This window comes from Bradyrhizobium sp. LTSPM299, assembly GCF_000938235.1.
Classification (GTDB): Bacteria; Pseudomonadota; Alphaproteobacteria; order Rhizobiales; family Xanthobacteraceae; genus Bradyrhizobium.
The window spans coordinates 170,993-225,898 of record NZ_JYMU01000031.1 but is presented as its reverse complement, the minus strand read 5'-3'; the positions used below and the strand labels follow the sequence as shown (position 1 = coordinate 225,898).

Here is a 54,906-nt window from a genome sequence, read left to right as displayed (position 1 = left end):
CCCAAAGCGTTCGCCAAGCCAGAGCTGCGGCTTCTCGCCCTGAGCTAGGCACAATCACGGGCCGTCAGGCGTTGCCACGCTCGGCGATGGCGCGCGTGCCAAAATGCCGCGTTGCCCGCCGCATGCGCGTCATACCTGCGGCCGGCTTGCGCCTGACCGCCCCACAAGGCACAGCAAATCAGTTCCGGCGTGCCTATATAGGAGCCGTTGTGTCGCGGCGAACGCCGCCGAATGCTTTAGGGACCCCTGTGTTATATCTGGAACTTGCGATCGTGGCGGTGCTGATCGTCGTCAACGGTCTGCTGTCGATGTCGGAGCTCGCCATCGTCTCGTCGCGCCCGGCGCGGCTTGCGGCCATGGTCGAGAAAGGCGTCAGCGGTTCGCGTCGCGCGCTCGTCCTCGCCTCCAATCCCGGAAAATTCCTGTCGACGGTGCAGATCGGCATCACGCTGATCGGGGTGCTGTCCGGCGCGTTCTCGGGCGCAACGCTCGGCCAGCGCCTCACGCAATGGCTGCTCGATATCGGGTTGTCGCCGGGCCTTGCCAACGCGCTCGGCGTCGGCCTCGTCGTCGGCGTGATCACCTATGCCTCGCTGATCATAGGCGAGCTCGTGCCGAAGCAGATCGCGTTGCGCGATCCAGAGGCGGTCGCGGTGAAGGCCGCGCCGGCGATGACGCTGATGGCAAAACTCTCGCTGCCGCTGGTGTGGCTGCTCGAACACTCCGGCAAGGCGCTGCTGTGGCTGCTCGGCCATCGCGAGGACGCGCAGGACCGGATCAGCGAGGACGAGATCAAGACGCTGGTGGTGGAGGCCGAGAACGCCGGCGTGCTGGAGCCCGGTGAAAAGGAGATGATCGCCGGCGTGATGCGGCTCGGCGACCTTCCGGTCGGCGCCGTGATGACCCCGCGCCACGAGGTCAGCCAGATCGACCTCGCCGACCCCGCGCCCGAGATCCTGGCGACGCTGCAGAAGAGCAGTCACTCGCGCTGCGTGGTGTTCGACGGCAATCGCGACCACGCGCTCGGCATCGTGCAGGCCAAGGACGTGCTCGACGTCTATCTCGCCGGCCGCACGCCCGACATCCGCGCGCTGACGCGCGATGCGCCGATCATCCCCGAGACCGTGGATGCGCGCGATGTGGTCGCGATCCTGCGCGATTCCGCCGTGCATATCGGCCTGGTGCATGACGAGTACGGCACCTTTCAAGGCGTCGTCACCAGCTTCGACATTCTCGAAGCCATCGTCGGCGCCTTCCACACCGAGGAAGGTCCGGCGGAGCCCGCCTATGTCAGGCGCGACGACGGCTCCTATCTGATCTCGGGCTGGATGCCCGCGCTCGCCTTCGCCGACTTGCTCGGCATCGCGCTACCCTCGCCGCGGCCCTACCAAACCGCGGCGGGCTATTTGCTGCATGAGTTCGGCACGATTCCCAATGTCGGCGAGAAGATCGCCGCGCAGGGCTGGGACTTCGAGATCGTCGATCTGGACGGCCGGCGCATCGACAAGATCCTGGTGAGCCGCGTGCAGGCGGCCTGACGTTGCGGTGCGGCCGCCCTGTTGATAACAGGCAGGAATGCGAAACAGGCGGTCCTGCTGTGCTATCGGCATAGCTGTCCGAGCCAATCACGGAACTGATCCCATGAAACTTACCCTCGTCGGCTCCCGCCATTTCGGCGTGACGACCTTGAACATGCTGCGCGAGCACGCCGTCGAGATCGCCAGGGTCGTCGTTCATGACGGCGAGGACCGGCTGGCAGCGGCAGCCAGGGCTGTTGGCATCGAGGTCGCCGTGCAGGCCGATCCCAAGCTGGTGACGGCGTCCGAGATCGCGCCCGGCACCGACCTAATCGTGACGGCGCACAGCCACGCCCGCGTCAGCAAGGAAGCGCTGGCGGCAGCCCGGCTTGGCGGCATCGGTTACCATCCGTCGCTGCTGCCCCGGCACCGTGGAATCGCGGCGGTCGAATGGACCATCAACGAAGGCGACCCGATCGCCGGCGGCACCATCTACCACCTCGCCGACCGGATGGATGCCGGCGCGATCGCGGCGCAGGATTGGGTGTTCGTGAAGAAGGGCGAGACGGCGCGGGAGCTATGGGAGCGGGCGCTGGCGCCGCTCGGCCTGCGCCTGCTCGGAGAGGTCATCGATTACGCGAAAGCCTTCAAGACCTTGCCGGCAAAACCGCAGGACGAGCAGTTTGCGACCAAGGCGCCCAGCCTACCCGGCAGCAAGCATTAGGTCCGGAACGGCCGCATCCGGACACGCCCGCAAGCAAGCCTCCCATGCGATTTTTTCGTTCCGGACCCGGAACCAGATTCACTATGATGTGTTTGAGTCCACAGGAACTTTCCTGGATTCTGCGGTGCAGCAAACTTTGGTCACATTGTGCCCGGATAAGCCGTGCCATCACACCAAAATTACGGGGAATTGATTCATGCGTTCGAACCGCATCCGCGACCTGATTGCCTGCTCCCTCGCCGCTGTCGCCGTGCTTGCCGCTGCGCCTGTTTCCGCCCAGCAGCCCTATGATGGCCTTTGGCAGGTCACCGTCGTGACCAAGACCGGCAGCTGCGAACCGTCGGCCAGCTCGACCCTGACCGTGGCCGAGGGCAAGATCAGTGGTCCGGGTGCCGCAATCTCCGGCACGGTGGGCAGCGGGGGACTTGTGCGAGTCTCGATCAATGGTGCATATGCGAACGGTCAACTCAATGGCAACTCCGGATCGGGGAAGTGGAATGGGGCATCAGCTGGCGTACCGTGCAGCGGCCGATGGGAAGCGTCCCGTCAGTAAGATCAGCAGCGCGGCGGGAATTTTTGCCAGGGCGCGGCGGCCTGCATTTGCAGCCGTCGCGTTTTTCATAACGGCCATGGCGAGCACCGCCGGCCACGCTCAGTCGGGCCCGTTCGCGGGCCTCGCCGGTAGCTGGTCGGGCAGCGGCTCGGTCACGCTGGACGACGGGTCAAGCGAGCGGATTCGCTGCCGTGCAACCTACCGTGTCTCCGGCCCGACCATGGCCATGACCCTCACCTGCGCCAGTGACGCTTACAAGTTCAACCTGGCAGCCGACGTGCAGGCCGAAGGCAGCGCAGTCACCGGCTCCTGGAGCGAGGCCAGCCGCAATGTCAGCGGCAACCTGCAGGGCCGCGGCGGCGGCGGCAACTTCCAGGTCGTCGCGAGCGCCCCGGGCTTCAACTCCGACATCTCGTTGCGCACCAGCGGCAACCGGCAATCGGTGACGATCAGGGCCGACAGCCAGTTCCGCGGCGCCAATATCACGCTGACGAAGTAAATTCGACCCAGTCAAAGAAGCCCTCGGGATCGCGCGGTTCCGAGGGCTTTTGTCTACATGATGCTAGGCCGTCCGCGGCTTCGCGAGCTTCTCGGCGGTCTGCTGGATGTTGCGGGCCAGCAGCAGCGCCTGCTCCTTGTTGAGGATGAAGTCGCGCGCGCCCTTCGCCGTCTTCATCGAGATTACCATGATGTCGGGCTGATCATTGGGCCAGCCGGTCGCGAAGCCCGTGAGGAATTCCGGCTTTGTGAGATTGTCCATTGCAGTCAATCCTATGTGGCAGGAACGAACGCGGTGACTTCGATTTCGACCTTGGCGCGCTTGTCGACCAGGCCGTCGATATAGAGCAGCGTCGAAGGCGGAAAATTGCGGCCGAGCGTCTCCTTCCATGCAGCCCCGATCCCGGCGCCCGCGGCTTCATATTCGCTGCGGCTGGTCAGGTACCAGGTCAGGCGGACGATGTGCTCGGGTCCCGCTCCGGCTTCGCTCAACAGCTTGATGATACGCTTCAGCGCGCTGCCGATCTGAGCGGCCATATCTGGCTGATACTCACCCTTCTCGTCACCGCCGGTCTGCCCGGCCAGCACGATCCATTGGCCCGGGCCGTCGAAAGCGACGCCATGCGAAAAGCCGCGGGGTTTCGACCATTCGGCCGGTTGCAAAACATGCATGAGCAGATCCTCCTGATGACTGTCATTCCGGATGGCTCGTTTCATTTGCGCCCCGGAATGATCACATATTCGAACGCTGCTTAGCACCGATTACCCGGACGACGCATCACCGCATCGGCGGAAATGCGCGTTGCAAATTCTCGTCAACTCGCCGATACCGGCCGTCCCCGCCTCACCTCGTCTTCGGCCATGGACCGCACTCCCTCAAAGACTCGCGCCGCGCTGTGGATGTCGGGTTGGCTCTCGCTGATGTTGGTCATGGTGGTGGCCGGCCGCGAGGCGACGCGCGAGGTGAACGTCTTCCAGCTGATGGAAGTGCGCTCGGTGCTCGGCTTCCTGATGCTTTATCCGATGATCCGCATCAATGGCGGCTTCGCGATCCTGAAGACGGCGCGCCTCCATTTGCACATCGCGCGCAACCTGATCCACTATACCGCGCAAGTCGGCTGGTTCTACGCGCTGGCACTGATCCCGATCGGCCAGGTGGTCGCAATCGAGTTCACGATGCCGATCTGGACCGCGCTGCTTGCGGCAAGCTTTCTCGGCGAGCGGATGACAATCCCGAAGATCGTTGCGATCATGCTCGGCGTCGCCGGCGTGCTCGTGATCGTGCGCCCGGCCGCCGGCGAGATCAATCCGGGACAGTTGATCGCGCTTGCCGCCGCTGTCGGCTTCGGCGTCTCGCTCGTCATGGTGAAATCCCTGACGCGGACCGAACAGGCAGTGGCCATCATCTTCTGGCTCTTGACGATTCAGGCGGTCGTGAGCTTCGTGCCAGCGCTCTACGTCTGGACTTGGCCACCGCTCTCGACGTGGGGATGGCTCGCAGTGATCGCGTCCTGCGGCACCTACTCACACTATTGCATGGCGCGCGCGTTGCTGCACGCCGATGCGACCGTGGTGGTCCCGATGGATTTCCTGCGGGTTCCCCTGACTGCGATTGTCGGCTGGCTGGTCTACGCTGAACGGCTGGATGCCCTCACGGTGCTTGGCGCGGCGTTGATCCTGACCGGCAACCTTTTGAACCTGAAGCCGAACGCACCGGTTTCAGCTCGCGCGTGACCGTGAATTGGCTGGCGATATGTGAGCTAGGTCACACCACGCGTTTTCGCGAACCGATAACGTCGGGCACCGGGAAAGCCGCCTTTCACCGCCGGGTGCTCGCAATATTTGCTGCGTGAAGTGCGGCTTTTTCGTGTAAACTCGCGCTGCTTTGCGGTCCAAGTCTATTTTCGATTCTGCCAGGGGATTTCATATGCGCACCCTCACCCTCATTGCGTCCCTGATTTGCGTAGCGCTGACCACGACCGCGGCGCAGGCCGAAAAACGGGTGGCCTTCGTGGTCGGCAATGGCGCCTACAAGAACGTCACGCCGCTGCCGAACCCGACCGTCGACGCCAAGGCGATGGCCGGCGCCTTGCGCAATGTCGGCTTCGACGTCGTCGAGGGCTCGAACCTCACCCGCGACAAGATGACGGAAAAACTGCTCGACTTCGGGAAGAAGGCGCAGGGCGCCGATATCGCGGTGTTCTACTATGCCGGCCACGGCATCGCGATCGGCGGCACCAACTATCTGTTGCCTGTTGACGCCGACATCAAATCCGAAATGGACGTCAAGCTTGGGGCCGCGATCAACATCGACCTCACGCTGGATCAGACCATGAGCGATGCCAAGGTGAAGCTGGTGTTCCTCGACGCCTGCCGCGACAACCCGTTCGCCGCCAAAATCAAGTCGAACTCGGCGACCCGCAGCGTCAACGTGCAGACCGGACTTGCCGAGATGAAGTCCGGCGAAGGCACCCTGATTGCATTCGCGACCGGCCCGGGCCAGACCGCGCTCGATGGTCAGGAAGGCACCAACAGCCCGTTCACCCGCGCGCTGGTCGACAACATCGCCCAACCGGGCGTCGAGATCCAGCAGGCGATGACCAAGGTCCGCGCCCAGGTCAACGAGGAGACCAACAAGGGACAATTGCCCTGGGGCCACACCAACCTGATCGGCGCGGTGTACCTCAACGGCGCGCCCGCTCCGGCCAGTAGCGCGGCGGCCGCGCCATCGGCCCCATCAGCGGTCGCCGCGGTGCCGGGCTCCGACGTCGAACTCGAGTTCTGGCGGTCGATCAAGGACAGCAACAAGCCCGAAGAACTCAACGCCTATGTCTCCAAATACCCGAACGGCCAGTTCAAGCCGCTGGCGCTGGCGCGCATCGCGGCGCTTGAGAACGGGCCGAGCACCACCACCCGCAACCTGACTACCGGCGTCGATCCCGCGACCTTCAACGACGAAGCGAGCCAGGTCACCGAGGACCAGATCGGCCTCGACAAGGGCCAGCGCCGCGACGTGCAGCGCCGCCTCAACGGCCTCGGCTTCGACACCAAGGTAACCGGCAAGTTCGACGAGGCGACCCGCGGGGTGATTACGCGCTGGCAGGCCGCCCGCGGCTACCCGAAGAGCGGCTTCCTGAACAAGCTGCAGCACAAGGCCCTGCTGACCGAGATCGTCTCGACGACGTCGACGGCCAGCTCGGACGATGAGGATCGCCCTGCCCGGCGGCGCGCGAGCGGTGGCGGCGGAGGCGGTGGCGGCGGCCGTCACTATCACGGCGGCGGCGGCGATCCGGCCGGCGTCGGACGCTTCATGGGTGGCGTGATGGGCGGCATCCTGCGCTAAGCGGCTTACCGCCAGAACGCTTCGGCAGCAAAAAGCCCGGGAGCGACCCCGGGCTTTTTGACATTGAGATGGTGCTATTTGCCCGCGGCCTTTCGCAAAGCCGTGTTGATCCGATCCTGCCAGCCTGGACCGCCTTCCTGGAAGTATGCCAGCACGTCCTGGTCGATCCGCAGCGTGACCTGCTCCCGGACGCCGGGCGCCGCTATCGTCACCGGCTTTGGCGGCGGTGCCTCCGCCACCTTGGTGGTGGCACGTTTGAAGGCGGCCTCAGCCTCGCTGCGGGCGTCGTTCAGGGTTCGCGGTCGCCTCGGCAGATCGGCCATATCTCAAGATTCCTTCAAAGTCTCAGATTCCTTCAAACAGCGCAGTCGACAGATAGCGCTCCGAGAACGACGGCACAATCACCAGGATGGTCTTGCCGGCGGCCTCCGGGCGCTTCCCGATATGCAACGCCGCCGCGATCGCGGCGCCCGACGAAATGCCGCCGGGGAGGCCCTCGTTGCGCGCCAGCGCCCGCGCGGTCTCGATTGCGGTCGAACTGTTGATCTTGACGATCTCGTCGATCACGGAGCGGTCGAGGATGTCAGGGACGAAGCCAGCGCCGATGCCCTGGATCTTGTGCGGCGTATGCTGGCCGCCCGACAGCACCGGGCTCTCCTCCGGCTCTACCGCGACGATCCGCAACGACGGCTTGCGCGGCTTCAGCACCTGCCCGACGCCGGTGATGGTGCCGCCCGTGCCGACACCGGCGACGAAGTAATCGATGTTGCCGCCGGTGTCGTTCCAGATTTCCTCGGCGGTGGTGCGGCGATGGATTTCCGGATTGGCGAGGTTCTTGAACTGCTGCGGCATCACCGCGTTCGGCGTCGTACGCACGAGCTCCTCGGCGGCTGCGATCGACCCCTTCATGCCCTGCGCCGCCGGCGTCAGCACGATCTCGGCGCCGAGGAAGGCCAGCATCCGCCGCCGCTCGATCGACATCGATTCCGGCATCACCAGCTTCAGCCGGTAACCGCGCGAGGCCGCGACATAAGCGAGCGCGATGCCGGTGTTGCCCGAGGTCGGCTCGATCAGCACGGTGTCGGCGTTGATGACACCAGCTTTTTCCATCGCGATGACCATCGCAGCACCGATACGATCTTTCACGCTGGCCGCCGGATTGAAGTATTCCAGCTTGGCGAGGATCGTCGCGTTAACGCCGTTGGCCTGCGGCAGCCTGCGCAGGCGCACGATCGGCGTGTTGCCGATCGCGTCGACGATGGAGTCAAAGACGCGTCCGCGTCCGGGTTGCACTGCACTCGTTGTCGACGATGCGGCCATCAAGCGGCTCCTGTTGCGGGAATGTGCAGGGAATGTGGGGTCATCCCTCATTAGAAGCAGCGCGTCATGACGCGCAAGTGAGAAACCGTCGCATCCAGCGTTGGTTGCATTGCAAAATGAAAACCTGCGCAAATAACGTAAAACCTACGTATTTGTGTTGCGACAAGGTCAAACAATTCGGGCTATATACTTTCGTTAAGTAGCTGAGGTTCAGAACGCAAAGGAGGTCACGATGCCAGCGCTTGCTGAAGTCCTGTCGACCGTCGCGTCCAGGCCCGATCCCCGCGGCAGCGATTTGCCGACCTGTCCGGTGTGTGCGGACTCGATGGTGGCGGCGGAAGCCTCCGCCTACCTCCATGACAATTTGATCAGTTATCTCTGGACCTGCGATACCTGTGGTTATGGATTTGTGACCAAACACGCAGTCAAGCCGATCGTCTGCAACTGACGACCGTCGTTCACCTCGGAGCGATATCCCCGCGCGCCCATCCGGCGCGCGTTTCCGTTCTGAAGTCCTCGAACGTGCCGTTTGCGATCGCGCCACGGATGCCCTGCATCAGTTCCTGGTAATAGGCGACGTTGATCTCCGACAGCAGCATCGCGCCGAGCGTCTCGCCCGAGCGCACCAGATGATGCAGATAGGCGCGCGCGTAGCTGCGCGCCGCCGGCCACGGGCTCTCCTCGTCCAGCGGGCGCGGATCGTCGATATGGCGTGCGTTGCGCAGATTGATCTGGCCGAACCTCGTAAACGCCATGCCGTGGCGTCCGTTCCGGGTCGGCATCACGCAATCGAACATGTCGACGCCGCGCGCCACCGCTTCCAGCATGTCCTCGGGCGTGCCGACGCCCATCAAATAGCGGGGACGGTCAACCGGCAGCGCCGGCGCGGTCTCCTCGATCATCGCCAGCATGACAGCCTGCGGCTCGCCGACCGCAAGCCCGCCGATCGCGTAACCGTGAAAGCCAATCTCGGTAAGTCCGCGCGCGCTGACGTGCCGCAGCACAGGGATATCGCCGCCCTGCACGATGCCGAACAGCATGGTGCCGTCGGGCGCCGTCTCGAAGGCGCGCTTTGAGCGCTCCGCCCAGCGCAGCGAAAGCTGCATGGCGCGCTCGATGTCGGCGTGCTCGGCCGGCAGCCGCACGCATTCGTCCATCTGCATCGCGATGTCGGAGCCGAGCAGCCGTTGCACCTCGATCGAGCGCTCCGGCGACAGCTCGACCTTGGCGCCGTCGATATGCGAGCGGAAAGTCACGGCCTTCTCGGTCACTTTGCGCAGCTCCGAGAGCGACATCACCTGGAAGCCGCCCGAATCCGTCAGCATCGGGCCGCCCCAGCTGGTGAAGCGCTGCAGGCCGCCCAGCGCCGCGATGCGCTCGGCGCCCGGCCGCAGCATCAGATGATAGGTGTTGCCGAGCACGATATCCGCCCCAGCCTCGCGAACCTCGCGCCAGTGCATGCCCTTCATCGCGCCGGCGGTGCCGACCGGCATGAAGGCGGGTGTGCGCACCATGCCATGAGGCGTGGCCAGGCGGCCGGTCCGCGCGGCGCCGTGGGTTGCGAGAAGCTCGAAATGATTGGGAAGGCTCATGCGGCTGCTTATTGCGTGCCGCCGGTGCCCGATCAACCCGCCTCGCGGCGGTTTGCCCGTGGCCGGGCTCTCGGGGCGCGGGCGGCCGGATGGAGCCTGGATGAATGCTTGCACCTGACGGGCTCTCGCCTTAAATAAAACGAAACCGTATCGTTTTATGACGAGAATAGGGCGGCGAAAACCTCGCTACGCCTGATCCCGCGCGAACAATAACTGGCCTCAGATGTTCTCACCTTCGGCTTCGATGACCCGGCAGTCCGCCTGCGCCGGGCTTCGAATGACGGCAACCGGCGCGATCCGGCAAGCGGTTCTGCTTTGCGGCCTCGCGCTTGCGCTGGCGGCCTGCAGTTCGCTGCCGCGCGTGTCTTACACCGCGGCCGACGCGGCCGATTCGCGCGTCCTCGATCTCGACGGGCTGCGGCGCTATGCGGATGACCCCGTCTCAAAATTCCAGATCGACAAGCAGGTCCCCTCGCAGGTCCAGACATACCTAGCCCTCTCCGGCGGCGGCGCCGACGGCGCCTATGGCGTGGGCGTCCTCAACGGCTTGACGGCGGCCGGCACCCGCCCGACCTTCTCGGTCGTCTCGGGCGTCAGCACCGGCGGCCTGATGGCGCCCTTCGCGTTCCTCGGCCCGGGCTACGACGAGACGCTGAAAGACGTCTACACCAGCGGCATCGCGGAAACCCTGCTGAAGGATCCGAGTATCATGCGGGTGCTGTTCGGATCCGGCCTGTTCGGCAACACGCGGCTCCGCGAGCTGGTGGCCCGCTATGTCGGGCCCGACGTCCTCAGCGCCGTGGCGCGCGAAAATGCCAAGGGCCGAAAACTGCTGATCGTCACGACCGATCTCGACACCCAGCGCACCGTGATCTGGGACATGGGGCGGATTGCCGCCGTCGGGACGCCTGAGGCGCTGCAGCTGTTCCGCGACGTGATGGCGGCCTCGGCCAGCATCCCGCTGGTGTTTCCGCCGATCATGATCGACGCCGAGGGTCAGGGGCAGCGTTTCCAGGAAATGCATGTCGATGGCGGCGTGACGGCGCCGGTGCTGACGCTGCCGGACGCCCTGCTGTTTCAGGGGCACGCGTGGCCCGCAAACGGCCGGCTGAACATCTACATTCTCGTCAACAAGAAGCTCGAACGGACCTTCGAGCTCGTGTCCAACTCCACCCTGGACGTCGCCTCCCGAAGCATTTCCTCGCTCACGCAGGCGCAGACGCGCTCGGTCATCCTCTCAACCTACGACTTCGCCAGACGCAACCGGCTGGGCTTCCATTTGTCCTATATCGAGCGTGACTACCCGGAGCCGGCGTCGGCAGGCTTCGATACGGCCTATATGCGCGCCCTCTACGAATACGGATATGCGAAGGCTGCGGCCGGCCGCGCCTGGACCTCGACGCCACCGTGAACGGCCGGCTTCAGGCGCCCCGAATTAGACGAATCCGCCCGCCGCGGGGTATAGACTGGAGAAACCCGTCCGACGCACAACGAGATGAATGGGCAATGGGATTGACGGCAACCAAGGTCAAGGCGACAAAACGCGGCGTCGTGAAGTCGCGCGGTGGCCGGCCGACCCGGGACGCCGCGATCGAGCGCGACCAGCGGCTGATCGAGGCCGCCACGCGCCTGTTCCTCGAACGCGGCTTCGACGCGACCTCGATCGACGCATTGGCTGAGGCCGCACGCGTCAGCAAACCAACCGTTTATGCGCAGTATGGCGACAAGCGTGGTCTGTTTACCGCGGTGCTTCGGCGCGAGATTGCGCGCTGGCTCGCCCCGCTGGCTGAGGCCGCGAGCGAGATGCGGTTCGACGACCTGTCAGCCGGTTCGGTCGAGCAGCGGCTGATCGATCTCGGGCGCCAATTGCTCTCGATGAACTGCGGCGCGGACTCGATCGCCTTCAGCCGGATCCTGACCGCGCAAGCTATCAATTTTCCCGAGATCGCCAAGCTCGCGGTGGACGAAGGCTGGTCGAAGGCCGTCTCTACGACGGCAGAGTTCTTCGATCATCTGGTCGCCGGCGGCGCCCTTGACCTCGAGGACACCACGATCGCGGCCGAGACATTCCTCAACATGGTGGTCGGCCACACTCATCGGATGGCGACGTTCGGTATCCCGATCGACATGGCGACCGCCGAGCAGCGGATGGAGGTTTCGATCCGGCTGTTCCTGGCAGGTGCCGTTGGACCGCCCGACCGGCTTCGGGACGCGACCAAGGCTCGCCGCCGACCGGCCCGCTGACGGTTCCACAAACCTTCAAATTCTGCCGCCGATAACGGCAAATTCGTCCTTGACTGAAACAAAACGAAACCGTATTGTTTCGTTATCAAGCGGCGTGGATCCCTGATCAGCCCCCACGGATCTCGCGCCATCTTGCAAGCTTCGATCGTCACGACGGAGCCGTTCTGTCCAAGACATTCGGCGGCCGACCTTGCATTGAAGGTCGGCCGCACCACTCTTGAACGTAGTGGCTCCTGCGGCGGACGAAAGCATGGGTGCGGCGATGACAACAGGACGACTGCACATGCTGAAGGATCGGGCGTTTGGAGCGCTGTTGCTGGCGACAGCCCTGTCGCTGCCGTTCGCGTCCCCCTCCTATGCGGTCGCGACGTTGGATACCGCTCTGGCTCCGCTCCAGGCTCCTGCCGATGATGCCACCGACCTCGACCCGGAAACGGTCCGCCGCGAGCTCGACAGTTTCCGCGCCGCCCGGATCACATTGCGCCAGGCGATGACCATCGCCGAGGCCCTGCACGCCGGCTCGACGACAGCGGATATCAGCTTCGATGGCGCCGCGGCGCAGCCGGTCTACCGGGTCAAGACGGTGCAGCGTGATCGCGTCTGGCGGCACGCCATCAACGCCACGACGGGCGAAGTGATGGACCACGAAGCCGCCTCCCCCCTGGCGACGCTCGATACCGAGGACCAAAGCAACCTGCTCGTACTGCGGGCACTGCGGCACCGCCTGTCGGATGCCGTGCTGGTGGCCGAGCGCGCGGCCGCCGGAAAGGCGATCAGCGGCGGCCTGACGCGCGAGGCCGGCAAGCTCAATTTCGTGATCGTCGTGGTCAGCGGCGCCGATCTGAAACAGGTGATCCTCGAGCCCCCGCGTGCGCGCGTGCGCTGACACCGACGGCTGCGCATCCAAAATCGGTTGACGGGCGCAAAACTCTCCCGCATATATCCGCGTGATGATCACGACCACCAAACGCACGACCAAAACCACCAAGCCCTCTAGGGCCTCGGGAGGCGTGCGCGCGTAGTCGATCGAACCGCATCATCTCAACCCGAAGCCCCGCCTGATGAAGGACCGGGGCTTTTTTTATGCCTGCCCGCATGATCCGGAAAAGTGGGAACCGGTTTTCCGACAAGATCATGCGAATAGCTCAGACCGAATGGAGGACAAAGTGAGTAACGATCCCGTCGTCGCGATTGTCGGCGTCACCGGTGCCGTCGGCGCCGAATTCATCGCCACCATGGACAGACGCGGCTTCCGCGTCGGCAGACTGAAGGCGCTGGCGAGCGCCCGCTCCGCCGGCAAGACCATCGACTTCCGCGGCAAGCAAGTCGTGATCGAGGAGCTCACCGAGCGCGCCTTCGAAGGCGTCGACCTCGCGCTGTTCTCGGCCGGCAGCGGCATCTCGAAGAAGTTCGCGCCGCTGGCGGTCAAGTCCGGCGCCGTTGTGATCGACAATTCCTCGGCCTTCCGGATGGATCCGAACGTGCCGCTGGTGATCCCGGAGATCAATGCGAACCGCATCCGCGAGCACAAGGGCATCATCGCCGTTCCAAACTGCGCCGCCATCACCGCGCTGGTGCCGCTGTGGCCGATCCACCAGAAGAACCGCATCAAGCGCGTGATCATCTCGACCTATCAGGCCGCGAGCGGCGCTGGAGCGGCCGCGATGGAAGAACTCGCGGAATCCACCCGCGCCAATCTCAACGGTCAGGTCTTTACGCCGAAGGTGATGCCGCATCCCTACGCCTTCAACCTGTTCAACCACAACACATCAGTCGATCCGGAGACCGGCTACAACGACGAGGAAACCAAGGTCATCAAGGAGACCCGCAAGATCTTCGAGGACGAGAGGATCGCGATCGGCGTCACCTGCGTACGCGTGCCGGTGCTGCGCGCCCATTGCGAGGCGATCACCTTCGAATGCGAGAAGCCGATCACCGAGGACCAGGTGCGCGCGATCATGGCGCAGGCGCCGGGCGTCAAGGTCGTCGACGACCGCGTGAAGAACTACTTCCCGATGCCGATCGATGCATCCGGCCAGGACGACGTGCTGGTCGGCCGCATCCGCAAGGATCTGAGCGATCCGAGCGGTCATTCGATCTCGATCTTCGTCGCGGCCGATCAGCTCCTGAAGGGCGCGGCGCTCAACGCGGTGCAGATCGCCGAGCTATTGCCCGAGCGCGCGATGGCGTGAGGTCGCGCATACTGACCTGTCATCTCCAGCCAGCTTGAAGCGGAGATGACAGGTTCGCCTCTCGCGGAGTCTCCCGCCATGAATGCTTTGTCTGAACAGTTCGAGATCAGAAACCTGCGCGCCCATTCCGCGCGCGAGGAGCTGTTGCGCCTGAACAACGCCAGCGCCCGGGAAACGTCGCCGCTGACGGCTGCGCGGTTCAAGCAACTGATCGATACCGCAGCAGTCGCGCTGTTCATTCCGCCGCCTGCCGCGCTGCTGTTGGCGTTTGAGCCTAGCAACGACTACGACGGCACCCATTTCGGCTGGTTTCGCGGCCGGATGGACCGGTTCCTCTACGTCGACCGGATCGTCGTCGGGGCGGCATGGCGGCGGCACGGAATGGCGCGCACGCTCTATCGCGAGGTGTTCCGGCAGGCCGCGCGTCGTGGCCTTGGCCGTGTCTGCTGCGAGGTCAATGTCGAGCCACCGAATCCGATATCGGACGCGTTCCATGACTCGCTTGGCTTCGAGGAAGTCGGCCGCGCCACGATGGACGGCGGCGCCAAGACGGTACGCTATCTCTGTTCGACGCTCGAGGCCTGAGCCTCAATCGCGCGCCCGAAACAGCAGGCAGGCGTCGCCATAGGAATAGAAGCGATAACCGTGCTTGATCGCATGCGCATAGGCGCGCTTCATGGTCTCCAGCCCGGAAAAAGCCGAGACCAGCATGAACAGCGTCGAGCGCGGCAGATGGAAATTTGTCAGCAGGATATCGACCGCGCGGAAACGATAGCCCGGCGTGATGAAGATCGACGTCTCCGCCGAAAACGGCTGGATGGTGCCGTCGGCGGCGGCCGCGCTTTCCAGCAGCCGCAGCGACGTCGTACCGATCGCAACGATACGGCCGCCGTTGGCGCGCGCGGCGTTCAGGGCGGATGCCGTCTCGGCGCTGATGCAGCCCCATTCGGCGTGCATCTTGTGCTCCGACGTCTCCTCCGCTTTCACCGGCAGGAACGTCCCCGCTCCAACATGCAAGGTCAGCCGGTGTAGTGTAATGCCGCGGCCGTGCAGCGCAGCTTCCAGCGCCGGCGTGAAATGCAACCCCGCCGTTGGTGCAGCCACCGCGCCTTCATTGGCCGCGAACATGGTCTGGTAATCGGCAGCGTCCTGGTCGTCGGGCGTGCGCTTGGAGGCGATGTAGGGCGGCAGTGGCGGCGTGCCGACGTCTGCGATGGCCTGATCCAGCGCCGGGCCGTGGAAGGAGAACGACAGCGTGACCTCGCCGTCCTGCCCCTTGGCCTCGACTTGCGCGTCGAGATGACCGAGCAGGCAGACCTTGCCCTCGTTGCCGAACCTGACGGTGTCGCCGGGGCTGAGCTTCTTCGCCGGCTTGACCAGCGCCTGCCAGCGCGAGCCGTCGAGCCGCTTGATCAGGGTCGCTTCGATCTTCGGCTCGGTCTCGCGTCCGATCCGCCGGCCCTTAAGCTGCGCCGCGATCACCTTGGTGTCGTTGACGACGATCTGATCGCCCGGCTCGAGCCAATGCGGCAGGTCGCCGATAGTGGCATCCCGTAGCACCCCGTCAGGATGCACCACCAGCATCCGCGCAGCATCGCGCGGGCTCGCGGGCCGCAGCGCGATGCTTTCGGGGGGGAGCTCGAAATCGAAGAGATCGGTGCGCATGGCGCCTCACTCGGCGTCATTCCGGGGCACGCGAAGCGTGAACCCGGAATCTCGAGATTCCGGATGGCCGCGCAGGCGCGGCCTCCGGAATGACGTTGTGTGTGGCTTACTTCGCGTCGGCAGCCATGTGCGCCTTGACGATCTTGTCCGGGTCCTTCACCGGCTCGCCGCGCTTGATCTTGTCGACATTCTCCATGCCCTCGGTGACCTTGCCCCAGACCGTGTATTGGTTGTTGAGGAAGGAGGCGTCGTCGAAGCAGATGAAGAACTGGCTGTCGCCAGAATCCGGGCTGGCGGCGCGCGCCATCGAAGTGGTGCCGCGGACATGCGGCTCCTTGTTGAACTCGGCCTTCAGCTTCTTGCCGGAGCCGCCGGTGCCGGTGCCCTGCGGGCAGCCGGTCTGCGCCATGAAGCCCTCGATCACGCGGTGGAACACGATGCCGTCGTAAAAGCCCTCGCGCACCAGTTCCTTGATCCGTGCGACATGACCGGGCGCCAGATCCGGACGCATTTCGATCGTGACGGGGCCCTGGGTGGTTTCGAGGATCAGAGTATTTTCGGTAGCAGCCATGCTCGCTTCTCCTGGCTTCTGGGTGGATATTTCTTGTTTCTGAACGGGATCGCGAACGGGCGGCCGGCCACCGCACCGCCCAAGCTCTCGGTAAATGGCAACGGCGTGCAACGTTGCAACGCCTCCATCACCGCGACCCGGTATTGCACGCGGTCGTTATCAGTCGCCTGTTCCGATTCATAGCTGATCCTGGGATGGCCGAGGATCGCGCCCTCACGGTTGAAGCTGACGATCACGGTGATGTCGATCGGAGCCGCCTTCTCCAGCGGCGGTGGCCGCCAGCAATTGTGAATGGCGAGGACGACATCCCGGATCGTGTCGAGTTGTGGGGGCTCGGCCGATACCCCCGCGCTCAGTGTGAACCACAGCAGCGGTGCGGCAAACCAGCAAATCGGCTTGCTGCGCGCAACTGCCATCGGTCACTTGATGTCGGATGCGACTTGCACCTTCACCATCTTGTCGGGGTCGGGAACCGGTTCGCCGCGCTTGAGCTTGTCGACCACGTCCATGCCGGACACCACTTCGCCGATCACGGTGTACTTGCCGTTCAGGCTCGAGCCGTCGGCGAACATAATGAAGAACTGCGAATTCGCCGAGTTGGGATCGCTGGTGCGCGCCATGCCGACGATGCCGCGCTTGTAGGGCACATCGGAGAATTCAGCGGGAAGATTCGGATATTTCGAGCCGCCGGTGCCGTTGAAATTCTTGCCGTCGCCGGTTTGCGCCATGAAGCCGTCGATCACGCGATGGAACGGCACGTTGTTGTAATAGCCTTCGCGCGCGAGCTGCTTGATCCGCTCGGCGTGCTTGGGCGCGAGATCGGCCCTCAGCTTGATGACGATGCGCCCTTTGGTGGTGTCGATCACGATCGCATTGGCCTTGTCGAGACCAGCGGGCAGCGGTTGCGCGATCGCGGGAACCACGCAGAACAGCGCGGCAACGAATGCGAGAATTCGGATCATGGAAACTCCGGCTCAGGACGTTCGGGGTGTGGTGAGGTGCCGGCGTCAACCGGCGAATTTGGCCTTCAGGCTAGCGGCGACCGATGACGGCACGAAGGCTGAGTAGTCGCCGCCCATCTGGGCGATTTGGCGCACCAGTGTGGCGGTGATCGGGCGGACCGCCACCGAGGCCGGAACGAACACGGTATGCACCTCGGGCGCCATCGCCTCGTTCATGCCGGCAAGCTGCATCTCGTAGTCGAGATCGGTGCCGTCGCGCAGGCCGCGAATCATGATGGTCGCGCCGAGCTTGCGCGCCGCCGTCACGGTCAGATTGTCGTAGGTGGTGCAATCGAAGGCGCAGCCCGCCTGCTGGGCGATTGGGGCGCACACCTGCGCGAGCATCTCGAGCCGTTCATCGGTCGAGAACAGCGGCTTCTTGCCCGCATGGACGGCCACGGCGACCACCAGACGGTCGCACAGCGCGACGGCCTGCCGGACCACGTCCAGATGGCCGTTGGTGACGGGATCGAAGGAGCCGGGATAGAGCGCGATACGGGGCATGGGTCCCGTCTAACCCGCCCCGCGCAACCCGGCAAGCCGGCTTGGTTCCCGTTCTTCCGACATTTTATTTCGCCTGGGCCAATGAACCAGGTTGGGGTTCTCCGCGTCTTCCCAGGCGAACCGGGAATGTTTCGTCCCAGACAAGCGACGAAACAAAACCGGACCGCGACGAAACCATTTCGCGGGCCGGCGAAGACAGCCGGAAACTTGCGCCCGGTAGATGTTGGACAACGAAACGACGGGCCCGGGGGGCCCGATCACAGGGGACCGTCATGATCAAGGCATTTTCCGCCATCGCTGTTGCCGCGTTCATTGCCGCCGCGCTCACCGTTCTTCCGGGCTTTGCCCCGCAGGTCGAAGCCTCTACGCCCCAGCCGCTCGCCAAGGCCGACCGCCTCGATATCCACCCGGTCGGCAAGGACTGCTCGCAGCAGGCCTGGCCGAACTTTGAGGCCTCCTGCCTGCGCGCCTCCGGCAGCAAGCTGGTGGTTCGTGAAGCCCGCCTCGTTACCGCCGACCGCACGCCGTAGTCAGTCCTGTCCATTACGGCGTCACTTCCGACCGTCACGCAAATCCCATGGTAATTTGCGACGTCCCGTCGCAGACTATGGTCTAACGCGCCCACCGGATGCCCCGGCGGGCGCGCGACCATCGGGGGATCTGCACGTGTCCACTACGCCAGCCATCGCGTCTTCTGGCCACCCTCCGAGCCCGCTTCCGATCGCCACAACGCTTGGTGCCCTGGGCGTCGTCTATGGCGACATCGGCACCAGCCCTCTCTACGCGCTCAAGGAAGCCGCCAAGGCCGCCGCTCATGGCGGTGACGTCACATCGAGCCAGGTGCTCGGCGTGGTGTCGCTGATCTTGTGGGCGCTGATCCTGATCATCTCGCTCAAATACGCCATGCTGATCATGCGCGCGGACAACCGCGGCGAAGGCGGTATCGTCGCGCTGCTGGCGCTGCTCTCGGCGCGCAACGCGCAGCCCGGGACCTGGCGGGTGCATCTGCTCGTCGTCGGTCTGATCGGCGCAGCCCTGCTCTACGGGGACGGGGCGATCACGCCGGCGATCTCGGTGCTGTCGGCGATCGAAGGCCTCAAGGTCGACGCCCCGTCGCTGGCACCCGCAGTGGTGCCGATCACCATCGCTATTCTGGTCGTCCTGTTCTTCATCCAGAAGCACGGCACCGGCCTTATCGGCCGTATCTTCGGACCGGTGATGCTGGTCTGGTTTTTGGTGCTGGCCCTGCTTGGCATCCACGGCATCATGAAGGCGCCCGGCGTGCTGGCCGCGCTGAGCCCGACCTACGCGCTGAACATGATGCTGCACGAGGATTTCCGGATCAGCTTCGCCATTCTCGGCGCCGCCTTCCTCGCCGTCACCGGGGGCGAGGCAATGTATGCCGACATGGGGCATTTCGGCCGCTTGCCGATCCGGCTGGCCTGGTTCGCGATCTGCCTGCCCGCGCTGGTGCTGAACTATTTCGGCCAGGCCGGCCTCCTGATCTCCGACCCGACCGCGATCGACAACCCGTTCTTCCAATTGTCCCCCGACTGGGCGCATTACCCGATGGTCGCATTGTCGGCGATCGCGACCGTGATCGCCTCGCAGGCGATCATCTCGGGCGTGTTCTCGCTGACCCAGCAGTCGATCCAGCTCGGCTTCCTGCCGCGCATGTATATCCGCCACACCACCAGCGATGCGATCGGGCAAATCTACGTGCCGCTGGTCAACTGGCTGCTCGCGGCCGCAACCCTCGGCGCGGTGCTGGCGTTCGGCACATCGGACGCGCTGGCCGGCGCCTACGGCATCGCCGTGTCGCTGCTGATGGCGATCACCACGCTGCTCGCGGCCCTGGTCGCGATCCAGTGGGGCTATTCGCCGATCCTGGTGATCGCAGTCAACGGCTTCTTCTTCATCATCGACCTGATCTTCTTCGCGGCGAATTCCGAGAAGCTGATGGAGGGCGGCTGGTTTCCGCTGCTGCTCGCGGCGGCCGTCGCGTTCCTGATGATGACCTGGCGCGGCGGCGTGAAGCTGGTCGAGAAGGCGCGCAGCAAGCTGCGCCAACCCGAAGAGGACCTGATCGAGACCGCGGTCAACAAGTGCCAGAGCCGCCTGCCCGGCACCGCCGTGTTCCTGGCGTCGGCGCCCAACGGCGTGCCGCTGGCGCTGACGCAATTCGTCAAGCACAACCACGTGCTGCATGAGCGCGTGCTGCTGGTCACCGTGCTGATCGAGGAGGCGCCGCGGATCTCCGACGACGACCGCGCCAGCATCGTCGAGATCGTCCCGGGCATTACCCGGATCATCCTGCATTACGGCTTCATGCAGTATCCGACCATCTACGAGGGGCTGAAGCTCGCTTGCCGGCAAGGCAAGCTGCCCGGCATCGATCTCACCGACGTGACCTACTACATCGGCCGCGAGACCATCATCCCCAGTGAGGACATCCCGGGCATGTGGGTGTGGCGGGAGTCGCTGTTTGCCTTCCTGCAACGCAACGCCGAACGTACCGCCGCGTTCTTCGGCGTCCCGTCCGGGCAGGTCGTGGAGTTCGGCACGGAGATCGAGATTTAGCATCCAAAGCCCCTGGGTGAAGCGGAGCACAGTCGGCTCGTTCAACGGTGAGCGATGTCATCGAACCGCGAGGCGGCGAGATCGGCGCGATTGTCGAGATCGCGCTCTCCTCATCGACGACGCCCTCGGTTCTCGATCTCAGCTTCGTGATGATGACCAAGCTCGACAGCATCACGCTCGGCTCGCCCGAGCGACGTCTCATATGATCGACGAGCAAAGCCGGGGCCAGGCAGCGATCTCCTTACGTCTGCAAAACGCCAGCTTGGTCATGCCGGAAGCGACAGGTCGCACATCACGCGTAATCAACTTTCGCACGCTCCTTTGCCTGGGTCGAATACCCTCAGAAGTCCATGATAATCTGCGGATTCAGGAGGTCGCAAAGAGGCGACTCTGGTTTTGTTTCGTGATCGGAAGGAATTCGCATGATCTCTAAATTGATGGTTCGCCGGCGTTGCTCATGCGGCGGAGCCGGCGCCGATCCGCATCACTATGATCTCGGATATGAACGATGATTTGTACGATGCTCGGGCAGGCCGTGGCGGGGTCGACGCGACCCGCATGGCGGTCGCCGATTTTGGCGGATCTGTACTGGGCCGACCCGTGTTGGTTGACGCGCTCAATGATCACAACAAGGCGGCAGAAGCGCCCGCCCTCGCCATGCAGGCTTACGATTCCAGAGCTGACCTGCTGATGGATTTGCAGAACTCTCCAATCGCAGCGGCGATCTCCAAGGTGGCCACAGAGCGACGAAAGCTCGCAATCAGCACCGGTTCGGCTAACCCGACTCTCACTCGGGCCGCTTGCAGCAAGTACTTCTACCACTATTCGTTCGACCTGACGTCGATCGCGACGGTGACCGCAAACTATCTTGCAGGACAGAACAAGCGGTGGGCCATGATTGCCGAGGATACCGGCTTTGGCCGGAGCACCGCCGCGATGATGTCTCCAATCGTTGCCGCGCATGGCGGCGAGATTGTTAAATCCGTCGTTCTACCGGCACAGAATGCCGAGTCCGATTTTTCGACCGCCCTCGGCGATGTTCGCGGCCTCAATCCCGATGTTGTGGCGGTCTTCGACGATGCGGCAAAGGGCGATGCCGGCATTGCTTTCCTCACAAGGGCCGGGCTGAAGGCAACAATCACGACGGCGCTGCTGTATCTTTCCGACGTTGACCGGGTCAAAGATGGGTATTCGGGGGTCGTGGCCGCTGTGCCGTGGTACTGGAACCTAGACCCCGCAGCCCGCACCTGGTCGGACCGGTTTGCCAGCAGTCACAACGGGCTTCGGCCTACTGAAGCCCAGGCGGCCGACTACTCCGCAACACTGCAATGGCTGAATGCGGTCAAAACCGCGGGAACGACGGACGCCGATGCCGTGACTCGCGCGCTCGACGGGCACAAATTCGATGACATGTTTGCTCATGGCGGCGAGTTTCGCGCCAACGACCACTTGGTGGTGCACGACCTCTACGTCGCAAAGGTCAAAGTTCGACACAGCTCACGGAACCACATGACTGGTTCGAGATACTTGCAAGCATCCCTGCGGCTACCGCATTCCCGGGCGATGCAGAGTGCAAGATCGCGCAATAGCCGGTCGCAAAACCAGGAAGTTTTCGGCACTTCGCCCCGGATGTCCATAACGAGACACATGATGCGATTTCTTGTCATCGCATCATGATCTCAAGCATCGTCGATCCGTACGCTACGAACCACGGTCCGGAAAGACCTACTCGCCGTTGCCGTTCGCGCCGTTCTCTTCTTCCGGAATATGCTCGACCGAGACCACATGCTCGTCCTCGGCGGTGTCGAACACGATCACGCCCTGGGTCGAGCGGCCGGCGACGCGGATGTCGGCAACCGGGCAGCGGATCAGCTGGCCCTTGTCGGTGACCAGCATGATCTGGTCGGCATCCTCGACAGGGAACGAGGCCACCAGCTTGCCGTTGCGGTTGTTGACGTTCATCGCGACGATGCCTTTGCCGCCGCGGCCGGTGGTTCGGTATTCGTAGGACGAGGTTCGCTTGCCGTAGCCGTTGATCGAGACCGTGAGCACCACCTGCTCCCTGGCCGACATCTCGGCATAGCGCTCCTGCGACAGCTGGATCGCGTCCGACGACTCCTCACCCTCGGCATCCGAAGGCTCCTCTGCCGTCACCTCGCCGGCCACCGCGCGGCGCATCTTCAAATACGCCGAGCGCTCGTCCGAACTGGACTCGACATGGCGCAGAATCGAAAGCGAGATCAGCGTGTCGGCTTCGGCAAGCGCGATGCCGCGCACGCCCATCGAGGTGCGGCCGGTGAAGACGCGCACGTCGGTGACGGGGAAGCGGATGCACTGGCCGCCGGAGGCGGTCAGCAGCACGTCGTCATGATCGGTGCAGATCTGCACGTCGACGATCGCCTCGCCCTCGTCGAGCTTCATCGCGATGATGCCGGAGCGGCGGACGTCGACGAAATCGGACAGCTTGTTGCGGCGGACGTTGCCGCCTGTCGTCGCGAACATCACGTCGAGATTGGCCCAGGAGGATTCATCCTCCGGCAGCGGCATGATGGTGGTGATGCGCTCGCCCTGCTCCAGCGGCAGGATGTTGATCAGCGCCTTGCCGCGCGCGTTCGGCGCGGCCACCGGCAGCCGCCAGACCTTCTCCTTGTAGACCTGGCCACGCGACGAGAAGAACAGCACCGGCGTATGCGTCGAGGCCACGAACAGGCGCGCGACGAAATCCTCGTCGCGGGTCTGCATGCCGGCGCGGCCCTTGCCGCCGCGGCGCTGCGCCCGATAGGTCGACAGCGGCACGCGCTTGACATAGCCGGCGTGCGAGACCGTCACCACCATGTCCTCGCGCTGGATCAGGTCCTCGTCCTCGACCTCGCCTTCCTGCTCGATGATCACGGTCTTGCGCGGGGTCGCGAACTGCTGCCTGACCTCGGCAAGCTCGGTCTTGACGATCTCCTGGACCCGCGCACGCGAGCGCAGAATGTCGAGATAGTCGGCGATCTTCGCCGCGAGCTGGTCGAGTTCTTCGGATATCTCCTCGCGCCCGAGCGCGGTCAGCCGCTGCAGCCGCAGATCGAGAATGGCCTTGGCCTGCTCCATCGATAGCCGGATCGTGCCGTCGTCGTTGATGCGATGCCTGGGATCGTCGATCAGCGTGATCATCGATTCGACATCCCGCGCCGGCCAGTCGCGCGACATCAAGGTGTCGCGCGCGGTGTTCGGGTCGGGCGAGGTTCGGATCACCCGGATCATTTCATCGATATTGGCGACCGCGATTGCCAAGCCGACCAGGATATGGGCGCGGTCACGCGCCTTGCCGAGCTGGAACTTGGTCCGGCGGGTCACCACCTGCTCGCGGAACGCGATGAAGATGGTGAGCAGATCCTTCAGATTCATGGTCTGCGGGCGGCCGGAATCCAGCGCCAGAATATTGGCGGGGAAATTCGACTGCAGCGGCGTGAACCGATAGATCTGGTTGAGCACCACATCGGGCACCGCATCGCGCTTCAGTTCGATGACGACACGATAGCCATCGCGGTCGGACTCATCGCGCAGATCGCCAATGCCCTCGATCTTCTTCTCTTTCACCAGGTCTGCGATGCGCTCGACCATCGTCGCCTTGTTCACCTGATAGGGAATCTCGGTGATGATGATCGCTTCCCGGTCCTTGCGGATGGTGTCGATCGTGACCTTGCCGCGCATCACGATCGAGCCACGGCCGAGATGATAGGCGGAGCGGATGCCCTGGCGTCCCAGGATGATGCCGCCGGTCGGGAAATCCGGGCCCGGAATGATGTTGATGAGATCGTCGATCGAAAGCGCCGGGTTGTCGATTAGCGCGACGCAGGCATCGACGACCTCGCCGAGATTGTGCGGCGGGATGTTGGTCGCCATGCCGACGGCAATTCCTCCGGCGCCGTTGACCAGAAGGTTCGGGAACCTGGCCGGCAGAACCGTCGGCTCGGTCTCGGAGCCGTCGTAGTTGGCCTGGAAATCGACCGTCTCCATGTCGATGTCGGCGAGCACGGCAAGCGCCGCCTTCGTCAGCCGCGCTTCGGTATATCGATAGGCCGCCGGCGGATCGCCGTCGACCGAGCCGAAATTGCCCTGGCCGTCGATCAGCGGCACGCGCAGCGAGAAATCCTGCGCCATCCGGACCATCGCGTCGTAAATCGACTGGTCGCCGTGCGGATGATACTTACCGATCACGTCGCCGACCACGCGGGCGGATTTGACGTATTTCTTGTCCGGCGTGTGTCCCTGCTCGTGCATCGAGTAGAGAATGCGCCGATGCACCGGCTTCAGGCCGTCGCGCGCATCGGGCAGCGCACGCGCCACGATCACGCTCATGGCGTAATCGAGGTAGGACTTCTTCATCTCGTCGAGAATGGAAACGGGACGAATATCTGAAGGCACCGGCGGCTCGCCGGACTTGTCATCTTCGGGTTCGGACAAAGGGGAAATCCGGTTAGTTCTGGTCGGGAATCATATAACCCACCGGGGGCCTGATAACCACCCTTAACCACCCCAGAGCGGCCCCCGCAAGCCGTTTTTCCCTTCGTTTTTTCATGGACTTACCGGCCGGTTACAGGATTTCCCAGGGCCTTGCATCGGACCGCGAATAGTGACTGGCGAATAGCCGTTGGAAACCCCCATTCGCCACGCGCGATTTGCCACGCGTTCACGGCCCAAACACCACCGCATGCATGATCCGCCCGGGCACGAAGGTGAACAGCCCGGCAGTGACCAGCGCGCCGGCAAAAATCGAGATCATCGTGATCTTGTGGCCGCGGACATTGTGCCGGCGCGCGTAGAACACGCCGAGCAACAGCATCACCAGCGAGAAGATCGACAGCAAGTGGATCGGGCTCCACGGGCCCAGCCGCCGGATCTGATGGATCCAGAACGAGCTCAGCGCCACGACCAGCATCAGGATCACCCAGATCCAGCCCAGCGTCCGGTGCAGCAGGGTGCCCTTCGGGGCAGCCAATTGCACCACGCCGAGCACGAAGGCGGCCATCGCCGCAAACGCATGGAGCGGGATCGCGGGAGCGGCGTCGAGGAGCGGCGCGAGGGACATATGAGACACCGGAAGCGATGACACCGAACAGATCGACCGAACAACCAATGTAACGAATACTTACATCTATCTTTACAATGTCAAGTTCAATTTGCGGCAGTCTTTGCCACAGAAGAACGCTTTGCCGTTTTCGAAGCGATCGCCGAGCGCCACGCTGCAAACGAACACTGTTGGCGGGCGAGTACTCCATTCGTTGCTGCAGGCCGCCGCGGCTGGTAAAAATGCGCCGTGATCAAGGTCCGTCAGGGCACGGCAACGACGACATGACCAACGTATTGTTCGTTTGCAGCGCCAATCGCTTGCGCAGCCCGACCGCCGAACAGGTGTTTTCGACCTGGCCAGGGATCGAGACGGATTCGGCGGGCGTCTTGGCCAGCGCTGCCGTTCAGTTGTCGGCCGAACAGGTCGATTGGGCCGACATCATCTTCGTCATGGAGAAGGTCCACCGCAGCAAGTTGACACGGCAGTTTCGTAGCCGCTTGAAGGACAAGCGCGTCATCTGCCTCGACATTCCGGACGACTACGAATTGATGGACCCAATGCTGATCCGGATGCTTGAGAACCGCGTCCCCCGCTTCCTGCCGCAGCCGCGGCCATCTGCAAGATAACGGCGGCCTCCGGTCAGAACGGGATGTCGTCGTCCATGTCGCTGTTGCGGGCGCCTGCCCCGCCTGCCGCCACCGCGCGACGTGGCGCCGAACTGACCGGGCCGGCCGACCCGAAGTCGCCGCCGCCATCGTCGGCGAAGCTGCCGCCGCCGCCACCGCTGCGGCCGTCAAGCATGGTCAGGCTGGAGTTGAAGCCCTGCAGTACGACCTCGGTCGAGTATTTCTCGACACCGCTCTGGTCAGTCCATTTGCGGGTCTGCAACTGGCCCTCAATGTACACCTTGGCACCCTTCTTCAGGTACTGCTCGGCGACCTTGCAGAGGCCTTCATTGAAGATCACGACGCGGTGCCACTCGGTCTTTTCCTTGCGCTCGCCGGTGCCCTTGTCGCGCCAGGTTTCCGAGGTTGCGATGGAAAGATTGGCGATCGGACGGCCGTCCTGCGTCCGCCGGATCTCCGGATCCTTGCCGAGGTTTCCGACCAGAATCACCTTGTTCACGCTTCCCGCCATCGCTTCTTCTCCACCAAAATAGGGCCAGCCGGACATCGGCCGCCACTCTCAACCTTCGCCACTTACTGCAGGCGCCGCGGACGACCCTATACTGCGACGCCGGTCCGCCGCCTCCGCGATCGCGCAGGCCCGCAACGGTTATCCACATATAGCATCGCAGACGCCGATGTTCCAGTTTCGTTCTCTGCAACCAGCCGTAGCAGTGAGCGCGACCATTGTGAGTCGGCCGGTTCCACCTCACGAGCCGCGCGAGACCTTCGCCACTTCAAGAAAAGTACAAACAAATCATTACCTTGCCGCGATCTAACTTCCCCGGCGAGTGTGGCATTTGGGAGACGGCCTATGTGGTTGAATCACGCTATAGATGCGACCGAACGGGCGTGGGCGCTCGCGACACTTTTTCTGGACCTCAACGCTTCGGGACCAACGAGAAGCGGACAAGAGCTGGAGTTTGATGATGAAGAAATTTTTGCTTGGAACGGTTGCCCTGGTCGCGTTTGCCGCGCCGGCTGCCGCTGCTGACCTCGCTGCACGTCCTTACACCAAAGCCCCCCCGATGATTGCCCAGGTCTATGACTGGAGCGGCTTCTATGTCGGCGCCAACGGCGGCTGGGGCTCGAGCCACAATTGCTGGGATCAGGTCCCGGGCGGCATCTTCATCGGTTCGGATGGTTGCCATGACGCAACCGGCGGCGTTGCCGGTGGCCAGATCGGCTATCGCTGGCAGACCGGCACCTGGGTGTTCGGCCTTGAAGCGCAGGGCGACTGGGCTGACCTGAAGGGCACCAATGGCAGCCTGGTTTTCCCAGGCTTCTTCACCAACCAGACCAAGGTCGATGCCTTCGGCCTGTTCACCGGCCAGATCGGCTACGCCGCCAACAACGTGCTGCTCTACTTGAAGGGCGGCGCGGCCGTGACCGACAACCGGTACAACACCTACTTCACGCCGACTGGCCTTTTCCTCGCCAGCGCTAGCGACACCCGCTGGGGTGGCACGGTCGGTGTCGGCCTCGAATACGGCTTCGCCCCGAACTGGTCGGCCGCGGTCGAGTACGACCATCTGTTCCTGCAGGACAAGACCTACAACCTGACCACGCCGGGTGGCTTGCTGTTCAGCTCGATCCGCGAGCGCCAGGACGTCGACCTCGTCACCGTCCGCGTCAACTATAAGTGGGGCGGCCCGGTCGTCGCCAAGTACTGATCAGACGTACTGATCGCGCGATCCGACTTCATTCGAACGAAAGGCCCGCCTTGCGCCGGCCTTTTTGTTTTGCGGATTTGTTTGCCGCCGAGCGTTCTGCCTCGCCGGACCGCGGCCATCGATCGATAAGCGAATCGATATGGTTAAATCTCAATAAACTGCAAAACATTCAGCGAAATCAAATTGATAGTCCATGTTGCGCGCGGGTGACGGTCGCGTTCAACCCCAGATGGTAGCCTGTCCCGAATTGCAGATTCGAAGCGGGATGAATCCCATGAGAAAGCTTCTTGTTGCAGCCACCCTCGCCGCTCTCAGCGCCTCCTCCGCGTCCGCGGCTGATCTCGCCCCGGCGACAGTGGCCAAGGCACCGGTGCCGCCGGCCGTCGCTCCAGCGATCAACTGGAGCGGGTTCTACGTCGGTGTTCAGGGTGGCGGCGGCTGGGGACCAGCAAAGAAACCTTCCGCGGCGCGCCGAACGATCCGACCTTCGTCGGGACCCAGACCTACGACACTAGCGGCGGCTTCGTCGGCGGCGTGATCGGTACCAATTGGCAGGCCGGTCCCGCGGTGTTTGGCCTCGAGGGTGACTACCACTGGTCCGGCATCAATGGCCGCTCAGCGGTCATCAATGTCGGGCCTCCGAGCTTGCTCGACACCTACTACACGGCGTTGCGCAGTTTCGGCGACATCAAGGGCCGTCTCGGCTATGCCGACGGTCCCGCGCTGTGGTTCGTCAGCGGCGGCGCCGCGGTTGGCGACATCCAGCACCGTTACAGTGCCGGGCTCGTGCCTCCGTCGGTTTCCGCCAGCGAGACACGCTGGGGTTGGACCGTCGGCGCCGGCGTCGAATACATGTTCGCACCGAACTGGTCGGCCAAGGTCGAGTACAACTACCTCGATCTCGGCAAGGGCTCGATCCAATACACATCGGCGACCGCCGACCGCTCGGACTGGAACGACACCTTCCACACCGTCAAGGCGGGCCTCAACTATCACTTCAGCTGGGGCGGCCCGGTTGTCGCGAAGTACTGATTGCGTGGGCTGATCCACCCGCAAAAGGCCGGCCTCGCGCCGGCCATTTTTGTTGCCCAAAAGCACTACCCAGGTGCCTCGAACTGCACGTTTACCGTGCATTGTTGCGCTGCGGTTACACCATTTCCAGTCTTGTCCGTATAGACACGCATCAACGTCAGGCAACACGGCCGACGCTCCCCTCCAAAGGCCCTCCAAAGTCTTGGAGGGAAACCACAAAACGGGACTGGGAATTTTTGAAATGAGGAATGTTCTGCTGGCATCGGCCGGCTTGCTCGTTCTGAGCGCGTTTGCACCCGCCATGGCTGCCGATATGGCGGCCCGGGCTCCCTACGTGAAGGCGCCGCCGCTGGCCGCCGTCTACAACTGGACCGGCTTCTACGTCGGCGGCTTCGGCGGCTATGCCAGCGAAGACTCCGGCACGCCGAAGATGAGCGGCGGCTTCGGCGGCGGCACCGTCGGCTACAACTGGCAGGCCGGCAACATCGTGTACGGTCTTGAGGCCGACGCCGGTGGGGCTGACGTCAGCGCTTCGGTTACGGCGCTGGGCATCACCGCGAAGAGCAAGACCGACGCGCTCGGTACCGTTCGCGGCCGCATCGGCTTCGCTGTCGACCAGGTGCTGTTCTACGGCACCGGCGGCTACGCCTGGATCGACAACAAGATCAGTCTCAGCGCACTCGGCGTGACCGTGTCACAGAGCAACTTCCACTCCGGCTGGACCGTCGGCGCGGGCATCGAGGCGTTCTTCGCCCCGCAGTGGTCGGTCAAGGGCGAGTACCTCTATCGCGACCTCGGCAGCGAGACCTACTTCGGCATTCCCTCCGGCGACCTCAAGCTGCACAGCGTCCAGGTCGGCGTGAACTATCACTTTGGCGGCCCGATCGTTGCCAAGTACTGAGTGAAGGACTGATAGCTCACGATCACATCGTGACGAAAAGGCCGGCCTCGCGCCGGCCTTTTTGCTTTGTGGGAACCCTTGCTGCTGACGGCTGCTGCCAACAGGCAAACTATCCGTTGATGGACCCAACTCGGCACTGGAAATCCCTGGCCGTTCTTCCTACGTTCCAGCCTTCACAGCATCGGCGCAGGGTCCCGGCATCACCGGCGATGCGCGCCCCAAAAAGGCGCACGCGTCACGCGCCCGGAAATTGCCGCTATGGATGAAGTGCTCAAGTCGAAGCGCCCGCAGAACGGCTCCTCATCGCGCGCCATCACGATCCGTGGCGCGCGCGAGCACAATCTGAAAAACGTCGACGTCGAAATTCCGCGCGACAAGCTCGTCGTGTTCACCGGCCTGTCCGGCTCCGGCAAATCCTCGCTCGCCTTCGACACCATCTATGCCGAGGGCCAGCGCCGCTACGTCGAGTCGCTCTCCGCCTATGCGCGCCAATTTTTAGAGATGATGCAGAAGCCCGACGTCGACCAGATTGACGGCCTGTCGCCGGCGATCTCGATCGAGCAGAAGACGACGTCGAAGAACCCGCGCTCCACGGTCGGCACCGTCACCGAGATCTACGATTACATGCGCCTGCTCTGGGCCCGCGTCGGCGTGCCCTATTCGCCGGCCACAGGGCTGCCGATCGAGAGCCAGATCGTCTCGCAGATGGTCGACCGAGTGCTCAATCTGCCCGAGGGCACCCGGCTCTATCTGCTGGCGCCGGTCGTGCGCGGCCGCAAAGGCGAGTACAAGAAGGAGCTCGCCGAATACCTCAAGAAGGGCTTTCAGCGCGTCAAGATCGACGGCACCTTCCACGAACTCGCGGAGGCGCCGACGCTGGACAAGAAATTCCCGCACGACATCGACGTCGTGGTCGACCGCATCGTGGTGCGCCCCGACCTCTCCCAGCGCCTCGCCGAAAGCTTTGAGACCGCGCTGAAGCTCGCCGAAGGCCTGGCCGTGATCGAATATGCCGACGCGCCGGCGGGTGCTGCGGACGAGAAGAAATCCGACAAGAAGACCGCAAAGATCCACGACAAGAGCGGGCCCGAGCGCATCCTGTTCTCGGAAAAATTCGCCTGCCCGGTCTCCGGCTTCACCATCCCCGAGATCGAGCCGCGGCTGTTTTCGTTCAACAACCCCTATGGCGCCTGCCCGGCCTGCGGCGGCCTCGGCGTCGAGCAGCATATCGACGAGGACCTCGTCATCCCCGACAAGGAGCTGACCTTGCGCAAGGGCGCGATCGCGCCCTGGGCGAAATCATCGTCGCCCTATTACATCCAGACCCTGACCGCGCTCGGCAAGCACTACAAGTTCGCGCTCGACACCAAGTGGAAGGATTTGCCGAAGAAGACGCAGGCAGCGCTGCTGCACGGCTCCGGCGAGGACGAGATCAAGTTCTCCTATGAAGACGGAGTCCGCTCCTACGACACCAAAAAACCGTTCGAGGGCGTCGTCACCAACATCAACCGCCGCTACCGCGAGACCGAGAGCGAATGGGCGCGCGAGGAGCTGGCGAAGTATTTCTCCGACGTGCCGTGCGAGGGCTGCCTCGGCTACCGGCTCAAGCCGGAGGCGCTCTGCGTCAAGATCGGGGCCAAGCATATCGGCGAGATCTCGGAGCTCTCGGTCCGGCGCGCCGGCGAATGGTTCGAGACCGTGCCGGCGGCACTCAATGCCCAGCAGAACGAGATCGCCGCGCGCATCCTGAAGGAGATCCGCGAGCGGCTGAGCTTCCTGCTCGACGTCGGCCTGAACTACCTGACGCTGGCGCGGGCCTCCGGCACGCTGAGCGGCGGCGAGAGCCAGCGCATCCGCCTGGCGTCGCAGATCGGCTCGGGCCTCACGGGCGTGCTCTATGTGCTGGACGAGCCGTCCATTGGCCTGCACCAGCGCGACAATGCCCGCCTGCTCGAGACGCTGAAGAGACTTCGCGACCTCGGCAACACGGTCATCGTGGTCGAGCATGACGAGGATGCCATCCGCCTCGCCGATTACGTGCTCGACATCGGCCCCGGCGCCGGCATGCATGGCGGCCACATCGTCGCCGAGGGCACGCCCGACCAGATCATGCGCAATCCGAAATCGCTGACCGGGAAATACCTCACCGGCGAGCTGTCGGTCGCGATCCCGGAGCGGCGGCCGCCGAACCATCGGCGCACGCTGAAGGTCATCAACGCCCGCGGCAACAATCTCAAAAACGTCTCGGCCGAGATCCCGCTCGGCCTGTTCACCTGCGTGACCGGCGTCTCCGGCGGCGGCAAGTCGACGCTGTTGATCGACACGCTCTACAAGGCGATCGCCCGCAAGCTCAACAACGCCAGCGAGGGCGCCGCGCCGCACGACCGCATCGAAGGTCTCGAGCATATCGACAAGATCATCGACATCGACCAGTCGCCGATCGGCCGCACGCCCCGTTCGAACCCCGCGACCTACACCGGCGCCTTCACGCCGATCCGCGAATGGTTCGCCGGCCTGCCCGAGGCCAAGGCGCGCGGCTACGAGCCCGGGCGCTTCTCCTTCAACGTCAAAGGCGGCCGCTGCGAGGCCTGTCAGGGCGACGGCGTCATCAAGATCGAGATGCACTTTCTGCCCGACGTCTACGTCACCTGCGACACCTGCAAGGGAAAACGCTACAACCGCGAGACGCTCGAAGTCCTGTTCAAGGGCAAGAGCATCGCCGACGTGCTCGACATGACCGTCGAGGAAGCCGCCGACTTCTTCAAGGCGGTGCCGCGCGTCCGCGAAACCTTCAAGACCCTGCACCGCGTCGGCTTGGATTACATCCATGTCGGCCAGCAGGCGACGACCCTGTCGGGCGGCGAGGCCCAGCGCGTCAAACTGGCAAAAGAACTGTCAAAGCGCGCCACCGGCCGCACGCTCTACATCCTGGACGAGCCGACGACGGGGTTGCATTTCCACGACGTCGCCAAGCTCCTTGAGGTGCTGCACGAGCTGGTCGCCCAGGGCAACACGGTGGTCGTGATCGAGCACAACCTCGAAGTCATCAAGACCGCTGACTGGGTGATCGACCTCGGCCCCGAAGGTGGCGACGGCGGCGGCGAAATCGTCGCCTGGGGCCCGCCGGAAGATATCGTCAAGGCACCGCGGAGCTACACCGGCAAGTTTCTGGCGCCGGTGCTGAAGAAGGCGAACAGCAAGCCAAGGAAGAGCAGCAGCGCGAGTGAGGCGGCGGAGTAGCCTCGCCAGTGGCTCGCGTCCTGGCTGGGTCGCATGTCGCAGGACTACCGAACCTCAACGAGATTGGGGGCTATGCCGCGCCTGGCCATCACTTCCCGCTCGGAGGCAAATGTGCCCTTGGCGTTGCAGCTGCCATCCCCAATGGAAGCGTGGTTGCCATGGTCACCGATCGGGTTTGATGGCCTTCCATTCAGACCGATGTCCCAGAAGTACGACACGCAGACCCGGGCATCAGACGGCACCGTGCGGCACGTCCTCGGTGGACCAGGATCACACTGTCTCAAGTCACGATAAAAGTAGATCGGCACGCCCTCGCAGGAGACACTCCATTTCCAGAGCGTTTTGCTAATCGTGCACGAGTCTGGATGAAGCGCGTAGGCGGCGCTCAGCTCTGGCAAGTCCAATTCCGCGAGCGACAGTCGCATCGCCTCTTCGGTGGAGGGAGCGGTGGCCACTCTAACAGTCTTCCAGCCAAACCAGCCGACGCCAATCAACACTATCGCACCAAGTACGATGTGCCATTCGGCACGTCGCTGACCGTGATGCGCGTCTTGATCCGTCATAAACCGTCCAACATTGTGCCGACCATCCCAAGACGTCAGTCCGGAATATACCAAGTCTGGCCGGATAGGAGAGCGATGGAAACTGCGTTTCCTGTGTCTACGCTTAATGCTTAAATAACAATGCCCTACTCCCTCGCCATCATCGATCTCGATGGCACGCTGCCGACAGCTTTCCGTGGTTTCGGCGCGCGACTATGCCAGCTTCCATTGAAGGCCTAATCTCGAAATCCAAGCGCTATTCAGGAACCAGATGATGCCAATCACGGAAGCAGCACGCCTGAAACTCCTGTCCTCGCCCGTCGGCCGCATCCGCGTCGTGCTCGACACCGACACCTACAACGAAATCGACGATCATTTCGCGATCGTGCAGATGCTGTTGTCGCCGGATCGCTTCGACGTCGAGGCGATCTACGCTGCGCCGTTCTTCAACGTGCGGTCGGATGGTCCGGCCCATGGCATGGAGCTGAGCTATCAGGAGATCCTGCGCCTGTTGGAGCGGCTGGAGATGTCGCCGGAAGGCCTGGTTCATCGCGGCGTCACCGAGTATGTCGGGCCGGGGAAGCAGGCTCGCGCAGGGCCCGCGGTCGATGACATGATCGCGCGCGCCCGCGCCGGATCGCCGGACAATCCGTTGTATATCGTGGCCATCGCGGCGATCAGCAACGTCGCCTCGGCGCTGCTGAGGGCGCCTGACATCATCGATCGCGTCGTCGTGGTGTGGCTGGGCGGCCATGCGCTGGAATGGCCTGACACGGCCGAGTTCAATCTCAGGCAGGATGTCGGCGGGGCGCAGGTGCTGTTCGACAGCGGCGTGCCGCTGGTTCTGGTGCCGTGCCGCGGCGTGACCTCACATTTGCACTCGACGGTACCGGAGATCGAGCGTTACGTCGAACCGCATGGCAGCATCGGCGCGTTCCTGGCGATGCGCTTCAAGGAATATTCAGCCGATCATCTCGGCTGGGCCAAGGAGATCTGGGACATGGCGCCGGTCGGCTGGCTGCTCAATCCGGATTGGGCGCCGAGCGTGATTGTGCCGGCGCCCATCTTGACCGATCAGATGACGTGGAGCATCGATCGCCGGCGGCACGCGATGCGCTACGTGACCTCAATCAACCGAAACGCGATCCTGAGGGATTTCTTCCTGAAGCTCGCGGCCTTCGCTGCCGTTCCCCGTTAACCCCCGAGCAGGCCAGCTATCGCCTCGTCGATCCCGATCTGGCCCTTGCGGACGATCGTGCCTGGCCGCCCGAATGCGATCCAGCCCTCGTTGAAGCCGTCAATCATCTGCATCCGCGGCAACGGGTTGGTCATGCCCTGGCTGCGGAAGATCTGCTCCCACTCCGCGCGGGGCACGACGTTGGCCCGCACCGGCCTGCCGAGCGCCTTGCCGAAGGCCGCGGCGATCTGGTTCGGGCTGACGCCGCCGGCATCGAGCTCGATCACGCGAACGCCCTGCCAGCTTTCCGTCAGCAGCGCGGCCACGGTGCGGCCGACATCTTCCGCCGAGATCATCGACACCGGCCGGTCGAGCGGCTGCAGATAGCTCTGGATCACGCCAGTCTCTTTGGCGGCGGCGACATCGAGCGCGGCGTTTTGCATGAACCAGGCCGCCCGCAGGAAGGTGACCGGCAAGTCCAGCGTCGACAGCGCCTGCTCCAGCAGGCCGAGCTGGTTCAACAGGTTCGGCCGGGCCGCTTCGGCGCCGATGGTGGAGAGCGCCACCACGCGTTTCGGTCGCGCGCGCTCCAGCGCCGTCCGCAACGTCGCGATCATTGCCCTTCCCTCGCGGAAGTCCGGTGACGGATCGAACGCTGGCGGCAGCATCACGAATGCGGCTTCGCAGTCTTGCAAGGCGCTGGTCAGCGCGGCTGGATTATCGAGACCGGCAATAACAGGCGCGCAGCCGAGCTCCGCCCATGGCTTGCCTTTCGCAGCGTCACGAACCAGCACGCGCAACGGCTTGCCATCCGCCAACAATGCGCGCGCTGCCGCGCCGCCGACTTTTCCGGTCACACCCATGATTGCGTACATCTGATCTCTCCATCTTTGTTTGATTGTCTGTGGCGTCGAGCAAGTCGCCGCTGTGGGTGGTCACCACGGCAAGGTCTTGCCGTGGCGGTCTATGAAACGAAGGCCCGGCCTGCCGGCCTGGGCCTCGACCGCGGCGACCACGTGCGGGATGCTCTCCTCGATCGACAGCGCCGCCGCGTCCGTGCCCATCTCGGTGCGCACCCAGCCGGGCGCGACCAGCAGCAACGCGCGGCTGTCGCCGGCGTAGCGCTTCGAAAAGCAGGCCATCAGCATGTTGAGTGCGGCCTTGCTCGAACTGTAAAGTTCCCAGGCGCCCGGATTGTGGGCAATGCTGCCGAGCTCTGACGACATCACCGCAATGACGCCGTTGCGCGACACCTGGTGCTCGAACAGTTCGACCACGCGCATCGGGCTCAGCGCATTGGTCAGCATCATCGCGAGAAACTCCTGCTCGCGGACGTCCTTCGGCGTGTCGTCGCGCGCCAGGCAGATGCCGGCGTTGACGAACAGGGTATCGAGCGTCCGGCCCGCCAGGCGCTGCCTAAGCGCTTCGACCGATCTGACGTCGGTGATATCAGCAGTTTCAATCGTGAGGGAGGCCGGAAATCGTGCGGCAATCCGGTCGAGCGCCGCCGATGGCGAGCGTACCGTCGCAATGACGTGAAAGTCGCGCGCGCAATACTCCTCGGCCAACGCGAGTCCCAACCCGCGCGAAGCCCCGACGATAAGTACGATGTTCCGCTTGGCCATGGAGAGCGCCTTCGCTGCGTTTGGTCCGATCCACGAACCTCCCACGCCGACGCTCATGACAGAAGCGCGCTTCTGTCACCGTACTACTGACAAAACAGCATGAATTACCGATGCGCCGGTGGCTCGCGGATCACTTTCGAGACGAAGTCGACGAAGGCGCGGACCTTGGCCGGCTGGTGGTTGCGCGAGGGATACAGCGCATAAAGGGGGAAGGTCTCGCCGGACCAGTCCGGGAACAGATCGATCAACCGGCCGGACTCCAGCAGCGGCTGGATCCGAATCGCGAGCACCTGCGCGATCCCGGTGCCTGCCAGGCACTCGTTGACCATGGTGCCGACATCGCTGACATAGAGGCGGCTCAAGGTCGCCACGGGAAGCACCTTGCGGCCGCGGTGAAACTCCCAATCGAACGGCCGCCGCGTCACCGGATCGAAGAACTGGATGCAGTGATGCCCGGCAATGTCGGATGGATGCACAGGCCGTCCGTGCTTTTTGAGATAGCCTGGCGACGCCACCGTGAGCACCCGTGTCTCCATCAGCTTGCGCGCGATGGCGCTGGCCACGACAGGTTCGCCGAACCTGACAGCGACATCGATCCCGTCGGTCACGAGGTCGCCGACATGATCGCGCGTCACGAGCTCGAGCGTCAGCTCGGGGTGCGCCCGCAGAAATCCGCCGAGCCGGCCCGAGAGCTGGCTGCGCAGAAAATACGGGTCGATGTCGACCCGCAGCCGCCCGCGCGCGACGCCGCCGGCCCCCGACGCCGAGACCGCCGCCTCCTCGATGCCGAACAGCAGCGGCGCGACCTGCTCGTAGAACAGCCTGCCCTCGTCGGTCAGCACCATCGACCGCGTGGTGCGATCGAGCAGCCGCACGCCAACCCGTTCTTCGAGCCGGCCGATCGCCCGGCTGACGCCCGAGGCCGTGATTCCCAGCACGTCGGCAGCGCGCGCAAAGTTGCGCGACTGGACCACCGCCGCCAGCACGCTGATTCCCGAAAGCAGCCGACCATCGAACGACATCGCGGAACTCCTGAGTCAATGTCAGGAATGATGGGGACTTGATGTCCTTGACGCAAGTATGTGGCCCGGGTGAGCGAGGCAATATCGTGGACTATTGGTGGAGGACGACGGGGCCGCCGCATGTCGCTCCGCTCCTGCGGGCCACTATCGGCGAACTCCGAAGCTGGGCCTACACCGCGGCGAAATAATCATCACGGGAGTAAGTAGATCGACCAGTATTTCGAATGTCACGCTCGCCGTAGGTGACGCGATCGGAACCGGCCATCTTCGATGACCAGGTAGCGATCGAACAATTCCTCACCGTATCGGTCAATCGCCATAGCTGGTCGCTTTGCTTTGAGCGTTGAATTTTCGGAAGCGATCCGAAGCAAGACAAGACCCGGCACGGCCCGCTCTCGGCGAAAGACAAGGTCGCCGAAATCCTTGTCTTCCGTGAGCAGGATGCGTTTCTCGCGCGCAGCGAGCGCAATGACATCGACATCATTCAGCCCCGCAGCCGTTTCGGCGACGTACAGGACGTCGTGACCAACAGCGCGTAGAGAGGCGACCAAAGGCGCTCCGACGCACTCATCCACAAGCCAGCGTACGGGTCAGCCGTAAACGATCTCTTCATCGGCAAGATAATCGGAGGCAAATGCCTGAGCGGCCAGGATGTCATCTCGTGCCAGCCGCGGATGGTCCGCCAGGATAGCCTCCGGCGACATACCGGCGCCCAGCTTGCGCAGCACGAACTCGACCGGAATGCGGGTCCCGCGAATAACCGGCTTTCCGTCCATGACTCCAGCGTTAATTTCGATACGCTCGTTCGGCATGATCCTCTCCGGGGATGAGCAGTCTGTCAGATAACGGGCTGTCTGTCTGCACCCGCCCCTAACTCCCCGATCGCTGCTTGCTTCGGCCACCCCATCCGTCACGGCTACTCCGTCCGCCTGAGAAACGCCCCGAACGCGCGCGGGCCGTCGCCGACCTTGATCTCGCCCACGACCTTCAGTTCAGCCACGTCGATCAAATTGACCGTGTTGCTCTCCCAGTTCACGACCACGACGCGCCGCCCGTCCGCCGTCGCCTCGATGCCCTCAGGGTAATCCCCGACCTTGATCCGCTTCAACGGCTGCAACGTCACGAGATCGAATACGCTCACGGTGCCGTCATATTGGTCGGTGACGAAACCGCGGCCCTGTGCCAGCGCCACCGCATAGGGGCGCAAGCCGACATGCACGCGGCCGATCTCGCGGGCGGCGGCGATGTCGATCACAGAGACGTCGTTCGAGCCGACATTGGCTGTGTAGGCGCGCTTGCCCTCGGCATCGATGGTCACGCCGAACGGACGCGTGCCGACCTTGACGATCCCCTTCCGCTCGCGCGCCGATGTGTCCACGATGGACAGGCTGTCGTCATCGCGGTCCGCCGACAGCAGCAGCCGCCCGTCGGGCGTCACCGCGAGCCCGGACGGCGATGCGCCAACGGCGATACTGGCGACGACCCGCTGCGCTCTCGCGTCGATCACCCGCACCGCGGCGGCGTACCAGTCGGCGACATAGACCGTCGCGCCGTCGGGGGCGACGGCGATGCCGAGCGGACCGCCGCCGACATCGATCCGGCCGGCGATTTTTCGTGCGCTTGCGTCGACCACGGTCAACGCCTTAGCATCGGGGCTCGTCACATAGGCAAAGCGACCATCCGGCGTGACGGCGACGCCCGCCGGCTTGCCGCCGATTGCAATCGTCGCGACTACCTTCGACGTCGCGAGATCGACGACCGTCAGGTCATCGCTGAGCTGGTTGGTGACGAAAGCCTCCTCGGCATGCGCGGCGGCAAGGCCGGCAAATAGTGCCGCGAAAGCAATCCCGCGCACAGCTAACTGCCACTCTCGATCTTCTTCTTCAGCGCCTCAAGCCCGGCGCGATAGAGCCCGCTCACCGCTGCTTTCGCGGCCTCGTCGTTCAGTTCCGGCGGCGGGTCGTTGTTCGGAAAGCCGCGGTAGAACGCGCCGGCCCATTCCAGCTTTGCCTTGCCGTCGGGCGCCGGCGACACTGTCAGCGTCGAGGAATAATTGGTGACCGGCAGCACCTTCACGTCGACCGCCGTAATCCGGTACGAATAGCTCAACATCTCCGGCTCGTACTTGTAGAGCTCCTCGTCGATCGTGGCACCGTCGGTCAGCATCAACCGCCTGGTAGCGCCGATCTCGTTGCCTTTTTCGCCCTTGGTCTTGCTGACACCTGCAAGCCAGCTCATGTCCTGGAAATTGCCGATCACAGCCCAAACCTTGGCCTGCGGCGCGTCGATCTCGATCGATTCCCGCACCTTCTGGCGGGTCGGCCCGTGGGCCCAGGCGGCTCCCAAAATTGCCAACGCCGCCACCACGACGCCAACCTTCGCGATCGCTCCCCTCATGCCGTCTCCCCGATGTTGTGTTCGGTCTGCGCCATATCGCGTGCCGAAGCTTATGGTCGACATTCTGGACCAAATGGGAACCGGTTTCTTGCACCAGAGCGAAGTACCGGCCGTCGTCTTCCTCGGGAGGCAAGCCTGCGAGGCGAGGGGCATGTTGATCGGGCGATTTCGTCTGGCCATCAGGACGGATCCGGGGGAAACAACTGATAGCATCCATCGTTATACCGGAGCCGGCTGCAATCCGAGATGGCAGAGCGTCCATGCCCAGCACCGCCTACGCCCTTTTCCGCAACGCTATCCTGACCGAACAGCAAGTCGTGTGCATCTATGATGGCCGGCCGCGCGAGCTCTGCCCGCACATCATCGGCCGCAACAAGAGCGGCGAACAGGTCGTGCTGGCTTGGCAGTTCGCCGGCGAGAGCTCGGGCCAACTCCCGCAATGGCGCTGCCTGCGGCTCGCCCATGTCAGCGATGTCAGCTTGCGCAAGGGCCGTTGGCACGAAGGCGGCTCGCACCGCACCGAACAAACCTGCGTCAGCGACATCGACCTCGATATCAACATCCATGTGCGGAAACGGCGGTGACCCGCCCCTACATCTGAGTTGCCCGACGGCGCAAGCCCTCACGGCAACAATAATTCGCTTTATCCGAAGGTCAACTCAGTGTATGAATCTGCCCGTCCTACCCGAACGAGGGGCGAGCGCACGTCACGAACGCGCGGTGGGATACGGTGGACGCCAAGGTCACGACTGACGTGCGTGGCTGAGGCGGACGGTGAAATCGTGTGGTCCCGACGCCCCAGTGGCAGGCAAAAGTTCGCAGGAAGCAAGTGCTTCCTACGGATGACGGTGACAAACAAGCCCGGTCTCCGCCGGAGAGCAAGTATAAGCCGTACCCCATCGCGCAGGGAAAGCCGGAGTGCCTCCGCTGGACCTGTATGCTCGTGTGCGTTTCTTTCTCTCACTTTGCACACGAGACCGCGGACGCAGCCTGCACCCGGCTTTCCCTGCGCCCTGTTTCGAGAGGGCGGAACGAGATGCAAAGCTCGGGCGAAACACGCCGCGGGAACGCGACTTCATGAGTCATAAGACGCGCAACAAATTCGGTGTCGTCCCGGCGCAGGCCGGGACCCAACCACAAATGATGATTTAAGCGAAGCTGGAACGACGAGTCCCACCTATAACACCCGCCGCCGAGTATGGGTCCCGGCCTTCGCCGGGACGACGATGTGGAGAGAGCGTGCCCCCCTACGGCCGCTCCGCCTCTTCCAATACCTCGAGCACCAGCTCCACCGTCATCAGCACCGGATTGTCGCCGCGTACCAGCCGGCCCTCGGCGATGCCGCCGAGATAGTCGACCAGCGCGATGTCGAGGGTCGCGCGCACCCGACCGTTGGCATCGGGGGCAACCTGCCCCGCCGTCACCGCAAGCTCGGTTGCAAACGGCACCACGCTGCGGCCGTCAGTGAAACGGGCGCCGACGGTCGAACCGACGCCACCATGCAGGCGGGCGCGCAGGATGCCGTGCTGGCGGCAAAAGCCTTCCAGCGCGCCGGCAAAATCCTGGTTCGGCCGCAGCCGCAAGGCAAAGGCGCGGCTCGTGGTCTTCGCGCCGGCCGGCGCGGTTGCGACCGGACCGAACAGCTTGAACCCGGTCTCGCTGTCGGGCTCGGCCAGGAACGTCGCACCGTCGATCCCGAAAGCATCAACCTCGAAGGGTTCAGCGACGACAGTCTCCTCCGGCAGCATATGGCCGCCGTTGAAGCGTCCATCGGACTCGGTCCACAGCCCGTGGCAATGAAAGAACGGCGCGCCGTCGCGCTCACCGAAGGTCAGCGCCGCGAGCTTGAGCCGCGTCATGCCATCAGGACGAAAGGTGTCGCTATAGAACGCGGCGTTGCGGCCGTCCCTGGACAGCGCCGGCATCACGTAAGCAAACGGCCCGAGCGCACCACCTTTGGCGCTGAGCACGCCGCCCGAAAAACCTTCCACCGCAAAGCCGCGGCGCACGGCTTCGAGCAAGGGAATGCCTGTTACCAGCACGAATGAAAAGGCGCGGCCACGCGCCGCGACCGATTGGACGCGCTCGGGGATCGGAGCGCCGGGTTGGGCGATGCTGCGCATCGCGCTAGCTGCCCGTCGACTTGGCGATCACTTCGAGCAGGCCGCGCGCCTCGAGCTCGTCGCGGACCATTCGCTTCGGCACCTTGCCGTAGCCGGACTTCGGCAGCGCCTCCCAGAAGAAGAAGCGCTTCGGCATCTTGTAGCGCGGCACCTTCGGCGCGAGATACGCCGCCAGCTCCGCCTCTCCGACCGGCTGCGCGCCTTCGCATGCAACGCAGACGGCTACACCGACCTCGCCCCAGAACGGATCGGGCACACCGAGGACCGCGACCTCACCCACCGCGGGATGGGTCAGGATCTTCTCCTCGATCTCGCGCGGATAGATGTTGGAGCCGCCAGAGATGTACATGTCGGAGGCGCGGCCGGTGATGTAGACGAAGCCTTCCTCGTCGATGTGGCCGAGATCGCCGGTGCGGAACCAGCCGTCGCGAAACGCCTTCGCATTGGCTTCGGGGTTGTCGTAATAGCCCGCGAACACGCCGGGGCCGATCACGCAGATCTCGCCGGTCTCGCGCGGCTTCAGCTCGCGGCCGTCGTCGCCCTGGATCGAGACCTGCATGCCAGTGCGCTCGAAGCCGCAAGTGCCGATCCGCGCATGCGGGCCGTCCTCGGGGTCGTGCAGGCCAGGCGGCAACACGGTGATGTTGCCGGTGACCTCGCCGAGCCCGAAATACTGCACCAGCACGCCGCCGAGCTTTGCCAAGGCGGCCTTCTGGTCCTCGCGATACATCGGCGCGCCGGCATAGATGATGTAGCGCAGCGAGGAATGATCATGCTGGTCGGCGGCGGGATGCTCGACCATCATCTTCAGGATCGTCGGCACCGTGAACATGTTGCTAACGCGGTGTTTGGCGATCAGCCGGAACGCTTCGGCGATGTCGAACTTCTCCGACGGCAACAAAATTGTCGGCACGCCACGCGCGGTCTGCACCAGCTGATGGACGCCGGCGCCGTGCGACAGCGGCGCCACCACCAGCGAGGCATCCGCTTCGGTGGTGCCAGGCATCAAATCGGCGAGATGGTTTGTTATCACGAAGGCCATCTGGCCATGGGTCAAGACCGCGGCCTTGGAGCGGCCGGTGGTGCCGGAGGTGAAGAAGAACCAGCAGGGATCGTCATACTCGACGGCGACATTCTCGACCTGCGCGCCGGCGTGCTTGGCAATGACGTCACCGACAACAGCCTCGCCGAACGTGCCCTCCTCGCCGATCCGCCAGGTGAACTCCAGCGCCGGATTGGCAGCCGCCCTGGCATGGTCCGGGAAATCGCCGTGGCAAAGAAACGCCTTGGCGCCCGAGGCCGCCGCGAGATAGGCGACCTCATCCGGCATCAGGCGGAAATTGGTCGGCACCCAGACCGCGCCGAGCCGGAACGCCGCGAACATCGACCAGAACATCTCGTCGCAGTTCCTGGAATGGACCAGGATGCGGTCGCCCTTGACGATGCCGCGCGCGGCGAGCGCCGCCGCCAGCGCCGAGACGTTCTGGTCGATATGGCGCCAGGACCAGGCCTTCTCGGCCCAGATGAAGCCGGGGCGATCGGCGTGCCGGCGGGCGTTCTGGGTCAGGATGTAGGCGAGGTTCATCACTCGACGCGACACCCGCGCGATCCCACCGCGCGGCGCAGTGGTGGCCACTTCGCTCATCGTCGGCCCAACAGCAAGACGACGCCAAGCAAGGTCAGGACGAGTTTCATCGATGTTTCCTCGGCTGCATCAGGGTTTTTGGTCGCGCCCGCGACGTTGATCCCTGCCGGTTTATCGTCATCGCGCGGGGTTCGGCAAGACCTGCCGTATCAGGCCTATCCCGGCTCAAACGGCGCGGTCGCAATCGACGGTCCCGGCATCAGGACGGTGCCGTTAGCGCACGCCCGTCCCCTTGCAACGCTGGCACTTCACCACCTTGTCGCCCTTCTTCAAAAGGCCCTTGCCCTCGCAATTCTTGCATTTCTGCTTCTTCTTGACGTTGGGGCCTTTTTCATTGGGCATGCTTTCCTCCAGGCGATGTTGCCGCTGGCTTCACCATGGGGCAGCCACGCATCCCCGTCTATAAGCACCGCACCTGATATGGAAGAACGGGATCGCCTGGAGTTTTTCCCGGCTAGCGCGACGCCCCGAGGCGTTCCAGCGCCCCTTGCGCGGTCTGCAAGTCCGGGTGCAGCTCGAGTGCCTTGCAAAAATCGGCGATCGCGCCCTGCTTGTCGCCGAGCTGCATCTTGCCCAGCCCACGATTACTCCAGGAATATGCGTCGTTCGGGTCGTACTGCAGCGCCTTGTCGTAGTCGGCGACGCCGCCCTTGGCATCGTCCTGAACGAGGCGCACCAGGCCGCGGTTGCGCCAGCCGCGCGGATCCGTCGGCGCGATCTTCGCCGCCTCGCCATAGTCGGCGGCGGCGCGATCGAGGTCCTTGATGTCGCGGTAAGCATTGCCGCGGTTGATATAGGTGACCACATCGGGCCGGAGCTGGATCTGCGTCGTGTAGTCGGCGATCGCATGCGTCACGTCGCGCTTGCGGAAATAGGTGAAGCCGCGATTGCCGTAGGCCGACGCAAGCTTCGGATTATGCTCGATCGCCAGGCTGAAATCGGCCAGCGCCCGGTCGAGATCACCCTTGCTGAGCCAGGCATCGCCGCGATTGTTGTAGGCGAGCGCAAAGGTCGGGTCGACGCGGATCGCCTCGTCATAGTCGGCGATCGCATGATCGAAATCCTTCGTGCTGGCCGAGATGCGGCCCCGATTGGTGTAGGCGCAGGCGCTAGCAGGATTGAGGTTGATGGCTTCGTTGAGGTCGGCGAGCGCGGCATCGATCTCACGCGTCTCGGTCAGCCCGTAACCGCGGGCGCAATAGGCCGCGGCGAGCCGGCGGCCAGTCTCGGTCTTGCCATCGATCACGGCTTTGCAAGCAGTGACGCGATCGGCCGGCGCGGTCGCGTTGCCGATGCAGGCTTGCCAGTTCGGATCATCAGCAGCGGACGCGCGCGGGGCCTGCGCCGCCACAAAGGCCGCACTGAGCAGAATACCGGTCAGACAGGCCGAAAGGCGCATCTCGTCAATCCACAAATGCCGATTTGTGGGTTGGTCGCGCCTTTGCACGGACCGGTTCACGGGCTTACATCAGTGCCCGTCAACCAATGGAATTTGCGATGGCCGCCGTCCGCGACAACAAAGCCCAAAACCGCTTCGAGCTCGATACCGACGGCGGCATGGCCTTTGCCAACTACCGGCTGACGTCATCCGCCGTCATCATCACCCATACCGAGACACCGCGCGCGCTGCGCGGCCGCGGCATTGCGTCAGAGCTGGTCAAGGGGGCGCTGGACCTGATCCGCGCCGACGGCCACAAGGTGATCGCCGGCTGCGGTTTCGTGGTGGACTACCTCGACAAGCATCCGGAATACGCGGATCTCGCGGGGTAGACCCTCGTTTTGACGCGTTTTGTTTACGCGAACCGGTATCCACTTCGCTTCACAACGCTACAGTACCCCATCCGTCAGACGATCTTGATCGACATGTCGGGCAGGCCCTCAAGCTTGCAGAGCAGCACGTCGCCCTTGACCACCGGGCCGACATTTTCAGGCGTACCGGAATAGATGATATCGCCGGCCTTGAGTTCAAATGCCTCGGAGAGCTTTGCGATCTGCTCGGCAACGCTCCAGATCATGTTCTTCAGATCCGAACTCTGCCGCACCGTGCCGTTGACCGCGAGCGAGATCGCGCCCGCCTTGAAATGGCCGGTCTTATCAGCCGGATGGATCGGGCCGAGCACCGCGGCGTGATCAAAACTCTTGCCGATCTCCCACGGCTTCTTCTCGGCGGCCATGCCGTTCTGCAAATCGCGCCGCGTCATGTCGAGACCGAGCGCATAGCCATAGACGTGATCGAGCGCCGTCTCGGCCGGAATATTGGCGCCGCCGGATTTCAGCGCCGCCACCAGCTCGACCTCGTGGTGATAGTTCTTGGTCAGCGACGGATAGGGATGATCGGCGACGGTGCCGACCGCGACATTCTGGATCGCATCGGTCGGCTTCTGGAAGAAGAACGGCGGCTCGCGGGTCGGATCGGAGCCACGCTCGATCGCATGCGCTGCGTAGTTGCGACCGATGCAGTAGATGCGGCGAACCTGGAACACCTCGGCCTCGCCGACGATCGGGATCGTGACAGCCGGTACCGGAAACATCGCCTTCGGCCCGGCTTGCGCCTCTGCCGGCGCGGATTGCGCGGCGGTGCCGGCCAGCGCCAAGGCACTGGTCGTCAACATGGTCCGGCGGTCGAGATCGGTCATGGGTATTCTCCTGGGCGTTCCCCTCGTTATTCCCCGATCTATAGATGTTCGCCGATCCATAAAAAAGAGCCCGCGGCAACGCGGGCCCTGATCCGATCTGTGGGCGTTTCGTTAGTGCTTGATGTCCGGGGGGAGCTTGCCGCCGTTGGCGGCGAGCTTGGCCATCACCTGCTTGTGCAGCCAGATGTTCATGCTGGCGGAATCGTTGGTGTCGCCGGTGTAGCCGAGCTCATGGGCGAGCTCCTTGCGCGCACTGAGGCTGGAATCGATGTCGAGCGCCTTCATCAGGTCAACGATCGAGGTTCGCCACTCCAGCTTCTCCCCCTTCGCGGCAACCGCCTTGTCGAGGATGGGAGCCACGTCGACGGTCTGCGCGGGCGCCGCAGCAGGCGCGGCGGCGGGAGACGACGACGATGCGCTGGCGGAGGACGATCCGCCGGCGGAAGCTGTGCTCGTGGCCGCCCCGCCAGCAGGCGTGGCGCTGGCGCTGCTGCCGAAGATCGCGCTCATGATTTTTCCGAAAATGCTCATCGTTCGCTCCCACAGGACTTGAGAAGATGTGAAGGTCAGGCGGCGCTGGGACGCCTGACCGCGGTCGCCGTTCAAGTGTATAGCCCCCTCCATAGCTTGCCAATGCGACATTCACTTAAGCGTGAGTGCGTGCTTTCGACGCGGTTTGGGAGTACCTTGATTATTCAGTTCGCGACACGGCCAGTTCCCTGCTCTGTCTTTTGCGTCTGGCCTTGCTTGTGATCGCTTCGAGAAGCGGCACGTTTGTGCCCGAACGCCGGGCGCAAAAATGCGGCCGTCCAGAGGGAGACAACGACCATGGCCACTCCATATCAAGGCAATGTCACATCTGTGACGCCGGGCGGACAAGGCACCGCGTCGGCGCCTGTGATCCGCACCATCGGCCTGTCCGATTTGCACCAAGCGCTGCGTCTCGGCTGGGAAGACTTCAAGGCGGTACCAAGCCACGCCATCGTCCTGTGCCTGATCTATCCCGTGCTCGGCCTCGTGCTCGCGCGCACGGTGCACGGCTATTCCGTGCTGCCCCTGCTGTTTCCGTTGGCCGCGGGCTTTGCCCTGCTCGGCCCGTTTGCCGCAATCGGCCTCTACGAGATGAGCCGCCGCCGCGAGAACGGCGGCGAACCGTCAGCATTGGATGCCTTGCAGGTGTTCCGCTCGCCTTCGTTCGGCGCCATGCTCGGGGTCGGCACGCTGTTGTTCGCTCTGTTCGTGACCTGGATCGCGACCGCGCAGACCGTCTACACGGCGGTGTTCGGCTACGAGACCGCCGCCAACATCCCCGATTTCGCAGAGCGCATCCTGACCACCCAGCAAGGATGGTGGCTGATCGTGGCGGGCTGCGGTATCGGCTTCCTGTTCGCGCTGGTGGCGCTGTGCATCAGCGTGGTCGCATTCCCGATGATGCTTGACCGCCAGGCGAGTGCCGGCGAAGCGATGGTGACGTCGATGCGCGCGGTTGCGCAGAATCCGGTACCGATGCTGGCTTGGGGTCTCATCGTCGCGGCGCTGTTGGTGCTGGGCACCCTTCCGTTCTTCCTCGGCCTCGCGGTCGTGATCCCGCTATTGGGTCACGCCACCTGGCATCTTTATCGGGAGGTCATCGTCAAGGATCCCAATGCCCAGCCGGTCATTCCACAACCGCGCGAGCGCAAGCCTGCCGCGGATTTCCCGGCCAACCTGTTCCCCTGGCGGCGCAGCGATCGCGGATAGATACCGACCACGATCTCGAGCAATTCCGACGATGCGACAAACCGCCGGCTGATCCCCAGCCGGCGGTTTGCCATGCTGTCAGCAAAATCCGGCCACCAACGGATGCGTCGGTGCGGCATTTGCGTCAGTATTGGGCGAATCGATCGGTCGACCACCAGCCATGTTTTGGCCGCTGTTGCCACGAACATGCCAGCCGGGTTCCGCGACCAATGTCGATGACATCGCAGGCTCTGGAGTGAACTTCCATATGACTTCTCGCTTGACCTATCGCACGCTCGCCCTCGGCGCGTGGCTGCTGACATCGACGTTACCGGCGCTGGCCGCCCCCTGCGGCACGGGGACGTTCGAGGCTTGGCTCGACGATTTCAAGAAGGAGGCCGCCACCAAGGGCATTTCGCAAAACGCGATCCAGGCTGGCCTGACCGGCGTTACCGTCGACAAGGCGATCCTGGCGCGCGACCACTCGCAGCAGGTCTTCAGCCAGACCTTCGAGCAGTTCTCTGGCCGTATGGTGCCGCCACGTATGACCCGCGGCTCCAACATGATGAAGCAATACGGCTCGGTGCTGTCGCGGATCGAGGAGGCCTACGGCGTACCCGGAGAGATCCTCGTGGCGATCTGGGGGCTGGAGACCGATTTCGGCGTCAACACCGGCAAGTTTGCGACCATGCGGTCGCTGGCGACGCTCGCCTATGATTGCCGGCGCTCCGACATGTTCAAGGCCGAGATGATGGATGCGCTACGCGTCATCGAGCGCGGCGATCTCGCGCCGCAGGACATGCGCGGTGCCTGGGCCGGTGAGATCGGCCAGACCCAATTCATGCCGTCGTCCTACATCAAGTTCGCCGTCGACTTCGACGGCAATGGCAAGCGCGACCTCTTGCACAATGTGCCCGACGTGCTGGCCTCCACCGCGAACTTCCTCAAGAGCTATGGCTGGAAGAAGGGCAAGGATTGGGAGCCCGGCAGCGAGAACTTTGCGGTGATCCAGCAGTGGAACAAGAGCGAGGTCTACGCGAAGACTATTGGCTATTTCGCCACGCAGCTCGCTCACGCCCCGTAGATAGACATGTCAAAGGGCCGATCGCCCCAGGCGACCGGCCCCTATCACCATGAACAATGGCTTACTTCGCCATGCTTTCGTGCGCGGCCTTGCTGAGATGCATGCCGCACGCACCCATCTTGCCATTCAGCATCGCGTCCTGGGCGAGCGAGATTTCCTTCTCCGCCGCAAATTTGACTTCAGTGTCAGCCATAGCTTCGACCGCAGCCTCGGTCTTGGTGAGGTTCGGGCCGCTGCAGCCCATGCCCATATGGGCGGCCTGCGCGGGAACGACGGCGTAAGCAACCGCAGCCATGGCGGCTGCGCCGATCAATGTTTTAATCATGGGATTTTCCATCTTTTGTTCTTAGGCAGATGCCAGCGTGATTGCGGAATCTGCAAAACGATTATTCGCTGTTCCTGTCCGCGCTCAGAATGAAATTCGCGCGATGCGAATGTGATCGACGCTGCGCGCAAGTCGCACATGCGTTGCGTCGCATTTTCATTACGCGTTGGTAAGGAATCCATCTGCATCGATAGTTGATGCTGCGGCGCCACTTCGATTTAGTGGAAATTTGTTCGCAGTTGCAGCATTTTACAATGCACCTTGGGCGTTCAGCTGTCCCGACGGCCTACCCGCAGCGCTCGAGCGATGCCGCTTCGACCTCATGCCGGTTCGTTCTGCACGAGCGATACGAATCGCTCTCCTGCTCCGGAGGTAATCTCCGCCACCGCGGCAGCTGAGATCGATGACGCTGCGGCTCGGTCGGTCCAATGGACCAAGACCCCGCGTTCCTCTCTGGCCACAAGTCCATCGACATGTTGGAAACGAATCGGTCGACCATATAGTGAATTTTAAATCATTATTAGAACAAGCTTTGCATGCGAATGACGCATGGAAGACGATCACGGCTGTTGCGTCGTAACGTGACAGTCCGACCTTAATTTCCCGGTCTCCAGTTACCAGCCACAACCTTGAAGAAGATCGGATTGTGTCTATATCAAGCCAATGATATTACGTGGTTTATTGTCTGAATTTGGACGAACTTGGAACCCGCTTCAGGGGGCGTCTTCCGGGCGTGCCAAAACGTTAATCAGATCTTACCTGCGCTATGCGTCTTGAGATTAGCTGCATCGCAATATCGGAACTTCCGCACTGCACCATCTCATCTATATTCAGTTCAACGATGAGGCTCTAGGAAGAGCTGAATCAGAACTACTAGGAGACTTCCAATGCTGCTCTCGCTCATCCGCATGATCCAGGCCTTCCGGGACTATCAGCGCAATGTCAGCGAACTGTCCCAGCTCAGCGATCGCGAATTGGCCGATATTGGCCTTGATCGCTCGGACATTCCGCGCGTTGCAGCCGGCACCTACAACGGCTGATCGCTCGTCGGCCATCTGATCGACGGATAACGCCCGCTCCTGAAGCGGGCGTTGTCGTTTCCGGCTCAGTTTCAGATGCATACGGCATCGAAACGCGCTAACGCTGCGCGATGACACCTCATCTTTCCTCTCAACCCGTGCACATCGTGGGCGCGGGTCTCGCGGGCTCGGAAGCCGCCTGGCAGGTCGCCAATTCCGGCATTCGCGTGGTCCTGCACGAGATGCGCCCGGTCCGGATGACCGAGGCGCACCGGACCGAAGGCTGCGCCGAACTGGTCTGCTCGAACTCCTTTCGCTCCGATGATGCCGCCAACAACGCGGTCGGGCTGCTGCACGCCGAAATGCGGCGCCTGGGCTCGCTGATAATGCGCTCGGCCGATGCCAACCAGGTGCCCGCCGGCGGCGCGCTGGCGGTCGACCGCGACGGCTTCTCGGCCGCCGTCACCAAGGCGCTGCACGACCATCCGCTGATCGAAATCAGCCGCGAGGAGATCGCCGGCCTGCCGCCTGCCGATTGGCACAACGTGATCGTCGCGACCGGCCCCCTCACCTCGACGCCGCTGGCCGATGCAATCAAGCAGCTGACGGATGAGAGCGCGCTGGCGTTCTTCGACGCAATCGCGCCGATCGTGCACCGGGATTCGATCGACATGTCGGTCGCCTGGTTCCAGTCGCGCTATGACAAGGTCGGCCCCGGTGGAACCGGCGCCGACTACATCAACTGCCCGATGACCAAGGAGCAGTATGAGGCCTTCGTCGCGGCGCTGCTCGACGGAGAGAAGGTCGACTTCAAGGACTGGGAGACCAACACACCCTATTTCGACGGCTGCCTGCCGGTCGAGGTGATGGCCGAGCGCGGTCAGGAAACGCTGCGACACGGGCCGATGAAGCCGGTGGGATTGACCAATCCGCACAATCCGACGGTGAAGGCCTATGCGATCGTGCAGCTCCGCCAGGACAACAAGCTCGGCACGCTCTACAACATCGTCGGTTTCCAGACCAAGTTGAAGCATGGTGCTCAGCAACGCGTGTTCCGCACGATCCCCGGGCTCGAGACGGCAGAATTCGCCCGCCTCGGCGGCCTGCACCGCAATACCTTCCTGAATTCGCCAAAGCTGCTCGATGCCCAACTGCGCCTGCGCGCGCAGCCGCGGCTGCGCTTCGCCGGGCAGATGACGGGCTGCGAGGGTTACGTCGAATCCGCCAGCGTCGGTCTGATCGCGGGGCTCTGCGCCGCCGCCGACGCGCGCGGCCTGTCGCTGACACAGCCGCCCGCCACGACCGCGCTGGGCGCGCTGCTCGGCCACATCACCGGCGGTCACATCGAGACGATCGAGGCCGGGCCGCGCTCGTTTCAGCCGATGAACATCAATTTCGGCCTGTTCCCGCCGCTCGCCAGTCCGCCGACCAAGAAACCCGACGGCTCACGGCTGCGCGGCAACGAGAAGACGATTGCCAAGCGGCAGGCGATCAGCGCCCGGGCGCTCGCCGATCTCGACCACTGGATCGCAGAGCACCTGCGCGTCGCGGCCGCGGCCTGACCATCATGAGCTTGCCGAAAGACGACGCTGCCATCCTGTCGGCGCGATGGAGCCAAGGCGCCCTGCTCAAGCGCGATGTGTTCTCGACCGTCGAGCGCGGTCGCTTCCGCGATGAAGATGGCGAGGTCGACGGCGTGCTGCGCCGGCTCGATCAGGTGCCGTTCTGGTCATTCGGAGTTGCGCTGCATCTGTTTTCGCGCGAGCGCCACGCGCTGACGCTCGCGCGCGATCTCGACGTCGGCCCAAAATTGCTCTGGGCCGGCAGGCGCGCGCTGGTGCGCGGCTTCATCGACGGCGCGGCGCTGCATCTGGCTAAGCCGCATGGCGACGTCGCCTATTTCCGCTCGGCCAAATCAGTGCTGCGCAAGCTGCACCGCGCCGGAATCTGCCACAACGATCTCGCCAAGGAACAGAACTGGCTGGTCGGCCGCGATGGCCGCGCCTATGTCACCGATTTCCAGCTCGCCGCCTGCTTCAAAACCCGAAGCCGGCTGTTCCGCATCGCGGCCTATGAGGACCTGCGACATCTGCTGAAGCACAAGCGCAGCTACGCGCCGGACGCGCTGACGCCGAAGGAGCGCAAGGTGCTCGCCAAGAAGTCGGCGTTCGCCAGCATCTGGCTCAAGACCGGTAAGAAGGTCTATCAGGGGATCACACGCGGCATCTTCAATTTCACCGACCGCGAAGGCGGCGGCCGGCGGCTGGTCAACGATGCCCCGGTTCTGGTCGAGCTGATCCGCAGGAACCCTGATGTGCGCGACACCGCGATCGTCGCCTTTGCAGACCGTCGCGTCGGCGTCGGGCTTTACGCCTTCGTCGAGGCGGACCAGGCCGCACTGGAGACGACACTGCGCGGCGAGCTCGCCGCGGCCAAAGGCGTCAAGCCACCCGAACACATCCAGGTCGTCCACGCATTGCCGCGCGATGCGGCCGGCAAACCCCGCACCGAAATCCTGCAGCTTGTCGCCATGAACCAGATCGACCTGCTCGAGCCGATGATGCGCAGCGACGCCGACCGCGAATTCCTCAAGGACATCCTGGAGCAGCGCAAGAATCTGCGCGACCGTTTCAATTTCGAAGTGGCCGAGTTGGACCGTCCGTCACACTAAAGCGCCATGATTGCGTTTTGGAACGGCGACGTCGCGGCTCTCGACAAACGCGCCTCCAGGCTTCAATCTTGCGACCGGGAGCGCGCTCAAGGGACTTAGTTGATGCCACTAACTCGTGGCCGTATCGGGGGATACGATTCCGAACGGATGGCGTTCGGATTCACCATGCTGAACGGCGACCAGACGGTCGAATGCCAGATCAGCGATGCCGCAATGGACGAATTGGCGGGCACGCGGGGAACGCCGAGCATTGCGCGCCAAGGGCAGTTCGTCGCGCTGCGCGACGTCATCGAGCAGATTGCATCCGGCATCTTCGACGGCGGACCGCTGGTCAAGGGTGCGACGATCCGGATTTTCACCAAGCACATTCCGAAGCAGCGGAGCTAGCCGCCGAATTCTTTCGCGCGCGAGGCACGCCACAACGTCCACAGAATACGCAGACGCGATGATGTTTTCGGGAGGAACGGATCGATGTCGGACCGCGTCATCAGGTTCAGTTCGCGCCTGATATATGCGAGCGGCAAAAAGATCGGCCTCACCTCGGACGGGACGTCCGCAAGCAGCGTGAAGGCCGTCTTGAGGTGCTCTTGCGCCTCACCCGTGAGTTGATCGATGGCGGCACGGATATTCGGTGTCAGCTTGCCGGCAAACACCTCTTCCTTACTGCTGCCGTGCTGCTGAAGGAGTTGCAGCGGCAGGAAGAGCTGCTGCCGCGAGGCATCCCGCCCAAGCGTCGCAATCACCCGCGCCATCCCCTGCGCCAGGCCGGCATGTCGCGCCACGTGCTCGATCTCCTCCGACGAACGCGCCACCACCCGCGCGGCAAGCGAGAACAGCGCGGAAGCCGTGTCGTTGAGGTAGCCCTCGAGCGCAGCCATCGACGGCATCGGATCATTGTACAGATCGAACTGGTGTTCCTCGATCAAGCGCGACAGCGTCTCGGCCGGCAGGCGGTGCTTGCTGATCGTCTGCAGCAGTTCTGCCGCGACCGGATTGCCTTCGACGCTGCCGTGCCCAGCCCCGGCCAGCATGTCGGTCCACCATTGCAGCCGCAGCTCGCCGGGCAGCGGCTGGCTGACCTGCTCATGGACCCGAGAGATCTCGACATTGAAGGCATAGATCGACAGCAGCGCGCGGCGTTCCGGGCCAGGCATGAACAGGGTCGAGGCGTAGCGCAGGAAGTCGTGGGTCCGCACCAGATCGGCGCAGAAGACCGCGCCATCCTTCGGCGCATCCTTGATGCTCATGGCACCGCGATCAGCGCCGCCGCAACGCGCCGCCGCTCTCCCAACATGACGTTATAGGTGCGGATCGCAGGGCCGGTCTGCATCGGATCCAGCACCACCTTCACCGCCCGCAAGGCCTCCCGTAGCGCTCTCGGCGGCACCCAGACCTCGGTACCGGTGCCGACGATCAGCGTGTCGATTGCATTCGTGGCCGCGAATACCCGTTCCAGTGAATATTGGTCGATCTCTTGCGGCCTCGTCACCGACCAGGCCCAGATCGCATCCGGCAGGCACAGCAGCGAGCCGCGATGCGACATATCGGCAAACGCGAAGCCTCCCTTGCCGTAGGCTTCGATCGGCGCCGACCTCGGAAGATGGGGAGCGTCCGAGGGATTGGACATGGTCGACTACTTCTTGGCTGCCGCGTCCGGCTTCTTGGCGGACGCTTCCTGTGCCTCGCCCCGGGTGGTGTGAACGCCGAGATAGATCAGGATCGGCGCCGCGATGAAGATCGAGGTGTAAGTGCCGACCAGCACCACGCCGAACATCATCACCGCGGTGAAGCTGTGGATCGCGTTGCCGCCAAACAAGAGCAGCGCCAGCAGCGCCAGCGTCACGGTGACGTGGGTGATGATCGAGCGCGACAGCGTCGAGTTGATTGATTCGTTCAGCAGCTGCGGCATCGGCATCTTCTTGTAACGCCGCAGCATTTCACGGATACGATCGTAGATGACGACGGTATCGTTGAGCGAATAGCCGAGAATCGTCAGCAGCGCCGCGATACTGGTCAGATCGAAATCCACCTGCGTGACCGACATGAA

The 54,906-nt window shown here is 63.7% G+C and carries 61 protein-coding genes and 1 pseudogene (2 of these 62 only partly in view); 31 read left to right on the top strand and 31 right to left on the bottom strand.

The genetic code is table 11. The features are described 5' to 3' along the window. The 5 genes from UP10_RS18595 to UP10_RS18575 form a co-directional block, all read left to right on the top strand. Window positions 1-48, top strand: partial view of a hypothetical protein gene (locus UP10_RS18595; RefSeq protein WP_044542219.1) — the final stretch only. Its footprint begins 201 nt before the window's first position; the window shows 48 of its 249 coding nt (coding positions 202-249); its start codon lies off the left edge, out of view; it ends in the stop codon at window positions 46-48. Window positions 49-248: 200 nt separating this feature from the next. After that, the gene (locus tag UP10_RS18590; protein ID WP_044588725.1) at window positions 249-1,538 is read left to right on the top strand and encodes a hemolysin family protein; all 1,290 of its coding nucleotides are present in this window, start codon (window positions 249-251) and stop codon (window positions 1,536-1,538) included. Between the two features lie 103 nt (window positions 1,539-1,641). Then, complete coding sequence (locus UP10_RS18585) at window positions 1,642-2,241, top strand: formyltransferase family protein (protein ID WP_044588724.1); 600 nt, start codon at window positions 1,642-1,644, stop codon at window positions 2,239-2,241. Window positions 2,242-2,437: 196 nt separating this feature from the next. After that, window positions 2,438-2,794, top strand: coding sequence for a hypothetical protein (locus UP10_RS18580; RefSeq protein WP_044588723.1), 357 nt, complete (start codon window positions 2,438-2,440; stop codon window positions 2,792-2,794). A gap of 76 nt (window positions 2,795-2,870) precedes the next feature. After that, window positions 2,871-3,293 (top strand): hypothetical protein, encoded by a 423-nt coding sequence (locus tag UP10_RS18575; protein ID WP_156180127.1) that lies wholly within the window; start codon window positions 2,871-2,873, stop codon window positions 3,291-3,293. Window positions 3,294-3,356: 63 nt separating this feature from the next. On the opposite strand, the gene UP10_RS18570 is transcribed toward UP10_RS18575, so the two are convergent. Together UP10_RS18570 and UP10_RS18565 are read right to left on the bottom strand one after the other, a co-directional pair. Next, window positions 3,357-3,554: a hypothetical protein gene (locus UP10_RS18570; protein ID WP_044588721.1), complete on the bottom strand. Its 198-nt coding sequence runs from the start codon at window positions 3,552-3,554 to the stop codon at window positions 3,357-3,359. A gap of 11 nt (window positions 3,555-3,565) precedes the next feature. Then, window positions 3,566-3,964 (bottom strand): RidA family protein, encoded by a 399-nt coding sequence (locus UP10_RS18565; RefSeq protein ID WP_044588785.1) that lies wholly within the window; start codon window positions 3,962-3,964, stop codon window positions 3,566-3,568. Window positions 3,965-4,153: 189 nt separating this feature from the next. Here UP10_RS18565 and UP10_RS18560 point away from each other — a divergent pair, with 189 nt between their 5' ends. Further along, window positions 4,154-5,026 (top strand): DMT family transporter, encoded by an 873-nt coding sequence (locus UP10_RS18560; protein ID WP_044588720.1) that lies wholly within the window; start codon window positions 4,154-4,156, stop codon window positions 5,024-5,026. Window positions 5,027-5,219: 193 nt separating this feature from the next. Next, window positions 5,220-6,635, top strand: a complete 1,416-nt coding sequence (locus UP10_RS18555) for a caspase family protein (protein WP_044588719.1) — start codon at window positions 5,220-5,222, stop codon at window positions 6,633-6,635. 74 nt (window positions 6,636-6,709) lie between these two features. Here UP10_RS18555 and UP10_RS18550 read toward each other — a convergent pair whose 3' ends face one another. Beyond that, the gene (locus tag UP10_RS18550) at window positions 6,710-6,958 is read right to left on the bottom strand and encodes a BrnA antitoxin family protein (RefSeq protein WP_044542228.1); all 249 of its coding nucleotides are present in this window, start codon (window positions 6,956-6,958) and stop codon (window positions 6,710-6,712) included. A gap of 22 nt (window positions 6,959-6,980) precedes the next feature. Continuing rightward, the gene (cysK, locus tag UP10_RS18545) at window positions 6,981-7,955 is read right to left on the bottom strand and encodes a cysteine synthase A (protein ID WP_044588718.1); all 975 of its coding nucleotides are present in this window, start codon (window positions 7,953-7,955) and stop codon (window positions 6,981-6,983) included. Between the two features lie 232 nt (window positions 7,956-8,187). On the opposite strand from cysK, the gene UP10_RS18540 reads away from it, so the two are divergent. Next, window positions 8,188-8,403, top strand: a complete 216-nt coding sequence (locus UP10_RS18540; RefSeq protein ID WP_044588717.1) for a hypothetical protein — start codon at window positions 8,188-8,190, stop codon at window positions 8,401-8,403. A 10-nt stretch (window positions 8,404-8,413) separates the two neighbouring features. On the opposite strand, the gene tgt is transcribed toward UP10_RS18540, so the two are convergent. Beyond that, a complete protein-coding gene (tgt, locus tag UP10_RS18535; RefSeq protein WP_044588716.1) occupies window positions 8,414-9,547 on the bottom strand; it encodes a tRNA guanosine(34) transglycosylase Tgt in 1,134 nt (377 codons plus the stop codon). A gap of 277 nt (window positions 9,548-9,824) precedes the next feature. On the opposite strand from tgt, the gene UP10_RS18530 reads away from it, so the two are divergent. From UP10_RS18530 to UP10_RS18510, 5 genes are all read left to right on the top strand, one after another. Beyond that, on the top strand, window positions 9,825-10,958 hold the full coding sequence (locus UP10_RS18530) for a patatin-like phospholipase family protein (protein WP_044588715.1): 1,134 nt from the start codon (window positions 9,825-9,827) through the stop codon (window positions 10,956-10,958). Between the two features lie 95 nt (window positions 10,959-11,053). Next, complete coding sequence (locus UP10_RS18525) at window positions 11,054-11,791, top strand: TetR/AcrR family transcriptional regulator (RefSeq protein ID WP_044588714.1); 738 nt, start codon at window positions 11,054-11,056, stop codon at window positions 11,789-11,791. Between the two features lie 283 nt (window positions 11,792-12,074). Next, the gene (locus UP10_RS18520; RefSeq protein WP_156180121.1) at window positions 12,075-12,677 is read left to right on the top strand and encodes a PepSY domain-containing protein; all 603 of its coding nucleotides are present in this window, start codon (window positions 12,075-12,077) and stop codon (window positions 12,675-12,677) included. Between the two features lie 268 nt (window positions 12,678-12,945). Continuing rightward, complete coding sequence (locus tag UP10_RS18515; protein ID WP_044588713.1) at window positions 12,946-13,983, top strand: aspartate-semialdehyde dehydrogenase; 1,038 nt, start codon at window positions 12,946-12,948, stop codon at window positions 13,981-13,983. A gap of 78 nt (window positions 13,984-14,061) precedes the next feature. Further along, entirely contained in the window at window positions 14,062-14,568 is a 507-nt protein-coding gene (locus UP10_RS18510) for a GNAT family N-acetyltransferase (RefSeq protein ID WP_044588712.1), read from the top strand. Window positions 14,569-14,571: 3 nt separating this feature from the next. Here the strand turns inward: UP10_RS18510 and queA are convergent, their stop codons facing one another. The 5 genes from queA to coaD form a co-directional block, all read right to left on the bottom strand. After that, a complete protein-coding gene (gene queA / locus UP10_RS18505) occupies window positions 14,572-15,648 on the bottom strand; it encodes a tRNA preQ1(34) S-adenosylmethionine ribosyltransferase-isomerase QueA (protein ID WP_044588711.1) in 1,077 nt (358 codons plus the stop codon). A gap of 106 nt (window positions 15,649-15,754) precedes the next feature. Then, complete coding sequence (locus UP10_RS18500; protein ID WP_044588710.1) at window positions 15,755-16,219, bottom strand: peptidylprolyl isomerase; 465 nt, start codon at window positions 16,217-16,219, stop codon at window positions 15,755-15,757. After that, complete coding sequence (locus UP10_RS18495) at window positions 16,195-16,635, bottom strand: UCP034077 family protein (RefSeq protein ID WP_044588709.1); 441 nt, start codon at window positions 16,633-16,635, stop codon at window positions 16,195-16,197. The genes UP10_RS18500 and UP10_RS18495 overlap by 25 nt, the downstream gene beginning before the upstream one ends. A gap of 3 nt (window positions 16,636-16,638) precedes the next feature. Further along, entirely contained in the window at window positions 16,639-17,181 is a 543-nt protein-coding gene (locus UP10_RS18490; RefSeq protein WP_044588708.1) for a peptidylprolyl isomerase, read from the bottom strand. Window positions 17,182-17,226: 45 nt separating this feature from the next. Continuing rightward, window positions 17,227-17,724, bottom strand: a complete 498-nt coding sequence (gene coaD / locus UP10_RS18485; protein ID WP_044588707.1) for a pantetheine-phosphate adenylyltransferase — start codon at window positions 17,722-17,724, stop codon at window positions 17,227-17,229. Window positions 17,725-17,996: 272 nt separating this feature from the next. Between coaD and UP10_RS18475 the strand changes: the two genes are divergently transcribed. The 4 genes from UP10_RS18475 to UP10_RS18465 all read left to right on the top strand — a co-directional run bounded on the left by UP10_RS18475 (window position 17,997) and on the right by UP10_RS18465 (window position 21,981). Then, window positions 17,997-18,254, top strand: coding sequence for a hypothetical protein (locus tag UP10_RS18475; protein ID WP_044542240.1), 258 nt, complete (start codon window positions 17,997-17,999; stop codon window positions 18,252-18,254). 154 nt (window positions 18,255-18,408) lie between these two features. Continuing rightward, on the top strand, window positions 18,409-20,304 hold the full coding sequence (locus UP10_RS18470) for a KUP/HAK/KT family potassium transporter (protein ID WP_044588783.1): 1,896 nt from the start codon (window positions 18,409-18,411) through the stop codon (window positions 20,302-20,304). A 47-nt stretch (window positions 20,305-20,351) separates the two neighbouring features. Continuing rightward, complete coding sequence (locus tag UP10_RS44375; protein WP_156180119.1) at window positions 20,352-20,510, top strand: hypothetical protein; 159 nt, start codon at window positions 20,352-20,354, stop codon at window positions 20,508-20,510. A 271-nt stretch (window positions 20,511-20,781) separates the two neighbouring features. Then, window positions 20,782-21,981, top strand: coding sequence for an ABC transporter substrate-binding protein (locus UP10_RS18465; protein ID WP_349643969.1), 1,200 nt, complete (start codon window positions 20,782-20,784; stop codon window positions 21,979-21,981). A gap of 48 nt (window positions 21,982-22,029) precedes the next feature. Here UP10_RS18465 and gyrA read toward each other — a convergent pair whose 3' ends face one another. Continuing rightward, window positions 22,030-24,756 carry a DNA gyrase subunit A gene (gene gyrA, locus UP10_RS18460; protein WP_044588704.1) on the bottom strand — a complete coding sequence of 909 codons (2,727 nt, stop codon included), beginning with the start codon at window positions 24,754-24,756 and terminating at the stop codon, window positions 22,030-22,032. Window positions 24,757-24,982: 226 nt separating this feature from the next. Then, window positions 24,983-25,381, bottom strand: coding sequence for a DUF2306 domain-containing protein (locus UP10_RS18455; protein WP_044588703.1), 399 nt, complete (start codon window positions 25,379-25,381; stop codon window positions 24,983-24,985). A 263-nt stretch (window positions 25,382-25,644) separates the two neighbouring features. Between UP10_RS18455 and UP10_RS18450 the strand changes: the two genes are divergently transcribed. Next, on the top strand, window positions 25,645-25,989 hold the full coding sequence (locus tag UP10_RS18450; RefSeq protein WP_044588782.1) for a low molecular weight protein tyrosine phosphatase family protein: 345 nt from the start codon (window positions 25,645-25,647) through the stop codon (window positions 25,987-25,989). 13 nt (window positions 25,990-26,002) lie between these two features. Here the strand turns inward: UP10_RS18450 and UP10_RS18445 are convergent, their stop codons facing one another. Further along, window positions 26,003-26,500 carry a single-stranded DNA-binding protein gene (locus UP10_RS18445; protein WP_044588781.1) on the bottom strand — a complete coding sequence of 166 codons (498 nt, stop codon included), beginning with the start codon at window positions 26,498-26,500 and terminating at the stop codon, window positions 26,003-26,005. A gap of 457 nt (window positions 26,501-26,957) precedes the next feature. Between UP10_RS18445 and UP10_RS18440 the strand changes: the two genes are divergently transcribed. From UP10_RS18440 to uvrA, 4 genes and pseudogenes are all read left to right on the top strand, one after another. Next, the gene (locus UP10_RS18440; RefSeq protein ID WP_044588702.1) at window positions 26,958-27,701 is read left to right on the top strand and encodes an outer membrane protein; all 744 of its coding nucleotides are present in this window, start codon (window positions 26,958-26,960) and stop codon (window positions 27,699-27,701) included. A 274-nt stretch (window positions 27,702-27,975) separates the two neighbouring features. Then, window positions 27,976-28,733, top strand: a pseudogene (locus tag UP10_RS18435) (outer membrane protein). A gap of 241 nt (window positions 28,734-28,974) precedes the next feature. After that, window positions 28,975-29,634: an outer membrane protein gene (locus UP10_RS18430; RefSeq protein WP_044588701.1), complete on the top strand. Its 660-nt coding sequence runs from the start codon at window positions 28,975-28,977 to the stop codon at window positions 29,632-29,634. A gap of 258 nt (window positions 29,635-29,892) precedes the next feature. After that, window positions 29,893-32,874: an excinuclease ABC subunit UvrA gene (gene uvrA, locus UP10_RS18425; RefSeq protein WP_044588700.1), complete on the top strand. Its 2,982-nt coding sequence runs from the start codon at window positions 29,893-29,895 to the stop codon at window positions 32,872-32,874. A 44-nt stretch (window positions 32,875-32,918) separates the two neighbouring features. Here uvrA and UP10_RS18420 read toward each other — a convergent pair whose 3' ends face one another. After that, window positions 32,919-33,437: a hypothetical protein gene (locus UP10_RS18420; RefSeq protein ID WP_044588699.1), complete on the bottom strand. Its 519-nt coding sequence runs from the start codon at window positions 33,435-33,437 to the stop codon at window positions 32,919-32,921. A gap of 253 nt (window positions 33,438-33,690) precedes the next feature. On the opposite strand from UP10_RS18420, the gene UP10_RS18415 reads away from it, so the two are divergent. After that, on the top strand, window positions 33,691-34,614 hold the full coding sequence (locus UP10_RS18415; RefSeq protein WP_044588780.1) for a nucleoside hydrolase: 924 nt from the start codon (window positions 33,691-33,693) through the stop codon (window positions 34,612-34,614). On the opposite strand, the gene UP10_RS18410 is transcribed toward UP10_RS18415, so the two are convergent. From UP10_RS18410 to UP10_RS18380, 7 genes are all read right to left on the bottom strand, one after another. Next, window positions 34,611-35,468, bottom strand: coding sequence for an NmrA family NAD(P)-binding protein (locus UP10_RS18410; RefSeq protein ID WP_044588698.1), 858 nt, complete (start codon window positions 35,466-35,468; stop codon window positions 34,611-34,613). The genes UP10_RS18415 and UP10_RS18410 overlap by 4 nt on opposite strands. Window positions 35,469-35,528: 60 nt before the next feature. Further along, on the bottom strand, window positions 35,529-36,218 hold the full coding sequence (locus UP10_RS18405) for an SDR family NAD(P)-dependent oxidoreductase (RefSeq protein WP_044588779.1): 690 nt from the start codon (window positions 36,216-36,218) through the stop codon (window positions 35,529-35,531). Between the two features lie 104 nt (window positions 36,219-36,322). Then, window positions 36,323-37,240 carry a LysR family transcriptional regulator gene (locus tag UP10_RS18400; protein ID WP_044588697.1) on the bottom strand — a complete coding sequence of 306 codons (918 nt, stop codon included), beginning with the start codon at window positions 37,238-37,240 and terminating at the stop codon, window positions 36,323-36,325. 227 nt (window positions 37,241-37,467) lie between these two features. After that, entirely contained in the window at window positions 37,468-37,815 is a 348-nt protein-coding gene (locus UP10_RS18395; protein ID WP_044588696.1) for a DUF5615 family PIN-like protein, read from the bottom strand. A gap of 15 nt (window positions 37,816-37,830) precedes the next feature. After that, window positions 37,831-38,052, bottom strand: a complete 222-nt coding sequence (locus tag UP10_RS18390; protein WP_044588695.1) for a DUF433 domain-containing protein — start codon at window positions 38,050-38,052, stop codon at window positions 37,831-37,833. A 104-nt stretch (window positions 38,053-38,156) separates the two neighbouring features. Next, on the bottom strand, window positions 38,157-39,095 hold the full coding sequence (locus UP10_RS18385; RefSeq protein WP_044588694.1) for a YVTN family beta-propeller repeat protein: 939 nt from the start codon (window positions 39,093-39,095) through the stop codon (window positions 38,157-38,159). A 2-nt stretch (window positions 39,096-39,097) separates the two neighbouring features. After that, entirely contained in the window at window positions 39,098-39,637 is a 540-nt protein-coding gene (locus tag UP10_RS18380) for an SRPBCC family protein (RefSeq protein WP_044588693.1), read from the bottom strand. Between the two features lie 260 nt (window positions 39,638-39,897). Between UP10_RS18380 and UP10_RS18375 the strand changes: the two genes are divergently transcribed. Then, window positions 39,898-40,221, top strand: a complete 324-nt coding sequence (locus tag UP10_RS18375; protein ID WP_044588692.1) for a hypothetical protein — start codon at window positions 39,898-39,900, stop codon at window positions 40,219-40,221. A gap of 663 nt (window positions 40,222-40,884) precedes the next feature. Here UP10_RS18375 and UP10_RS18370 read toward each other — a convergent pair. The 4 genes from UP10_RS18370 to UP10_RS18360 form a co-directional block, all read right to left on the bottom strand. Further along, the gene (locus UP10_RS18370) at window positions 40,885-41,760 is read right to left on the bottom strand and encodes a PCC domain-containing protein (protein WP_044588691.1); all 876 of its coding nucleotides are present in this window, start codon (window positions 41,758-41,760) and stop codon (window positions 40,885-40,887) included. A gap of 4 nt (window positions 41,761-41,764) precedes the next feature. Continuing rightward, a complete protein-coding gene (locus UP10_RS18365) occupies window positions 41,765-43,405 on the bottom strand; it encodes an acyl-CoA synthetase (protein WP_044588690.1) in 1,641 nt (546 codons plus the stop codon). A gap of 213 nt (window positions 43,406-43,618) precedes the next feature. Further along, window positions 43,619-43,747: a hypothetical protein gene (locus UP10_RS46370; RefSeq protein ID WP_283806030.1), complete on the bottom strand. Its 129-nt coding sequence runs from the start codon at window positions 43,745-43,747 to the stop codon at window positions 43,619-43,621. A gap of 112 nt (window positions 43,748-43,859) precedes the next feature. Then, window positions 43,860-44,804: a tetratricopeptide repeat protein gene (locus UP10_RS18360; RefSeq protein WP_044588689.1), complete on the bottom strand. Its 945-nt coding sequence runs from the start codon at window positions 44,802-44,804 to the stop codon at window positions 43,860-43,862. Window positions 44,805-44,902: 98 nt separating this feature from the next. Here UP10_RS18360 and UP10_RS18355 point away from each other — a divergent pair, with 98 nt between their 5' ends. Continuing rightward, the gene (locus UP10_RS18355) at window positions 44,903-45,175 is read left to right on the top strand and encodes a GNAT family N-acetyltransferase (protein ID WP_044588778.1); all 273 of its coding nucleotides are present in this window, start codon (window positions 44,903-44,905) and stop codon (window positions 45,173-45,175) included. 74 nt (window positions 45,176-45,249) lie between these two features. Here the strand turns inward: UP10_RS18355 and UP10_RS18350 are convergent, their stop codons facing one another. Together UP10_RS18350 and UP10_RS18345 are read right to left on the bottom strand one after the other, a co-directional pair. Further along, on the bottom strand, window positions 45,250-46,041 hold the full coding sequence (locus tag UP10_RS18350; protein WP_044588688.1) for a fumarylacetoacetate hydrolase family protein: 792 nt from the start codon (window positions 46,039-46,041) through the stop codon (window positions 45,250-45,252). A 111-nt stretch (window positions 46,042-46,152) separates the two neighbouring features. Continuing rightward, complete coding sequence (locus tag UP10_RS18345; protein ID WP_044588687.1) at window positions 46,153-46,572, bottom strand: DUF3597 domain-containing protein; 420 nt, start codon at window positions 46,570-46,572, stop codon at window positions 46,153-46,155. A 297-nt stretch (window positions 46,573-46,869) separates the two neighbouring features. Here UP10_RS18345 and UP10_RS18340 point away from each other — a divergent pair, with 297 nt between their 5' ends. Both UP10_RS18340 and UP10_RS18335 read left to right on the top strand, forming a co-directional pair. Continuing rightward, entirely contained in the window at window positions 46,870-47,781 is a 912-nt protein-coding gene (locus UP10_RS18340; protein WP_044588686.1) for a DUF2189 domain-containing protein, read from the top strand. 247 nt (window positions 47,782-48,028) lie between these two features. Further along, window positions 48,029-48,844, top strand: coding sequence for a lytic murein transglycosylase (locus tag UP10_RS18335; protein ID WP_044588777.1), 816 nt, complete (start codon window positions 48,029-48,031; stop codon window positions 48,842-48,844). 61 nt (window positions 48,845-48,905) lie between these two features. Here UP10_RS18335 and UP10_RS18330 read toward each other — a convergent pair whose 3' ends face one another. Beyond that, entirely contained in the window at window positions 48,906-49,169 is a 264-nt protein-coding gene (locus UP10_RS18330; RefSeq protein WP_245321779.1) for a hypothetical protein, read from the bottom strand. An 887-nt stretch (window positions 49,170-50,056) separates the two neighbouring features. On the opposite strand from UP10_RS18330, the gene UP10_RS43140 reads away from it, so the two are divergent. The 4 genes from UP10_RS43140 to UP10_RS18315 all read left to right on the top strand — a co-directional run bounded on the left by UP10_RS43140 (window position 50,057) and on the right by UP10_RS18315 (window position 53,246). Then, window positions 50,057-50,209 (top strand): DUF1127 domain-containing protein, encoded by a 153-nt coding sequence (locus UP10_RS43140; protein ID WP_016846063.1) that lies wholly within the window; start codon window positions 50,057-50,059, stop codon window positions 50,207-50,209. A 110-nt stretch (window positions 50,210-50,319) separates the two neighbouring features. After that, complete coding sequence (gene trmFO / locus UP10_RS18325; RefSeq protein ID WP_044588684.1) at window positions 50,320-51,750, top strand: methylenetetrahydrofolate--tRNA-(uracil(54)-C(5))-methyltransferase (FADH(2)-oxidizing) TrmFO; 1,431 nt, start codon at window positions 50,320-50,322, stop codon at window positions 51,748-51,750. A 5-nt stretch (window positions 51,751-51,755) separates the two neighbouring features. After that, complete coding sequence (locus UP10_RS18320; protein WP_044588683.1) at window positions 51,756-52,859, top strand: serine/threonine protein kinase; 1,104 nt, start codon at window positions 51,756-51,758, stop codon at window positions 52,857-52,859. Window positions 52,860-52,961: 102 nt separating this feature from the next. Beyond that, window positions 52,962-53,246 (top strand): DUF1488 family protein, encoded by a 285-nt coding sequence (locus UP10_RS18315; protein WP_044588682.1) that lies wholly within the window; start codon window positions 52,962-52,964, stop codon window positions 53,244-53,246. Here the strand turns inward: UP10_RS18315 and UP10_RS18310 are convergent. The 3 genes in view from UP10_RS18310 to secF are tightly spaced (at most 6 nt apart) and all read right to left on the bottom strand, a layout consistent with a single transcriptional unit that may run on beyond the window. Further along, window positions 53,243-54,106, bottom strand: coding sequence for a phytoene/squalene synthase family protein (locus UP10_RS18310; RefSeq protein ID WP_044588681.1), 864 nt, complete (start codon window positions 54,104-54,106; stop codon window positions 53,243-53,245). The genes UP10_RS18315 and UP10_RS18310 overlap by 4 nt on opposite strands. Next, window positions 54,103-54,486, bottom strand: coding sequence for an Mth938-like domain-containing protein (locus tag UP10_RS18305; protein WP_044588680.1), 384 nt, complete (start codon window positions 54,484-54,486; stop codon window positions 54,103-54,105). The genes UP10_RS18310 and UP10_RS18305 overlap by 4 nt, the downstream gene beginning before the upstream one ends. A gap of 6 nt (window positions 54,487-54,492) precedes the next feature. Beyond that, a protein-coding gene (gene secF, locus UP10_RS18300) for a protein translocase subunit SecF (RefSeq protein WP_044542272.1) crosses the window boundary here: on the bottom strand, window positions 54,493-54,906 show its final stretch. It continues 612 nt past the right edge of the window; 414 of the gene's 1,026 nt are visible here — the last part of the coding sequence; the start codon falls outside the window, past its right edge — the gene reads right to left on this strand; it ends in the stop codon at window positions 54,493-54,495.

Coding starts and splice junctions, on each gene's coding strand:
- UP10_RS18495 (WP_044588709.1), bottom strand. CDS start 16,635: ATGGCAGTTGCGCGCAGCAAGCCGATTTGCTGGTTTGCCGCACCGCTG.
- UP10_RS18310 (WP_044588681.1), bottom strand. CDS start 54,106: ATGAGCATCAAGGATGCGCCGAAGGATGGCGCGGTCTTCTGCGCCGAT.
- UP10_RS18355 (WP_044588778.1), top strand. CDS start 44,903: ATGGCCGCCGTCCGCGACAACAAAGCCCAAAACCGCTTCGAGCTCGAT.
- UP10_RS18420 (WP_044588699.1), bottom strand. CDS start 33,437: ATGACGGATCAAGACGCGCATCACGGTCAGCGACGTGCCGAATGGCAC.
- UP10_RS18490 (WP_044588708.1), bottom strand. CDS start 17,181: ATGATCCGAATTCTCGCATTCGTTGCCGCGCTGTTCTGCGTGGTTCCC.
- UP10_RS18440 (WP_044588702.1), top strand. CDS start 26,958: ATGAAGAAATTTTTGCTTGGAACGGTTGCCCTGGTCGCGTTTGCCGCG.
- UP10_RS18510 (WP_044588712.1), top strand. CDS start 14,062: ATGAATGCTTTGTCTGAACAGTTCGAGATCAGAAACCTGCGCGCCCAT.
- UP10_RS18445 (WP_044588781.1), bottom strand. CDS start 26,500: ATGGCGGGAAGCGTGAACAAGGTGATTCTGGTCGGAAACCTCGGCAAG.
- cysK (WP_044588718.1), bottom strand. CDS start 7,955: ATGGCCGCATCGTCGACAACGAGTGCAGTGCAACCCGGACGCGGACGC.
- UP10_RS18335 (WP_044588777.1), top strand. CDS start 48,029: ATGACTTCTCGCTTGACCTATCGCACGCTCGCCCTCGGCGCGTGGCTG.
- UP10_RS18370 (WP_044588691.1), bottom strand. CDS start 41,760: ATGCGCAGCATCGCCCAACCCGGCGCTCCGATCCCCGAGCGCGTCCAA.
- UP10_RS18500 (WP_044588710.1), bottom strand. CDS start 16,219: ATGGCTGCTACCGAAAATACTCTGATCCTCGAAACCACCCAGGGCCCC.
- UP10_RS18305 (WP_044588680.1), bottom strand. CDS start 54,486: ATGTCCAATCCCTCGGACGCTCCCCATCTTCCGAGGTCGGCGCCGATC.
- UP10_RS18550 (WP_044542228.1), bottom strand. CDS start 6,958: ATGGCCGATCTGCCGAGGCGACCGCGAACCCTGAACGACGCCCGCAGC.
- UP10_RS18410 (WP_044588698.1), bottom strand. CDS start 35,468: ATGTACGCAATCATGGGTGTGACCGGAAAAGTCGGCGGCGCGGCAGCG.
- UP10_RS18570 (WP_044588721.1), bottom strand. CDS start 3,554: ATGGACAATCTCACAAAGCCGGAATTCCTCACGGGCTTCGCGACCGGC.
- UP10_RS18405 (WP_044588779.1), bottom strand. CDS start 36,218: ATGGCCAAGCGGAACATCGTACTTATCGTCGGGGCTTCGCGCGGGTTG.
- UP10_RS18565 (WP_044588785.1), bottom strand. CDS start 3,964: ATGCATGTTTTGCAACCGGCCGAATGGTCGAAACCCCGCGGCTTTTCG.
- UP10_RS18390 (WP_044588695.1), bottom strand. CDS start 38,052: ATGCCGAACGAGCGTATCGAAATTAACGCTGGAGTCATGGACGGAAAG.
- UP10_RS18330 (WP_245321779.1), bottom strand. CDS start 49,169: ATGATTAAAACATTGATCGGCGCAGCCGCCATGGCTGCGGTTGCTTAC.
- UP10_RS18560 (WP_044588720.1), top strand. CDS start 4,154: ATGGACCGCACTCCCTCAAAGACTCGCGCCGCGCTGTGGATGTCGGGT.
- UP10_RS18585 (WP_044588724.1), top strand. CDS start 1,642: ATGAAACTTACCCTCGTCGGCTCCCGCCATTTCGGCGTGACGACCTTG.
- UP10_RS18520 (WP_156180121.1), top strand. CDS start 12,075: ATGCTGAAGGATCGGGCGTTTGGAGCGCTGTTGCTGGCGACAGCCCTG.
- UP10_RS18365 (WP_044588690.1), bottom strand. CDS start 43,405: ATGAGCGAAGTGGCCACCACTGCGCCGCGCGGTGGGATCGCGCGGGTG.
- UP10_RS18345 (WP_044588687.1), bottom strand. CDS start 46,572: ATGAGCATTTTCGGAAAAATCATGAGCGCGATCTTCGGCAGCAGCGCC.
- uvrA (WP_044588700.1), top strand. CDS start 29,893: ATGGATGAAGTGCTCAAGTCGAAGCGCCCGCAGAACGGCTCCTCATCG.
- UP10_RS18375 (WP_044588692.1), top strand. CDS start 39,898: ATGCCCAGCACCGCCTACGCCCTTTTCCGCAACGCTATCCTGACCGAA.
- UP10_RS18380 (WP_044588693.1), bottom strand. CDS start 39,637: ATGAGGGGAGCGATCGCGAAGGTTGGCGTCGTGGTGGCGGCGTTGGCA.
- UP10_RS46370 (WP_283806030.1), bottom strand. CDS start 43,747: ATGCCCAATGAAAAAGGCCCCAACGTCAAGAAGAAGCAGAAATGCAAG.
- UP10_RS18415 (WP_044588780.1), top strand. CDS start 33,691: ATGCCAATCACGGAAGCAGCACGCCTGAAACTCCTGTCCTCGCCCGTC.
- UP10_RS18450 (WP_044588782.1), top strand. CDS start 25,645: ATGACCAACGTATTGTTCGTTTGCAGCGCCAATCGCTTGCGCAGCCCG.
- tgt (WP_044588716.1), bottom strand. CDS start 9,547: ATGAGCCTTCCCAATCATTTCGAGCTTCTCGCAACCCACGGCGCCGCG.
- trmFO (WP_044588684.1), top strand. CDS start 50,320: ATGACACCTCATCTTTCCTCTCAACCCGTGCACATCGTGGGCGCGGGT.
- UP10_RS18340 (WP_044588686.1), top strand. CDS start 46,870: ATGGCCACTCCATATCAAGGCAATGTCACATCTGTGACGCCGGGCGGA.
- UP10_RS18530 (WP_044588715.1), top strand. CDS start 9,825: ATGACGGCAACCGGCGCGATCCGGCAAGCGGTTCTGCTTTGCGGCCTC.
- UP10_RS43140 (WP_016846063.1), top strand. CDS start 50,057: ATGCTGCTCTCGCTCATCCGCATGATCCAGGCCTTCCGGGACTATCAG.
- UP10_RS18525 (WP_044588714.1), top strand. CDS start 11,054: ATGGGATTGACGGCAACCAAGGTCAAGGCGACAAAACGCGGCGTCGTG.
- UP10_RS18430 (WP_044588701.1), top strand. CDS start 28,975: ATGAGGAATGTTCTGCTGGCATCGGCCGGCTTGCTCGTTCTGAGCGCG.
- UP10_RS18320 (WP_044588683.1), top strand. CDS start 51,756: ATGAGCTTGCCGAAAGACGACGCTGCCATCCTGTCGGCGCGATGGAGC.
- UP10_RS18350 (WP_044588688.1), bottom strand. CDS start 46,041: ATGACCGATCTCGACCGCCGGACCATGTTGACGACCAGTGCCTTGGCG.
- UP10_RS18360 (WP_044588689.1), bottom strand. CDS start 44,804: ATGCGCCTTTCGGCCTGTCTGACCGGTATTCTGCTCAGTGCGGCCTTT.
- UP10_RS18455 (WP_044588703.1), bottom strand. CDS start 25,381: ATGTCCCTCGCGCCGCTCCTCGACGCCGCTCCCGCGATCCCGCTCCAT.
- UP10_RS18400 (WP_044588697.1), bottom strand. CDS start 37,240: ATGTCGTTCGATGGTCGGCTGCTTTCGGGAATCAGCGTGCTGGCGGCG.
- UP10_RS18555 (WP_044588719.1), top strand. CDS start 5,220: ATGCGCACCCTCACCCTCATTGCGTCCCTGATTTGCGTAGCGCTGACC.
- coaD (WP_044588707.1), bottom strand. CDS start 17,724: ATGCCCCGTATCGCGCTCTATCCCGGCTCCTTCGATCCCGTCACCAAC.
- UP10_RS18575 (WP_156180127.1), top strand. CDS start 2,871: ATGGCGAGCACCGCCGGCCACGCTCAGTCGGGCCCGTTCGCGGGCCTC.
- UP10_RS18515 (WP_044588713.1), top strand. CDS start 12,946: ATGGAGGACAAAGTGAGTAACGATCCCGTCGTCGCGATTGTCGGCGTC.
- queA (WP_044588711.1), bottom strand. CDS start 15,648: ATGCGCACCGATCTCTTCGATTTCGAGCTCCCCCCCGAAAGCATCGCG.
- UP10_RS18315 (WP_044588682.1), top strand. CDS start 52,962: ATGCCACTAACTCGTGGCCGTATCGGGGGATACGATTCCGAACGGATG.
- UP10_RS18580 (WP_044588723.1), top strand. CDS start 2,438: ATGCGTTCGAACCGCATCCGCGACCTGATTGCCTGCTCCCTCGCCGCT.
- UP10_RS18540 (WP_044588717.1), top strand. CDS start 8,188: ATGCCAGCGCTTGCTGAAGTCCTGTCGACCGTCGCGTCCAGGCCCGAT.
- UP10_RS18475 (WP_044542240.1), top strand. CDS start 17,997: ATGATCAAGGCATTTTCCGCCATCGCTGTTGCCGCGTTCATTGCCGCC.